The sequence below is a fragment of the Brucella grignonensis genome, assembly GCF_002252505.1.
Taxonomy (GTDB): domain Bacteria; phylum Pseudomonadota; class Alphaproteobacteria; order Rhizobiales; family Rhizobiaceae; genus Brucella; species Brucella grignonensis.
Window position 1 is genome coordinate 56674 of record NZ_NNRL01000161.1, and the last position, 56640, is coordinate 113313.

Below are 56640 nucleotides of genomic sequence, written 5' to 3' on the forward strand. Positions count from 1 at the left end.
GAACTGCTGGGTGCCGCGCATGCTGGCTGTTTCGCAATGCAGCTTTCAGCACTTCTGACCGAGCACGGCACACCAGCTGAGAAGCTGGAAGCCACTGCCACGGTAACGGTCGGCCCCGCATCAGGCGGCGGTTTCGCAATCTCACGCAGCGCGTTGACACTCAACGCCACCATACCCGGGATTTCCGCAGATGACTTTGCAAGTCTCGCCAGGAAAGCAAAGGAATCCTGTCCACTTTCGAAAGCACTTGGTGCAATCGAAGTAACACTGGATGCCAAGCTGGTCTGAGCGATCAATATGAAAAAAGCGGGCCGTGCCCGCTTTTTCTATTCCGGAAGGTGACAGACGGCCTCAATATTGTGCCCGTCAGGATCGGTTACAAAGGCCGCGTAATAATCCGGGTGATAATGCTCACGCAGACCGGGTTTGCCATTGTCGCGTCCGCCAGCAGCAAGTGCTGCCTCATAGAAGCGATTCACTTCGGAACGCGTTCCCGCCGAAAAGGCCACATGCAACACGCCTGCAAGCTTTGAGCCTTTTTGCTTACCGATCCAGAATTCCGGCTTGCCATTACGCCCGTAGCCGACCCAATCACCAAACTCCATCGCCCGCGTGATGCCCAACGGTGCCAAGGCCGCATCATAGAATGCGCGGGATTTTGGCATGCTTGAAATGTTGAAACCGATATGATCGAGCATAGTTCACTCCGAACAAGAAAGCCGTTACAGTTTCTGTACAGTATTTCTATCTCAATGCATTTCTATCGCAATACAATGCATTCAACCAGTGTCTCCAGAAAGCATCTGCTCGCTCTCTGTTTTCCATCACATCGTCATCGACTTTGGATTGCTGCGTAAGATTGTTTTCGGCACTAGACAGTTCCTTTTTCAGGAACGTCATGATCACATCCGAAACATTTCCCTGCCCCATCTCCCGGGTTTCCGCTTTGCGCTGCATTAAGCTTTCAAGCTCCACCGAAAGATCGTTGGAAAGATCCACTGCCCGGCATAGGGTTGGAAAATGCATTGGTGCAATTCTCTCACGCGGGTGCAAGCGTAGCCATTTCAGAGCCATGAGTGGACGCAGGGCGTAGAAAACCTTCTTGATCGCCACACCTTGGCCATCGCCGATTGACCTCTCGAACTGATTCCTAGCCAGATAAAAATAATGTCGAGCTATTCCATTTCGATCACAAACATCGTTGGCAAGAGACAGGAAGGCCGTCCTGAAATCTGGATTAACTTTATAGACAATGGGCGAAGTTAGCCATTCAACGATTACTGCGTTGCCCGCGAGCATCAATTTTAAGGCCTTCGATAATTCCCAACCATTTACATCAATAATCGGCGTCAATGGTGTTTCAATCACATCCCTACGCGGAAATAACGTTAAAGTTTCATCAAAAGAACGTACAAAAACAAAACGACAATCATAGTCACTATCAGGCGAAGGGAAACCCCAAGCGCGACTACCACTTTCAATCGCTAGTGCGACAACCGCTTTTTCATCGCTCTCTACAGCTGCGAGCCGCCTGTCAATTTCAATAACGGCCTCTGGATCAAAATTTTCAGGTAAACTACGCATGCCCCAATCCCAAAATTAAACCGGCTTCACTAAGTGAAGCCGGTTTAATAACAACATTTCGACCTGATAAGGCAATAACGATGATTACACGCGGCGTTCGACCATCATCTTCTTGATCTCTGCAATCGCCTTCGCTGGGTTGAGACCCTTCGGGCAAGTCTGCGCGCAGTTCATGATCGTGTGGCAACGATACAGACGGAACGGATCTTCGAGGTTATCGAGACGTTCGCCCTTGGCTTCATCGCGGCTGTCGATCAGCCAGCGATAGGCCTGAAGCAGCACAGCTGGTCCAAGATAACGATCGCCGTTCCACCAGTAGCTTGGGCACGAGGTCGAGCAGCAGGCGCAGAGAATGCACTCGTAAAGACCATCCAGCTTCTGACGATCTTCATGGCTCTGCAGCCATTCCTTCTGCGGCTCAGGCGAAACCGTCTTGAGCCAAGGCTCGATCGAACGGTGCTGGGCGTAGAAGTTGCTGAGATCCGGCACAAGGTCCTTGACCACCGGCATATGCGGCAGCGGATAAACCTTGATGGGACCCTTGATCTCGTCCATGCCCTTGGTGCAGGCAAGCGTGTTGGCGCCATCAATGTTCATTGCGCAGGAACCGCAAATACCTTCACGGCACGAACGGCGCAGAGTCAGCGTCGGATCGATCTTGTTCTTGATGTAAAGAAGACCGTCGAGCACCATCGGGCCGCAATCGTCGCGGTCGATATAATAGGTATCGATGCTTGGATTTGCATCGTCATCCGGCGACCAGCGATAGATGCGGTACTCCGTTACATTCTTGGCACCATCTGGACGCGGCCAGGTTTTGCCTTCCTGCATACGGGAGTTTTTGGGAAGTGCGAGTTCAACCATTGCTCATTCCCTCGATTAGTAAACGCGCTTTTTCGGCGCGATTTTGGCCAGGCTGATGCCACCTTCATCCTCGGTCGTCAGCGGATCGAGATGAACTGGGCGGTAATCAAGCTTCACTTCGCCATCTGGCGACAGCCATGAAAGGGTGTGTTTACGCCATTCGGCGTCATTACGGTCCGGGAAATCCTCATGTGCATGTGCACCACGGCTCTCGTGACGGGCTTCAGCCGAAACGACTGTCACCATCGCGTTTGCCATCAGGTTTTCCAGTTCCAGTGTCTCCACCAGATCGGAGTTCCAGATCATCGAGCGGTCACTGACCTTGATGTCCGGAAGTTCTTTCCAGATTGCCGACATGCGCTGAACGCCCTGCTTGAGCGATTCATCCGTACGGAACACGGCAGCGTCTTCCTGCATGGTGCGCTGCATCTTTTCGCGCAATTCTGCGGTCGGCGTCGAGCCGTTCGCATAACGAAGGCGATGGAAGCGATCCATGATCTTTTCAACGGCTTCTTCGTTGATGTCTGGGATTTTCGCGGCGCGGTCAATAACCTCGCCAGCGCGGATTGCAGCCGCACGGCCAAACACCACCAGATCGATCAGCGAGTTGGAGCCGAGACGGTTTGCACCATGCACGGAAGCACAACCTGCTTCACCCACAGCCATCAGTCCCGGCTGAACGCGATCCGGGTCTTCCTTGGTCGGGTTCAGCACTTCACCCCAGTAATTGGTTGGAATGCCGCCCATATTGTAGTGAACAGTTGGCAGAACCGGTATCGGTTCCTTGGTCACATCGACGCCTGCGAAAATCTTGGCCGACTCGGAAATACCCGGCAGACGTTCATGCAGAACAGCCGGATCGAGATGGTCGAGATGCAGATAGATATGGTCCTTATTCTTGCCAACGCCGCGACCAGCGCGGATTTCCATGGTCATGCAACGCGAAACCACGTCACGCGAAGCAAGGTCCTTGGCAGAAGGCGCATAACGCTCCATGAAGCGTTCGCCTTCGGAATTGACGAGATAACCGCCTTCACCGCGTGCGCCTTCGGTAATCAGACAGCCTGCGCCGTAAATGCCGGTTGGGTGGAACTGAACGAATTCCATGTCCTGAAGCGGTAACCCAGCGCGTGCAGCCATGCCGCCACCGTCACCAGTGCAGGTATGCGCGGAGGTTGCGGAGAAATACGAACGGCCATAGCCGCCCGTCGCCAGAACCACCATCTTGGCAGAAAAGCGATGGATCGTGCCGTCATCGAGGTTCCAGGCAACAACGCCCGTGCAGACGCCGTCAGTCATGATGAGATCAAGCGCGAAATATTCGATGAAGAACTGCGCGTTGTTCTTGAGCGACTGTCCGTAAAGCGTGTGCAGGATCGCGTGGCCGGTACGGTCCGCAGCAGCACAGGTGCGCTGAACCGGAGGGCCATCACCAAAGTTCTGCATATGGCCGCCGAATGGGCGCTGATAAATCTTGCCTTCTTCGGTACGCGAGAAAGGCACGCCGTAATGCTCCAGTTCGTAAACCGCAGCAGGTGCTTCACGCGCCAGATATTCCATGGCATCGGTGTCGCCGAGCCAGTCCGATCCCTTGACGGTATCGTACATATGCCACTGCCAGCTATCCGGACCCATATTCTTGAGCGACGCTGCGATACCGCCCTGCGCTGCAACCGTATGGGAGCGCGTTGGGAAAACCTTGGTGATGCAGGCTGTCTTCAGGCCCTGTTCGGCCATGCCGAGCGTTGCACGTAAGCCCGCACCACCGGCCCCGACCACGACAACATCAAACTTATGATCAACGAACTTGTAGTTCTTTTCGCCCGCAGCGCCGGCTGCATTGTTTTGTGCACTAGCCATCGGGCTATCAACCTCCGAAGCTCAGCTTGAGGATCGCGTAGACGCAAGCCACACCAACAAACACCGTGAAGAAGGTGTTGAGCATAACCAGCAGGACCTTCATGCCTTCACTGTGAATGTAATCTTCAATAATGACCTGCATGCCAAGACGCATGTGGTAGACGCCGGTCAGCACGAACAGCGCCATCACCAGAGCGGTGAACGGATGCGCCAGAACGGCTTTCACTTCCGCATAGCTTGCGCCATGAAGCGAAATGACCAGACCGATGAAAAACAGAACCAGCGGAACGAGTGCCACAGCACTCACACGCTGAAACCAGAAATGGCCGGTGCCTTCCTTGGCCGACCCCAGACCGCGAACCTTGCCGAGAGGTGTACGCATATCGTTCATGTCAGAACTCCTTTCAGCGCACTGCGAAAGCAACAACCCAGACAAGGATCGTTGCAGGCAGTGAGAAGGCCAGCGTCAGCCAGGCAATCTTGCTGGCCGTGTGCTTTTCAAGTCCGGCGCCCATATCCCAGATGAAATGGCGTATGCCGCCAGCCAGATGGTGCAGCAACGCCCATGTGTAGCCGAACAACACGATATAGCCGATCCACGAACTGTAGACCCAGCTCACGGTTTTGAAAGCATCTTCGCCGATTGCAGCAGCGATCAGCCATGCAGCAAGCAGAAGGGTTCCGAAATAAAGCGCGCCACCAGTGATACGATGGATGATGGACATCGTCATCGTGATCTTCGGTCGATAAATCGACAGATGCGGCGACAAAGGACGCTGACGCGTAACGGTCGGTTGTGTCATGGCTCTCGTGGGCTTCCCTGACGTTTCTACCCGCCTCACCATCAGCCAGTTTTCTTTGGCATAATGAAGCAGATGTGGGCTTGTAAAGAGCCCGGTTGGATGTCGCTCACAACGCAGGAAACAGAATTTTTCGATCCTGCGCCGGCACGACCCAGAAAATGTGGCTGGATCGTGTCGCACGACCCTATCTGGCGCTTTCTACTGCGCTTTTACCCTCTCGTCAAAGAAGCTTTTTCACGAAAAGACTAACAATTGGTCGCACCTTAGCGACACAATCGCGTGATTGCGGCATTCAAACGATTGAAGTCAGAGATTCCTAAAAACATGTGTAATTTCATCCACTTTTGCGGATGAAGCCTAGTTGCCGAAGCGAATCACATAGCTCGACCAGTCAGCGGCGGTCGCGATCTGCTCATAAAGCTTGCGGCCGTCTTCGGGTATGCGCGGCGCATTGAGCACCAGCTTCGACCAGCTGCGCTCCTCTGCCTTGTCGGCAAGCAAATCGATGAGCGCCTTGGCAATGCCTTTACCGCGATGATCGTGATGCACATAGATATGGTCCACCTGCCCTGCACGAAGACCGGATACCGGCTCCGGGAGGTCGTAGAAGATCACAAAGCCAACGAGGTCGCCGTCAACGCGAGCGCCCAGAATCTCGGTGGCACGGTCCTGCAGCAAATGCTCTGCATAAAACTCATCCGGACGACGCGGCGCACCGCGCTTCAATGCCTGCGCATAGCTTGCAAGCAGCGGCGCGAACTCATGGGCATCGCGCAAATGAAGAAGCGCAATATCGACGGCATGATCTACGGTCATGTGTAATCTTTCCCCAGAGCATATTACCGTCAGATGGGATCATCTGACGTCGTAAAAATGCGACCAAACAAACACACCAGAGCGACTGCCATGTCTTAAAGCGCATGCAGGCCGCCTTGGAAAACGGCTTCCCGAAATCGGGAATGTTTCAATTGTAGCCAGCACCGCCACCAAAGGTAAAGCTGTGTTGGAATAATTTCGTGGTTCTCGTGAAGACAACAGGTCGGCGCAGATCAGCTCAGCCTGCGGCCATTGTTTAAGCCTCGAAACTCGACCACATTGTCATCGAGCATCATCGGCAGCGCTGTACGGACACAGTTACGGCCATTCTTCTTGGCTTCGTAAAGCGCGCCGTCTGCACGTTTGTAAACATCGGAAAAGAAGTCATCAAACTCCATTTCTGTGACACCAAAACTCACCGTGAAGCTCACATCACCCGCAACGCCGGGAAGCGTGATATCGGCACAGGCCAACCGCGCCCTCTCTGCAAACCGCCATGCCGACTGGATCGTATGGCCAGGGAGCAGGACTGCAAATTCCTCGCCGCCCATGCGCGCGGCAATCCCCCCCTTGGAGGCCGCCGAACGGCGCAATTCATCGGCAAAAGCCGCAATTACCCGATCACCAAGAGCGTGCCCATGGGTGTCATTGATCGACTTGAAATAATCGATATCGCAGACAATGAGCGACAGCGCCTGTCGCATACGCTTTGATTTATCAATCAAAACTTCCGCCCTGAACTCAAACCCACGCCTATTGAGAAGACTTGAAAGCTGATCGGTTTCCGAGCGAAGCGTCACATCGGAAATCAATTCGCCCATGAGGCTCAGCAAAAGCAGCAAGCCCCCTGCAACCGAAAGCCCGGCACCGATCGATTGCACCAACAACGCATAGTCTGTTCGAACATAGTCGTCTGGATTAACACCAACCCCGCCCACCAACGAGGCCAGGATTGGCTTGAGCAGAAAATGAATGGCGCCGATCGTGAACAGCCCCGCCATCAGCCCATCAAGCACTCCCCAAGACCGCCCAAACGGACGGCTTTGGGCACGTGTGTTTGAACGCCCGCGCATCACAACCCAGACGGCAACCATCAATGTCAGGAAATAAGGCACCTGATACAGAATTTGGCCAATCATCTCACTGCGCGCAATGTCGTAAATGCCGTAGACCAGCGACAGTGATCCGATCAGAAGTCCCCCAAGCGGCCACCATGGAACAGGCGACGAATACATACGCGCAAGCCCGATTACCAGACAGGCCAGCGTCATGAAATAAGCGGCAAATGCCAGCATATAGCCAAGCTTTTGACTTGGGATCGATGGCATCAGCAGTTCTATGAGGAAGTAGAGCATCGCAAAAACGAAGCCCATGGCAAAAACCGGCGCAGCAGCATTGTCGCGTGCAAAGGCCGCAATGCCAAGAAAGGTGAAAACAAACAGACCTGAAACGGTCATGTTGATCAGGAGTATGAACTCTGCTCCGTCCATCCGCGCTTTCCGGCATATGCCTGCGAACCATTCTATAGGCCCGCATCCCCCAAAACCGACTAGAGCGCGTTTCGATCTGATTGGATCAGATCGGCGCTCTAAATATTTGATTTAAAGCGCATCTTTGTCCAAAAACCGTTTCACACTTTTCGGAATGCACTCTAACCGACAAGCCTCCTCGCTTCAGCCAAGCTGAAGAAACACTTGTCAACCCGAAAGCATTATACATTCAAAGCATAAAAATGCAGCTAATTTAGTAAGTAAAAGTCTCATTTCAGGCGCCGCTCCAAGCACGAAAAAGCCGCCGGATTACTCCGACGGCTTTTCCAAACTTGCTTAAACGCTCTCGAAAGAAAGATTAGTTCCAGTCGCGGATGTCCACGAAATGACCGGCGATAGCAGCGGCCGCGGCCATGGCAGGTGACACCAGATGCGTGCGGCCCTTGAAGCCCTGACGGCCTTCGAAGTTGCGGTTCGAGGTCGAAGCGCAACGTTCACCCGGCTTAAGCCGATCATCATTCATCGCGAGGCACATCGAGCAGCCCGGCTCACGCCAGTCGAAACCGGCCTCGATGAAGACCTTATCCAGACCTTCCGCTTCTGCCTGTTCTTTCACAAGACCCGAACCCGGAACGATCATGGCGCTCACGCCAGCGGCAACTTTCTTGCCTTTTGCCATGCGTGCAGCATCGCGCAAGTCTTCAATACGGCCATTGGTGCAGGAACCGATAAAGACGCGATCAATCGTGATGTCCGTCATCTTGGTGCCTGGCTTCAAGCCCATATAGTCGAGCGCACGCCACTTCGATGCCCGCTTGGTTTCGTCCTTGATCTCGTCAGGGTTCGGAACGATGTCGGTAACAAACACCACATCTTCCGGTGACGAACCCCAGGAAACGACCGGCGAAATCTTGGCGGCATCCAGCTCGACGATCTTGTCGAAATGTGCACCTTCATCCGAATGCAGTGTCTTCCAGTAGCCAATTGCCTGCTCGAGGGTTTCACCCTTTGGTGCACGTGGCTTGCCTGTGATGTAAGCGAAGGTCGTCTCATCAGGCGCGATCAGGCCAGCGCGCGCGCCGCCTTCAATCGACATGTTGCAGACCGTCATGCGGCCTTCCATCGACAGCGAGCGAATGGCGCTGCCCGCATATTCGATCACATAGCCTGTGCCGCCAGCCGTGCCGATCTCGCCAATGATTGCGAGCGTGATGTCCTTGGCGGTGACGCCCGGAGCCAGTTCGCCATCAACACGCACCAGCATGTTCTTGGCCTTCTTCTGGATCAGTGTCTGCGTTGCCAGAACGTGTTCGACTTCCGATGTGCCGATGCCATGCGCCAGGGAACCGAAGGCGCCGTGAGTCGAAGTATGACTGTCGCCACAGACAATCGTCATTCCCGGCAGCGTAAAGCCCTGCTCAGGGCCAACGATATGGACAACGCCCTGACGTCTGTCACGCTCGGAATAATATTCAACGCCGAAATCAGCAGCATTCTTGGCCAGAGCTTCGACCTGAATACGGCTTTCCTCGTTCTTGATGCCGTTGATACGGTCCGGCGAGGTCGGAACATTGTGATCCACAACAGCCAGCGTCTTTTCCGGATGACGCACTTTGCGGCCCGTCATGCGCAGACCTTCAAAAGCCTGCGGGCTTGTCACTTCGTGCACAAGATGGCGATCAATATAAAGGAGGCAGGTACCATCATCCTGCTGATCCACTACATGGTCGTCCCAGATCTTGTCATAAAGTGTACGCGGCGCGCTCATTGCGAGAGTTCCTTTGAATAGTTCTTAATTTGAGCTGTCATATGCACCTGCCTTGGCGTTTCGTCAAGAAACACAAACCGTAACAGGGTGTCGCAGTAACAATCTTGCGTAATTAAGGCAGATTTATGCAATATGTTACGCAGCCTTTTGGCTTTTGCAAATAAAAAAGGCGGCCCGAGGACCGCCTTTTTCAGATTCTTGCGAAAACTGGCTTATTCAGCAGCAGTCTTTGCAGCTTCTGCCTTAGCAGCAGCGGCCTTGTCGGCTTCGCGTTCTGCCTTGGTGCGGTTGTCTTTCTTCTCAGCAATACGTGCAGCCTTACCGGTAAGGCCACGAAGGTAGTAAAGCTTCGCGCGACGGACTTTACCGCTGCGAACGAGCTCAACGCCTTCTACGATTGGCGAATAAACAGGGAATACGCGCTCTACACCTTCGCCATAAGAAATCTTGCGAACGGTGAAGTTTTCGTTGATGCCAGCGCCCGAACGCGCAATGCAAACACCTTCATAGGCCTGCACGCGGGTACGTGTACCTTCGGTAACGCGAACCTGAACGCGAACCGTGTCACCTGGCTGGAAATCTGGAAGCTTGCGCTTTTCTTCAATCTTTGCTGCCTGTTCGGCTTCAAGCTGACGAATGATATCGGTCATCGTCTTATTCCTTCTGAATTCTTCTCAAACAGTCAGAGCGCTCTGCACTTGCCACCAAGCAACCTTGGCCTTGTGGCTATGCCCAAAGAATCAGGCAGGAGCGGTACACCATTTATTGGTTTACGGACGTCTCGGACTGTCCCCGAACCGGATATTACGATGTCGGGTTTCCTTGAACTGGCGCGGCAATACACCATTGCTGCAAATGAATCAATATCGGGGAGCGAAATAACGATCAGCTGCCAATGCGTCCCAGATGGGTATCATTAAAGCCGGTCCCGTATTTGAGGCCGAGGCCAAGCGCACGATCAACGCCGATATGCACCGCCCAGATTAGCGCAATCGCAAAGCAGAGCGGCCAGTTCATCGCCCAACCCAGCACAGACAGCAATACAACCCCGATCCAGCTATGCGCAATATTATAGACGACCGCACCTGTACGCGGTCCTTTCATATAAGCGAAGAAAGACAGATCGGGCACAAGAATGAGAACTGCAAAAAGCCACCAGCTCACGCCGCTTATCCAATATGCACCAAGCGCCAACAGCGCCAGGGAAAGACTTTCGAGCCGCTGGATCAGGTTCATTTGCGTTTAACCTCTCGATAGGCTTCCCAAAGATCAGGACGCCGTTCCTTTGTGATACGCTCTGCCTCTTTATGCCGCCATTTATCAATCGCGCCATGATTACCCGATGTCAGGATTTCAGGAATGGAACGCCCTTCCCAAACCTGCGGACGCGTGTAATGCGGATGTTCCAGAAGCCCGGTCTCGAAGCTTTCTGTTTCACCCGATTCCCGATTGCCCATGACCCCTGGAAGCAGCCTTACAATAGCATCGAGCAACACGATCGCCGCCGTCTCGCCACCCGACAGGATATAGTCACCAATCGAAATTTCTTCGAGCTCACGCCCCTCGATCACCCGTTCGTCGACGCCCTCGAAGCGACCGCAAAGAATGATGGCACCTGGACCTTCCGCCAGTTCGCGGACGCGTTTTTGCGTCAGCGGCGCACCACGCGGGCTCATCAGCAACATGGGACGGTCGTCGCCAACCGAATCGAGCGCCCGCGCCACCACATCCGGCTTCATCACCATGCCTGCGCCACCACCCGAAGGCGTGTCGTCAACCATGCGGTGCTTGCCTTCTGCAAAGTCACGGATCTGCACTGTATCAAGCGACCATGTGCCTTCGGCAAGCGCCTTGCCAGCCAGAGAAATACCCAAAGGTCCGGGAAACATTTCGGGATAAAGGGTCAGCACGGAAGCATGAAATGTCTGCTCGGCATTATCCGTATCAGGCAGGTCGATCATGACTTCTTCGGCCGCTTCTTTTCGTTTTGGGACTCTTCCTCGTCGCGAAGCGGATTATCGGTTTCGTCTGCGATCAATCCCGCCGCATACGGATCGACACGAATGATGCCTTGCTCAAAATCGATCTCCGGCACCGCTGCTTCGGTAAAGGGGATCAGCATCGGGCGCTTGCCCTTGAGGCTAAGTTCGATCAGATCGCCACCGCCAAAATCGAAAAGGGCGCTGATAACACCATAAGACTTACCGTCTGCATCCAGCGCTTCAAGGCCAATCAGATCGGTCTGAAAAAACTCGTCCTCGTCAAGCTCGTCATCCGGCAATTGCGAACGATCAATGAAAAGCTCCGTCCCGTTCAGCGCTTCGGCTGCGTTGCGGTCGTTGATGCCCTTGAAGCGCACCACAACTACAGTCTTCGCCGAACGCGCCTCAAGCACCTCATAGGCTTTGCCTTGTGCATCATAGAGCTGGCCATAATCAGCAATGGCCAGAGGATCGTCAGTATATGTCTTGACCCGGACTTCGCCGCGTATGCCATGGGCGGCTCCGATAACGGCAAGCTGGATCGGGTTCTCTGGGCGCGACATGAAAATTTCCATAATTTAAGGGCTGTTTTATACCGCTTACTCAATTTCCCGGAGAAACGCCAAGAAAAACGAAAAGTTGGGCATTTACTGCCCGGCAACCTATCGCTGGCAGACTATAATCAACGCAATGCGAGAGCGAATCCCGAAGATGACGACACAGAGCGAAATCCTGATCCCTGCCCGCGCCGATCTTGCGGCCGCGCGCGAGGAATGGCTGAAAACGCTTAAAGATATGCGTCGTCTTTCGGATAACACGCTCGAAGCCTATGAGCGCGACACGCGCCAGTTTCTGCATTTCCTCACCCATCATCTGGGTGAGCCACCCTCGATCAAGGATGTCGGCAATCTGCGTGTCGCTGATCTGCGTTCATTCCTTGCCAATCGGCGCAATGAGGGCGTTGGGGCTCGCACGCTGGGCCGTGGTCTTGCCGGTGTAAGATCGCTGCTGCGGCATCTGGAAAAGCGTGGTCTGGTCAATGCAGCCGGTGCAAGTGCCATACGCGCGCCCCGCCAACCAAAATCTCTGCCAAAACCACTAACCGCCGAAGACGCCAGGCGCGTGGTTGCAGCCGATGGGCAAATGGCGGAAGAACCATGGATTGCCGCGCGCAACGCAGCCGTCCTGACCTTGCTCTACGGTTGCGGCCTGCGCATTTCGGAAGCGCTTGGTCTTGCCGGTGATGCGCTCAATGACGCGTCCGCCCTCTCGATCTCGATCACCGGTAAGGGCGGCAAGGCGCGCATGGTGCCACTGCTTCCAGCAGTGCACCGTGCCGTTGCACAATATCGTTCGCTTTGTCCGTTTGACCTTTCTGCCGACAAACCGCTGTTCCGCGGTGCAAAAGGTGGCATTCTTCACCCAGCAATCATCCAGCGAGAAATGCAGAAGCTCCGCGCGGGTCTTGGTCTGCCCGATACCGCAACTCCACATGCGCTGCGCCACTCCTTTGCGACACATCTTTTGGGTCGCGGCGGCGATCTCAGGACCATTCAGGAATTGCTCGGTCATGCGAGCCTGTCGACAACGCAGGTCTATACCGGCGTCGATACGGCACGGCTTCTCGATGTTTATGACAAGGCGCATCCGCGCGCCTGAAAATTGCCATTCCATATCGCGCCCGACCACCTATATTCTCTTTATGAAAAAGCTGTTCCTGCTGTTTGCCTGTGCCCTCTTCGCAAGCTCGATCCATGTTCGTGCCGAGGAAACTTCCGCGACCTGCACCACACGCGGGGTCAATCTGCTTGACGGATTGGACAAGAAAGATCCCAAACTCTGGGAGAAGCTGCGGGAAGACACAGAGAATATTCCCAACCACAAAGGCATTATCTGGAAGATAGAGAAAGATGGACTGCCCCCCTCCTATCTCTTTGGCACCATTCATCTCAGCGACCCGCGTGTGATGACATTGCCAGACGCTGCCGCAAAGGCCTATGCGTCCGCTGAAACCATTGTGATTGAAGCCACCGACGTTCTTGACCAGAAAGCGCTTCTGCGGCTCAAGCTCGAACAGCCCGAGCTCATGCTTTTTACCGATGGCTCGACGTTGCAATCGCATATGCCACCCGACCGCGTGGTCGAAATCACCAGGAAGCTCGAGGCGCGCGGCATTGTTCTTGGCGCTGTCGCCAAAATGAAGCCCTGGATCGTCAGCAGCCTGCTGGCACTTCCCAAATGCGAACGGGAGCGAAAGCTGCGCGGCGAAGCTTTTCTCGATGGTCAGCTCGCGGGTGATGCCGAGGAAGAAGGACGCCCCGTTGAAGGGCTGGAGACAGCAGCCGAACAACTGGGTGCCATGAACAGACTTCCGCTTGATTTTCATATGCGCAATCTGATCGCGACTGCCGACTTTGGTGACGCAATCGAAGACACCACAGAGACAATGATCGCTCTTTATCTTCAGGGCGAAACCGGAATGATCATGCCGGCTCTGCGCAAAATCGCTCCCGGTGATCTGACCGATGAGGATTACGATCTTTTCCAGAAAGTCATGCTCACCGACCGCAACCACATCATGGCGGAACGCGCAGCCCCGCTGCTTGAGAAAGGCGGATTGTTCATTGCTGTTGGTGCGCTGCATCTGCCCGGCAAAGAAGGCCTGATCGAATTGTTGCGCGATAAGGGCTATCGCGTCACAGCGATGTAAACCGGAACAATCGCTGCTTGCTTGTGTTAAACTTTCCAGTGGTTACAACCAACGGGAGGAGAGCAAATGGTTGACCCACTCGATCCACGCAACAATCCGGCTCGCAGGCCGTCACAACCCAGAGGAAGTAGCGGCATTTTGCTCGCAGTTATCCTGATCGCTGCAATTCTGATCCTTGGTTATTTCTTTTATCTCAGCGGCAGTAGCACTGACACGACAGCACCGCCACCGCCCGCAGCACAGGGCGAAACAACAATACCACCCGTGACTCCGCCAGCACAGAACTGACAAAAAAGGCCCGCTTTCGCGGGCCTTTCTACTTGCCGAATTTAATCAGCAATTACATATGGATTGGCTTGGCGAAAGTTGCCAAAGCCGATTCACGCACGGCTTCCGACATGGTTGGATGCGCATGGCAGGTGCGTGCGAGATCTTCGGACGAACCACCGAACTCCATCAGAACAGCCAGTTCGTGGATCATTTCACCAGCATTGTAGCCGAGGATATGCGCGCCCAGAACACGATCCGTCGCTTTATCGGCAAGGATCTTCACAAAGCCGTCCGTGTGCTGCATGGCGCGCGCGCGGCCGTTTGCCGTGAACGGGAACTTGCCGATCTTGTATTCGATGCCAGCAGCTTTCAGCTCTTCTTCGGTCTTGCCAACGGAGGCTACTTCCGGCTGCGTGTAAACAACACTCGGAATGACGTCGAAGTTTACGTGTCCTGCCTGGCCCGCGATGATTTCGGCAACTGCGATACCTTCGTCTTCAGCCTTGTGTGCAAGCATAGGGCCCTGAACCACGTCGCCGATGGCATAGATGCCTTCGACATTGGTGCGCCAGTGACCATCGATTGCAACGCGACCGCGATCATCGACATTGACGCCAGCTTCCGCAAGACCCAGACCATCGGTGTAAGGACGACGGCCGGTGGAAATGAGAACCGCATCGGCCTCGATCGTTTCGGCATCGCCACCCTTGACTGGCTCAAAAGTCACTTTCGCGCCCTTACCAGTCTTTTCAACACCGGTCACTTTTGCGCCGAGCTTGAAGGCAATGCCCTGCTTTTCGAGAAGACGCTGGAACTGCTTGGAGACTTCGCCGTCCATCGCGCCAAGTACCTTGTCGAGATATTCGACAACGGTCACTTTCGCACCGAGACGTGCCCAGACAGAACCAAGTTCCAGACCGATCACACCACCGCCGACAACAACCAGATGACCCGGAACCTTGTCGAGTGCGATCGCACCGGTCGATGACAGGATGACCTTCTCGTCAATATCGACCTTGACGCCCGGAATGCCTGCAACGTCCGAACCGGTTGCAATGATGATGTTCTTGGCTTCGATTTCCTGAACACTGCCATCTTCAGCTGTTACAGAAACCTTGCCCTTCGCAACGATCTTGCCAGTGCCGATGTAAGGCGTGATCTTGTTCTTCTTGAACAGGAATTCGACGCCGGACGTATTCGACTTCACGGTCGCGTCCTTGTGGGCCATCATTTTTTCAAGATTAAGCTTCGGCTTGCTGATTTCGACGCCGAGCGTATCGAAAGAATGACCGGCTTCAGCAAATACTTCGGATGCGTGCAGCAGCGCCTTTGAAGGAATGCAGCCGACATTGAGACAAGTGCCGCCAAAGGTCTTGCGCTTTTCCACGACAGCCACAGAAAGGCCGAGCTGTGCAGCCTTGATTGCGGCAACATAGCCGCCAGGGCCGGTACCGATGACAACCACATCGTAAGACATTGAATTATCCTTCTTCAGTCTGATCTTGGACGGGTCGTTTCACGACCCTTAAACATTCATACGACCGGAAATCCGATCATTCTTCTTCAGGCGTGCACGACTTGAAACGGAAGGTCTCAAATTGAAGCGGTTTTTCAGGCTTCGCGACACCAAAATCATATCCGTCCAGCGCCGTTGCCAGATCGGGAAACAGGATTGCCTGCGCGGCCGGCTCATCAGCCTTTGGCAGCACATCCGCCTCGGCACCTTCCTTCAGCGCGTAGACAACACTCTGCCAGATGCTGCAATCATCGAGATCTTCCGGATCGGTGCCCCCGTTCTTGCAGTTATAGGTAATAAGCGCGTAGGGGCGCGCAACCCCCTCTTCAGGCCAAATGACGAGGCCGGAAAGTTTGAATTCCGGCTTATCATCGGCAGTGATGGTGAATTCGTTGGTCGGTGCCGGGTTCATCTTCAGCGCGTTGGATTGCGCGGCATGAAAGGTCAGTGTGTAGGCATCACCCTGATCGCGATAGACCGCGCGATTCTGCGTGCAAGCTGCCTGAACGGCGCTTGAGAAAACCGTCACGGCCAGTGCTGATGCAGCCACCACCTTGAAGAGCTTCTTCACGTCATGCATCTGTCGGTTCTCCTCGACTATCCGGCAGCTTTTCCGGCGGTTTTTCCGGCGGTTTTCAATGCGCCTTTTCAGCAGCAAGTTTCAGACCAAGCGCAATGAAAACCACACCACTTGTTCTGTCGATCCATTTTGAAGCACGCGAGAAAACTGCGCGCATCTTTGGCGTGGTCATGAAAAGGCTGACACCGATAAACCACGAAATCAATGCCGTGGCCATCACAACACCGTAGCCAAGCTTCACTTCGGTCGGTGTATGAAGGCTGATAACCGTCGAGAAGATCGACAGGAAGAAGAACACAGCCTTCGGATTAAGCGCATTTGCAGCAAAGCCCAGGCTAAAAGCCTTGAGTGCGCTTTGCCTGACGCGCGGCTCCTCCTCGCTCATATCGATGTCGATCTTGGTGGCCCCAGCACGCAAAGCCTTGATGCCGATATAGATCAGATAGGCTACGCCACACCATTTGACGATATTGAAGAGATAGATCGACTGGGAGATGATCAGTCCCAGACCAAGCACCGTATAGGTGACATGCATCATGAAGGCTGCACCAATGCCGAAGCTGGTGATGATCGCCTCGCGACGCCCCTGCATCAGCGACTGGCGGATCACCATGGCGAGATCAGCGCCCGGGGAGACCATGGCAAAGACGAAGATCGCCATCAGGGATGCAAGTTCAAACAGATAGGGATGCATCACTTATCCTTCGCCCCGCATCTACGCGATACAGGCAGCGTCAAAAAACCAGATTGAAAAACATCAGCGCCAACCCGGCCAGCGAACCGAGCCAGACCAGCGAACGGATATAAGGAATACCCGCGAGATAAAGCGGAATATAGAGGATGCGGCAGGCAAGCCAGATCCAGGCGCCGCAAAGCCCCCATCCTTGAGCATCGCCCTTGAACACAAGTGCCAAAGCGAGTGCAATGAAAGCAGGATAGGTTTCACGGAAATTGTTGGAGGCGCGTTCCGCGCGACCGGCAAGATGGCCGGTGGGTTTCAACCCTTGATCGCGCGGACCCGCATTCCATTTGGAGCCGAGTTCCTTCGTCGCCGTAAAACCCTGCAGGAGAATATGAACCACCAGCAGAACAACACTCCAGCCAATCAGCGGGAGAAAAGGCGACGCGGAAAACAAACCCGGCTCCATTATTTTTAATCCTTAGAGCATTTCCAGCAAAAGTGCGAAGCGGTTTTGCGTAGGATAATGCGTTGCGATTAAAGATCCAGAACGAGACGTTCTGGATCTTCCAGGCTTTCCTTGACGCGGACGAGGAAGGTTACGGCTTCCTTGCCGTCAACGATGCGGTGATCGTAGCTGAGAGCAAGATACATCATCGGGCGGATGACGATCTGACCGCCAACGACAACCGGACGATCCTGGATCTTGTGCATGCCGAGAATGCCCGACTGCGGCGCATTGAGGATCGGCGAGGACATCAGCGAGCCGTAAACACCACCATTGGTGATGGTGAAGGTGCCGCCCTGCATGTCTGCAACCGAAAGCGAACCGTCGCGCGCAGCTTTCGCAAGACGACCCAGTTCCTTTTCAACGCCAGCAATCGAAAGCTGATCAGCGTCACGGATGACAGGAACCACAAGACCCTTGTCGGTGCCGACAGCCATACCAACGTGAGCAAAGTTCTTGTAGATGATGTCGTTGCCGTCGATCTCGGCGTTAACAGCCGGGATTTCTTTGAGCGCATGGGTCACGGCCTTCGTGAAGAAGCCCATGAAGCCGAGCTTCACGCCATGCTTCTTTTCAAAGATGTCCTTGTACTTGGTGCGCAGTTCCATGACCGCAGACATGTCGACTTCGTTGTAAGTTGTAAGCATTGCAGCGGTGTTCTGTGCATCTTTCAGACGACGTGCAATCGTCTGACGCAGGCGGGTCATCTTCACGCGTTCTTCGCGCGATGCATCGTCAGCCGACGAAGCCGGACGTGCAGCAACAGGAGCAGCCGCCGCTGGAGCAGCCGAAACGCCCTTAGCGATTGCGTCGAGAACATCGCCCTTGAGGACCTGACCGCGCTTGCCCGAACCATCGACCTGATCAGCCGAAAGGCCTTTTTCAGCGAGAAGCTTGGAAGCAGCCGGTGCTGGCTGCATTGCCGGACCCGACGATGCTGAAGCAACCGGTGCCGATGCAGCAGGTGCTGCGACTGCGGCTGGCTTGGCTTCTTCCTTTTTCGGAGCAGGAGCGGAACCCGCGCCCGAAATCTGGCCGAGCAGAGCGTTTACTTCAACCGTGTCGCCTTCCTGCGCAACGATTTCAGCGAGAACGCCCGCAGCCGCAGCTGGAACTTCAATCGTCACCTTGTCGGTTTCCAGTTCCACCAGCGGTTCGTCAGCAGCGATGGCGTCGCCAACCTTCTTGAACCACTTTCCGATGGTTGCCTCAGTAACGGACTCCCCAAGCGTGGGAACGCGAATTTCGGTGGCCATGGTTTCTTCTTCCGTGATCTTCGATCTTTAGATTTATGTTCAATTCAGGACGAAGCGGCTTTTGCAAACCGCTTCCTACTGACAATTAAATTAGTTTCCGAGCGCATCCTCAAGGAAAGCCTCAAGCTGCGCAAGGTGCTTCGACATCAGACCTGTTGCAGGCGACGCCGCTGCCGGACGACCGGTGTAGCGAACGCGTTGATGCTTGGCGTCGATATGTGCAAGAACCCATTCGAGATACGGATCGATGAACGACCACGCACCCATGTTCTTCGGCTCTTCCTGACACCAGACGATTTCCGCCTGACGGAAGCGCGACAGCTCATTGATGAGCGCCTTGGCCGGGAACGGATAAAGCTGTTCGACACGCAGCAGATAAACATCGTCGATACCACGCTTTTCGCGCTCTTCGTAAAGATCATAATAGACCTTGCCCGAGCACAGAACGACGCGGCGGATCTTGCCATCCTTCTGAAGCTTGATGCCATCGCCCTTGTTGTACTGCGCATCATCCCAAAGCAAACGGTGGAACGACGAATCGCCCGACAGTTCGTTGAGGCTCGACACAGCACGCTTGTGGCGCAGCAATGACTTCGGCGTCATCATGATGAGCGGCTTGCGGAAGTCACGCTTCATCTGACGGCGCAGGATATGGAAGTAGTTAGCCGGCGTCGTAACATTGGCCACCTGCATGTTGTCTTCCGCACACATCTGCAACCAGCGTTCGAGACGGGCCGAGGAATGCTCAGGACCCTGACCTTCATAGCCATGCGGCAGAAGGCAGACGAGACCCGACATACGAAGCCACTTGCGTTCACCCGACGAGATGAACTGATCGAAGACGACCTGCGCACCGTTGGCGAAATCGCCGAACTGGGCTTCCCAGAGAACCAGCGCACGCGGATCGGACAGCGAATAACCGTATTCGTAGCCAAGCACCGCTTCTTCCGAAAGCATCGAATTGATGGCTTCGTAGATCGCCTGCCCCTTCTGAATATTGTTCAGCGGGATATAGCGGTTCTGGGTTTCCTGATCATAGAGAACCGTATGGCGCTGCGAGAAGGTGCCGCGTTCCACGTCCTGACCGGACAGGCGGATCGGGCTTCCTTCAGAAACCAGAGAACCGAATGCCAGCGATTCAGCGGTTGCCCAATCGAGACCTTCGCCGGTATCGATCATCTTGGCACGGTTATCGAGGAAGCGCTGGATCGTGCGATGGACGTTGAAACCCTTCGGCACTTCCACGAGCTTCTTGCCGATTTCCTTGAGCGTCTTGATCGGAACGCCGGTCTTGCCGCGGCGCTGTTCGTCGGCATTGTCTGCCGTGCGCAAGCCACTCCACGCACCGTCAAACCAGTCAGCCTTGTTCGGCTTGTAGCTCTGGCCTGCTTCGAATTCCTGCTCAAGCTTTTCGCGCCAGTCAGCCTTCATCTTATCGATGTCAGGCTGTGCAAGCAGACCTTCTGCAATCAGCTTGTCGCTGTAAAGCTGCACGGTGGTCTTGTGCGCGCGGATTTCCTTATACATCAACGGCTGGGTGAATGAAGGTTCGTCACCTTCATTATGGCCAAAGCGACGGTAGCAGAACATATCGATGACTACCGGCTTGTGGAAGATCATGCGGAATTCCATCGCAACCTTGGCTGCGAACACGACCGCCTCCGGATCATCACCATTGACGTGGAAAATCGGTGCTTCGATCATCTTCGCCACATCCGACGGATAAGGCGACGAACGCGAGAAGGCCGGATTGGTGGTGAAGCCGATCTGGTTGTTGATGATGAAGTGCAGCGTACCGCCAACGCGGTGGCCTTTCAGGCCCGAAAGGCCAAGACACTCGGCAACCACACCCTGACCTGCGAAAGCAGCATCGCCGTGCAACAGCAACGGCAGAACTTTTGCGCGTTCCGTCAGCGGCACCATGTCATCGCGGGTGCGGCCAACAAGCAGATCCTGCTTGGCGCGTGCCTTGCCCATAACGACCGGGTTGACGATTTCAAGATGCGACGGATTTGCAGTCAGCGAAAGGTGAACCTTGTTGCCATCGAACTCGCGGTCCGACGATGCACCAAGATGGTACTTCACGTCGCCCGAACCTTCCACATCGTCAGGCGCATAGGAGCCGCCCTTGAACTCGTGGAAGATTGCGCGGTGTGGCTTGCCCATAACCTGGGAAAGCACGTTCAGACGACCACGGTGCGCCATGCCGAGCACGACTTCCTTAAGGCCCATCTGACCGCCACGCTTGACGATCTGTTCCAGCGCCGGGATCAGCGATTCACCGCCATCAAGACCGAAACGCTTGGTGCCCTTGTACTTGACGTCGATGAACTGTTCGAAACCTTCGGCTTCGATCAGCTTCGACAGAATGGCCTTCTTGCCTTCAGCAGTGAAAGCATAGCCTTTGTCCGGACCTTCGATGCGTTCCTGAATCCAGGCCTTTTCGACCGGATCGGAAATGTGCATGAACTCGACGCCGATCGTGCCGCAATAAGTGCGCTTGAGGATCTCAAGCATCTGCGGAACAGTGGCGTATTCGAGACCGAGAACATTATCGATGAAGATCTTGCGATCGTAATCGGCAGGCGTGAAGCCATAGGTTGCCGGATCGAGTTCGCTAAAGTCATTTGGCTTTTCAGCAAGACCGAGCGGATCGAGATTGGCATGCAGGTGGCCACGCATACGATAGGCGCGGATCATCATGATGGCGCGAACGCTGTCGCGTGCTGCCTGTGCAATCTCTTCCGAAGTCAGTGCGGCAGCAGAAGCGGACTTGGCATCGCCTTTAGCGGCCTTGCCCTTCAGCTTGTCGGTCACATGCTTTTCAACATCGGCCCAGTTGCCATCGAGCGCGGATACCAGCTCGCCATTAGCCTGAATTGGCCAGTTCTTGCGGGTCCAGCTCGCGCCCTGTGCGTTCTTGCGCACATCGTCGGCGTCGTCTTTCAGCTGCGCGAAGAAATCGCGCCACTCTGCATCGACCGAGTTGGGATCATCCTCATACTTGGCGTAAAGTTCCTCGATATAATCGGCATTGCCGCCATAGAGGAACGAGGTAAGGGCGAAAACGTCGTTGGCTTGTTCTTGCCTTGCCATAACCTAATCCGGAGCCTCCGCTCCGTCTCCTTGTAGTGGCTCATCATGCGCGGGCCGGAAGCTTTCTCAACTTCATCCCTCACGCCGCCGGGGAGGAACCACAACAGACCCCGGCATAACTCGATCACAAACTCAATTCCTGCGGAAGAATGATGGCTAAAGCCTGACATTCTCTTAAACCGGCCGTCTCCGGTCTTCTTGCGCGCATCTTATCCGAAAACCGCTTCACACTTTTCGGGATGCGCATTTATCTGTCGCGCATCTTATCCGAAAACCGTTTCACACTTTCCGGGATGCGCTTTCCCCGGCAGCAGCTTTCGCCACTGCCGGGGCATTTCAATCAGCGATTGCGATCTCAGCCCTTGAGGACTTCAACCAGCGTCTTACCAAGCTGTGCTGGCGAAGGAGACACGCGAATGCCAGCCGATTCCATGGCTGCAATCTTGTCTTCCGCGCCGCCCTTGCCGCCCGAAATCACGGCGCCAGCATGGCCCATGGTGCGTCCGGCAGGAGCCGTACGGCCAGCGATGAAGCCAACCATTGGCTTCTTGCGACCGCGCTTTGCTTCGTCCTTCAGGAACTGCGCTGCTTCTTCTTCAGCGGAGCCACCGATTTCACCGATCATGACGATCGACTTGGTTTCGTCGTCGGCGAGGAACATTTCCAGCACGTCGATGAACTCGGTGCCCTTGACCGGATCGCCGCCGATACCGACAGCAGTGGTCTGGCCAAGACCTTCGTTCGAGGTTTGGAACACTGCCTCATAGGTAAGTGTGCCGGAGCGGGATACAACACCCACCGAACCCTTCTTGAAGATATTGCCCGGCATGATGCCGATCTTGCATTCTTCAGGGGTCAGGATGCCGGGGCAGTTTGGTCCGAGCAGGCGCGATTTTGAGCGTTCCAGACGCTCCTTGACGCGAACCATGTCCATGACCGGAATGCCTTCGGTGATGCAGACGATGAAGCCGACTTCAGCTTCAATCGCTTCGATGATTGCGTCCGCTGCACCTGCCGGCGGAACGTAGATCACCGATGCGTCTGCACCCGTGCGTTCCTTGGCTTCTGCAACAGTTGCGAAGATCGGAAGCTTTTCGCCCTTCTGGCCTTCCCAGGTTTCACCACCCTTTTTCGGATGAATACCGCCGACCATCTGCGTGCCGTAATAAGCAAGCGCCTGTTCGGTGTGGAAAGTACCGGTCTTGCCGGTCAGGCCCTGTACGAGAACCTTGGTGTCCTTGTTAACGAGAATGGACATGCCTTAATTCCCCTTCACTGCAGCGACGATTTTCTGCGCCGCATCGTCGAGATCGTCGGCCGAAATGACGTTGAGGCCGCTCTCGTTGATGATCTTCTTGCCAAGCTCGACATTGGTGCCTTCAAGACGGACAACCAGCGGAACCTTGAGGCCGACTTCCTTGACCGCAGCGATAACGCCTTCAGCGATCACGTCGCACTTCATGATACCACCGAAGATGTTGACCAGAATGCCCTGAACAGCCGGATCAGCGGTGATGATCTTGAACGCAGACGTTACCTTCTCCTTGGTAGCGCCGCCACCAACGTCGAGGAAGTTGGCAGGTTCTGCACCGTAGAGCTTGATGATGTCCATGGTTGCCATCGCAAGGCCTGCGCCGTTGACCATGCAGCCGATGTTGCCATCAAGAGCGACGTAAGCGAGATCGTGCTTGGAAGCTTCGATTTCCTTTTCGTCTTCTTCCGACAGATCGCGCAGCTCCTGAATGTCAGGATGACGGAACAGCGCATTGCCGTCGAACGATACCTTGGCATCGAGAACACGCACGCGACCATTGGTCATGACGATCAGCGGATTGATTTCCAGAAGGCTCATGTCCTTCTCGGTGAAGGCCTTGTAGAGGATCGGGAACAGCTTGAGGCCGTCTTCACGGGCTTCACCTTCAAGCTTCAACGCATCGGCGAGCTTGTTGGCATCTGCATCGGTCACGCCCTTGGCAGGATCGATTGCGACCGTGATGATCTTCTCAGGGGTTTCTTCGGCAACAGCTTCGATGTCCATGCCGCCTTCGGTGGAAACGACGAAAGCAGGACGGCCAACGGTGCGGTCGATCAGGATCGAGAGATAAAGCTCGCGCTCAATGTCTGCACCATCTTCGATGTAAAGACGGTTGACCTGCTTACCAGCTTCGCCAGTCTGCTTGGTAACAAGCGTGTTACCGAGCATTTCCTTCGCATGAGCAACCACTTCTTCGATCGACTTTGCAAGGCGCACACCGCCCTTGGCATCAGGACCGAGTTCCTTGAACTTGCCCTTGCCGCGTCCACCAGCATGGATCTGGCTCTTGACGACGTAAAGCGGGCCTGGAAGCGTCTTTGCCCATTCTTCCGCCTGTTCGACGGAATAGACAGCCACACCATTGGCGATCGGTGCGCCGAAAGTGTGGAGCAGGCGCTTGGCCTGGTATTCGTGAATATTCATCTGGTTGTCCTCTACGGATTTCCGGCTCGATCAGAGAGCCGGTACGGATTGACAGCCGGAAAAGGCCGGAACTGCGTATCTCGCAGCGATCCGGCCTTGTCTGGGACTTATTTCAGTGACGGAGCAATGCCGATGCAGGCTTCACAAAGACCGGCAACAGATGCGACCGACTTTTCAAACTCGGCCTTTTCGTCCTTATCGAGATCGATCTCGATAATACGTTCAACGCCATTGGCACCGATCACGGTTGGAACGCCGACATACATGTCCTTGACGCCATACTGACCGGAAAGCTGTGCTGCGACAGGCAGAACGCGCTTCTTGTTCTTGAGATAGGATTCAGCCATCTGAATGGCGGAAGCAGCTGGTGCGTAGAAAGCAGAACCGGTCTTGAGCAGGCCGACGATTTCTGCGCCGCCATCACGGGTGCGCTGAATGATCTTGTCGAGCTTTTCCTGTGAGGTCCAGCCCATCTTGACGAGGTCTGGCAGCGGGATACCGGCAACGGTCGAGTAACGAGCCAGCGGAACCATGCTGTCGCCGTGGCCGCCAAGCACGAATGCGGTGACGTCTTCGACCGACACGTTGAATTCTTCCGACAGGAAGTAGCGGAAACGGGCGCTGTCCAAAACGCCAGCCATGCCGACAACCTTGTGTGCTGGCAGACCGGAGAACTTCTGCAGAGCCCAGACCATCGCATCAAGCGGGTTGGTGATGCAGATGACGAAAGCTTCAGGAGCGTATTTCTTGATGCCTGCGCCGACCTGTTCCATGACCTTCAGGTTGATGCCCAGAAGATCGTCACGGCTCATGCCCGGCTTACGCGGCACACCAGCGGTTACGATGACAACGTCTGCGCCTTCGATTGCGGCATAGTCGTTTGCACCGGTGAACTTCGCATCAAAACCGTCAACCGGTGAAGATTCTGCAATATCCAGTCCCTTACCCTGCGGAGTGCCTTCCGCAATGTCGAAAAGGACGACGTCGCCGAGTTCCTTCAGACCAGCAAGATGAGCGAGCGTGCCGCCGATCATGCCGGAGCCGATGAGGGCAATCTTGTTGCGTGCCATGATTGTTTCTTTCCTCAAGTTTGATCCAGAAACGCATGAAGCTATCCGGTTTCCTCCCGGAAAACGCGTCTGCGCTGCGAGGGTTCGATAGGACTCTTTGCAAAAAAACTCAACTCATTATTTTGCGACCAATGTTTTCAATCGTTTAGATTTATATGTTCTTACGTAAACGTAAGATATTTTGGCAAAACTGAGGCAATTGAGTCTCACCGTCCGGCTGTTTCGCATTGCTCACAATGCGCCAGCCGGGCCGCAGATGACTTCATAACGCGTATCTTGTCCGAAAACCGCTTCGCACTTTTCGGGATGCGCTCTAAAGGCAAGGACATGCGATCGGCAATCAACCGCATTCAACCCAAGCTCTTGTCAGAGCAACATAGCTCGCGAATGCTATAAGTCGAGTCTATGGCAGTTAGATGATGGCAAAGGGGACGATGCGCCCCCCTCGCCTCACTGTGCAGCTTTTTCAGAAAATGCGTCCAGATATTCCGCGCTCTGCATTTCAAACAGGCGCGACGCTGTGCGGTCAAACTCGAAGGCTTCCACACCCTGCTTTGCTTCATAGAGCTTTTCAGGTTGCGCTTCGGCGGAGATGAACAACCGCGCATGATGATCATAAAGCACGTCGATCAGCAGAATGAAGCGCTTGGCCTCATTGCGGCGTGAATGGTCGAGTACCGGCACATTATCAATGAACAGTGTCTGATAGCGTGTGACGATGGCGATATAATCATTGGCTGCGAGCGGCTGCGCGCAAAGTTCATCGAAGGTGAAACGGGCTGCTCCCGGCACAGCCCTGCGCACAGGAATATCACGTCCCTTGATATGGATCGCAGCTGACTTTTCTTCCGATCCATTTTTATGGGCGGCCCATGCCGCATCCATGCGCTTGGTCGTTTCAGAACCAAGTGGCGTCAGATAAACCGGCTGACGGTCGAGTTTTTCCAGACGGTAATCGGTACGCGAGTCGAGATTGATCACATCGACATGCTGCTTGAGAATATTGACAAACGGCAGGAAAAGCTGGCGGTTCAGCCCGTCACGATAGAGATTATCGGGTGCAACATTGGATGTTGCGATCAACACCACGCCGCGTGCGAACAAGGCGCTGAACAGACGCGACAGGATCATCGCATCGGCAATATCGGTCACGGTGAACTCGTCAAAGCAAAGCACCCAAGCCTGTTCGGCCAGCGCTTCTGCGACTGGCGGGATCGGGTCTTCCTGCTTGGTTTCACCCCGCTTTAAAGCCTGACGATGCGCGTTGATACGCTCATGGGCATCGGCCATGAAATCATTGAAATGCGCGCGTCGTTTGCGTTCGACCGGCAAAAGCTGAAAGAACATGTCCATCAGCATGGTCTTCCCGCGCCCGACTTCGCCGTGCACATAGAGCCCCTTGACGATTGCGACTTCCTTGCGCTTGCCGAACAGCCAGCCAAGCGCACTCGATTTGCGCGACAAACGCTTGGTGCAAATTTCTTCGATCAGGCGATCATAGCGTTTGGTAAGCTCAAGCTGCGCTGGATCGACTTCAACTTCGCCTGCAGCCACCAGCGCATCATAATGCTCGCTGACTGAAGGAAACGCTTTCAGATTACCGTCGAAAGACATGATTGCTTCCGTTCAACCTTTCAATTGCAAAAACGGCGGACCACCTCGCGATGATCCGCCTGTCTTTTAAGCGAAAGAACGTCTTAGCGCGACAGCGAAACTGCCTGACCGCCCTTGGTCTGACCATCGAAGCGGCCCTGACCGGAAGAATAGAGCGTCGCAACGGTTCCGCCATTCGCATCATAGAGCGAAAGCTGCTTGCCGCTGACGGACCAGGAAGCAAGGCTTCCAAGTTCGCCCGGGCAGCGCAGCGGACCGGCGCGGTAGCCCTGACCATACTTGGTCTGCGGCGTTGCGATCTTGCAGTTCTGACCGCCAAGCGATGCATTCCACACACCGGCTACCGTACCCGGTGTCAGATCAGGTGCCGATTCGGGCGGCAGGCTTGCGACCTGCGTGCCAGCGGCTGGCTGCGACATGTCGGTAGTCGGCGCGGTTGGAAACGAATTTGGAGCGTTGAGATTACCAGACTGTACGGAACTGACGGGAGCAGATCTCAGCGGTGCTGGCGGCGGCGGCGATGCATTGTTGTCAAAGCCTCCAACCCGGGAGCTCTGGCAACCGGCCAAAATGACGCCTGCTGCAGCAATGCTGAGCAAACTTGCTTTTGAAATTCCCATCTGGTTCTCCAATTTCATCATGTTCGTGGGGCCAATTATTCGGGGGATGCCCCTCGCACCGTCGAGTTTGGTGACTCGACCTAAAACAATATTGCACCGATAAAATGGCGATATGGTTAAAAAATCAACTGTGCAATGAGGCAAATATGGATGAGATGGCATCAAGATCGCTTGAAATAATTTAGAAATTTTTAGAATGGCGCAGGAAGGACACAGTTTTTGAGCAATCTGCTATCCCTGAAGGGGATGAGCCAACACTGGTTCGTTCAATAGTGCGCCGGTACTGGCAATTTGTGGGCTTTTCCGCCATATAGAGCGCATCCCGAAAAGTGTGAAACGGTTTTCGGACTAAGATGCGCCTTAAAACAAATAAGTCGGAGCGCAGATCTGATCAAATCAGATCGAAACGCGCTCCAGAGCCTTTCCAACATAACGGGACCCCGAACCAGCAATGAGCAAGGCTATCTTCGCCAAGATGAACGGACTGGGCAACAAGATCATTGTTGCCGATATGCGCGGACGCAGCGATCGTATCGCACCGGCCGCTGCAATCCGTTTGGCTGGAGATGAGCCAACCTCGTTTGACCAGATCATGGCCATTCATGATCCCCAAATCCCCGGTACCGATCATTATATCGAGATCATCAATTGCGATGGCACGCAGGCGCAGGCTTGCGGCAACGGTACACGCTGCGTGGTGCAATGGCTTTCGAATGAAAGCGGCAAGCAGAACTATATCTTCCAGACACTGGCGGGTATCCTGACTGCCAATGAGCATGAAGACGGGCTGATCACGGTCGATATGGGTACGCCGCATTTCGGCTGGCAGGAAATCCCCCTCGCCCATGAAGTTGCCGATACACGCGCCATTGATCTGTCTGCTGGTCCTGCCGATGCGCCTGTTCTGCAAGCGCCGTCGATTGCATCCATGGGCAATCCGCATGCGATCTTCTGGGTCGAAAACGATGTCTGGTCCTATGCGCTCGATCAGTATGGGCCAGGACTGGAACATGATCCGATCTTCCCCGAACGCGCCAATATTTCCATCGCTCAGGTCACGTCGCGCGACAGCATCAATCTGCGCACATGGGAACGTGGTGCGGGCCTGACGCTTGCATGTGGTTCTGCCGCCTGCGCCGCGGCTGTTTCCGCCAGCAGAACCGGACGCACTGAGCGCAACGTCACCGTTAATGTCCCTGGCGGCCCGCTCAAGATTGAATGGCGCGACGACGATCACGTCATGATGACTGGTCCCGCTGAATGGGAATTTGATGGCACGTTCGATCCTGCAACCGGCGCATGGGAGTATGCCCCAAATACAAAGCTTGATCAGAATCAGGGAGCTGCCTGATGGCTGTGGAAGTCGTAACCTTCGGATGCCGTCTCAACACCTATGAATCCGAGGTGATGAAGCGCGAAGCAGATAGCGCCGGGCTCGGCGAGCTAAAAGACGGTGCGATCATCTTCAACACCTGTGCGGTAACATCGGAAGCCGTGCGTCAGGCGCGTCAAGCTATCCGCAAAGCCCGTCGCGACAATCCGGAAGCACGCATCATCGTCACCGGCTGTGCCGCACAGACGGAATCGGCCAAATTCGAAGCCATGGATGAAGTCGACCTCATTCTGGGTAATGAGGAAAAGCTCAAGGCCAACTCCTACCGCATGCTGCCCGATTTCGGCGTGAACCAGTTCGAAAAGGTCCGCGTCAACGACATTATGGAAGTACGCGAAACCGCGAGCCATATGGTCGATGCGATTGAAGGCCGCGCACGCGCATTCGTGCAGGTACAGAATGGCTGCGATCATCGCTGCACCTTCTGCATCATTCCTTATGGTCGCGGCAATTCGCGCTCGGTGCCAATGGGCGGCGTCATCGATCAGGTCAAACGCCTTGTCGATAATGGCTACGCGGAAGTGGTTCTGACCGGCGTGGACATGACCTCCTATGGTCCTGATCTGCCAGGAAGCCTGCGTCTCGGCAAGCTGGTGAAGACTGTTCTCAGTCAGGTGCCGGATTTGCAGCGCCTGCGCCTGTCATCCATTGATTCCATCGAGGCCGACGAAGACCTGATGGAAGCAATCGCCAACGAAAAGCGCCTGATGCCACATCTGCATCTGTCGCTTCAGGCAGGCGACGACATGATCTTGAAGCGCATGAAGCGCCGCCATTTGCGTGATGATTCCATCCGCTTCTGCGAAGATGTGCGCGCACTCCGCCCTGACATCGTGTTCGGTGCCGACATCATTGCCGGTTTCCCGACCGAGACCGAAGAGATGTTCGCAAACTCGATGAAGATCGTTGAGGAATGTGGGCTGACACATCTGCACGTCTTCCCTTACAGCGCACGCGAAGGCACACCGGCTGCACGTATGCCGCAGGTCAGGCGCGAAATCGTGAAAGATCGCGCCAAAAGGCTGCGCGCTGTGGGCGACCGGGCTTATGAAAAACACCTCGCTTCTCTCAATGGCACTGTGCAACGCCTGTTGATCGAGAAGGAAGGCATTGCCCGCACGGAAGGTTTTACGTTGGCCGCTGTGGATCAGGGCAATGCTGGCGAAATTATCGAACGAATTGTGACGGGGCATGACGGTGAAAAACTCCTCACCCGTCAGACAGAGCCGCAAGCGGCTTAAAGCTTAAGGGCATCAGATTTCATGGCAATGGGTTTCATCAAGAAAATGTTCTCCTTCGGCAAGAAGGAGGTCGAAGAAAAGCCGGTCGAACAACCGGCTCCCGATGCTGTGGAAGCACAGCTTCCTGAAACCGTCAAAGCGCCTGAAGCAACTGAAAACACAGTCGTTGAAGTGGTCATTTCCGAACCGGAAGCACTTGCGGTCGTTGCTGAGCCTGCGCCGGTTGAAGAACCCGTCGCTGAGGCTGAGCATCCGGTAGCCGAGATCGAAATCCCGATTGAACAGCCTCCGGTGATGGAACCAATTGTGGTTGAAGCACCTGCGCCAGAGTCTGTTGTTGAGCCTGTCATCGAGCCAGAGCCGGAACCTGTTGCTGAACTTGAACAGGTTGAAGTCGCGAAAGCTCCTGAGGCTCCAGTTGAGGAAGCAGTCGAGCCCGCACCTCAGCCAGAGCCGGTGAAACCCAAAAAGGTCAAGGTCGCAAAGGCCGTTGAAGAACATCAGGAAGAAGCGCCGGTCGAGGCAGCGCCTGAGCCAAAGCTGTCATGGTTCGAGCGCCTGCGTCGCGGCCTGCTGCGCTCATCGAATTCATTGAGCGATTCCATCAGCGGTATCTTCACCAAGCGCAAGCTCGATGAAGACACGTTGCAGGATCTTGAAGACGTGCTCATTCAGGCCGATCTCGGCCTTGAAACCGCCATGCGTGTAACCGATGCGCTGTCGTCCGGTCGTTATGGCAAGGATGTAACCGGCGAAGAAGTCCGTAACATCATGGGTGCTGAAATCGAAAAGGTGCTTGGGCCCGTCGCAAAGCCGCTGGAACTTGATCTCTCGCATAAGCCGCATGTCATTCTGGTTGTCGGCGTCAATGGCACCGGCAAGACCACAACCATTGGCAAGCTTGCCGCAAAGCTGACCGCTGGCGGCCTCAAGGTGATGCTTGCGGCAGGCGATACTTTCCGCGCCGCAGCTATCGAACAGCTTCATATCTGGGGCGAGCGCACCGGTTCGCCTGTTGTTTCGAGCAAGCTCGGAGCAGACGCGGCAGGCCTTGCCTATGACGCATGGAAACAGGCGAAAGATGCAGGCAGCGATGTGCTCATCATCGATACGGCAGGCCGTTTGCAGAACAAGGCCGAACTGATGGACGAGCTCGCCAAGATCGTTCGCGTTCTTGGCAAACACGATCCGGAAGCACCGCACACGGTTCTCCAGACGCTGGATGCCACAACCGGGCAGAATGCGCTCAATCAGGTCGAGATCTTCAAGAACATCGCTGGCGTCAACGGTCTCGTGATGACCAAGCTTGACGGCACGGCACGCGGCGGCATTCTGGTGGCAATCTCCGCCAAGCATAAGCTTCCGATCTATTTCATCGGCGTCGGCGAAGGCGTCGACGATCTTGAACCATTTGCGGCCAAGGATTTTGCCCGCGCCATCGCAGGAGTTGCCTGATGCAGCATCCCGTTTTCGAACGCGACCCGTCGCAGAAGACAGAAGCCGAACGCAAAGAAGTTCCGCCGCTGCTCAAGCTTGCATTGGAACTCGGACCGCTTCTGGTGTTCTTTTTCGCCAATGCGCGCGGAGAAAGCCTGATCGAGCGTTTTCCCGTGCTCGGCCAGATCGGCGAACCGATCTTTCTGGCAACTGCACTCTTCATGGTCGCAACCGTTATTGCACTTGCCGTTTCATGGTCGCTGACACGCACATTACCGATGATGCCGCTCATTTCCGGCATCGTGGTTCTGGTCTTTGGCGCGCTGACACTCTGGCTGCACAACGACACCTTCATCAAGATGAAGCCGACCATCGTGAACACGCTGTTTGGCGCGATCCTTTTGGGTGGCCTTTTGTTTGGCAAATCTCTGCTCGGCTATGTGTTCGATTCAGCTTTCAAACTGGATGCCGAGGGCTGGCGCAAGCTGACCTTCCGCTGGGGCCTGTTCTTTGTTTTCCTCGCGATTGTGAACGAACTTGTCTGGCGGAATTTTTCGACCGATGCCTGGGTTTCCTTCAAGGTCTGGGGCATCATGCCGATCACGATTGTCTTCACGCTTTCACAAATGCCACTTATCCAGAAGCACACTTTGCCTGAAACCAAGGCAGAATAGAATTCGATAAGGAGAACGCCATGTCCCAAATCGACAAAAGGCTGGACATTGAACAATTCATCTGCCGCAGCGATAATTATGGCGTTCTCATCCATGATCCTGAAAGCGCGCTGACGGCTGCAATCGATGCACCTGATGCAAATGCCATCGAAGCGGCGTTAAAGCGTCGTGGCTGGACGCTGGACTTCATCTTCACAACCCACCACCATCTCGACCATGTTGAAGGCAATGAGCAGCTGAAAGCCAGATTCGGCGTCAGCATCATTGGCCCGAAGGCCGAGGAAAGCAAAATCCCCGGCATTGATCGCACCGTTCAGGATGGCGATGAATTCACCTTCGGGCTTTTCAAGGTCAAAGTGATTTCCACGCCCGGTCACACCGCTGGCGAGATTTCTTTCTACCTGCCGGAAGCGAAAGTGGTGTTTACAGGCGACACGCTTTTCGCGCTGGGCTGCGGACGCTTGTTCGAAGGAACACCTGCAACCATGTTCCAGTCGTTGCAAAAGCTCGTGGCTCTGCCCGGTGACACGGCGGTTTATTGCGGTCATGAATATACCGAAAGCAATGCCCGTTTTGCATTGACCATCGACCCCGACAATTCAGCCCTTAAAGAGCGGGCGCAGGAGATTGCGCGGTTGCGTGCAGCAGATAAGATGACCCTGCCCTCCAGCATCGCGCTTGAAATGGCAACCAATCCGTTCCTGCGCTGGCACGATGGCCGCATTCGCACGCGGCTTGGGATGCAGAGCGCCGCTGATGAAGCGGTTTTCGCAGAGATCCGCAAGCGCAAAGACTTATTCTAGGACACGACCATGACGACAATTTCTCGCTTCAGACAGTTTCATACAGCTGCCCTGCTCGGTCTAACGCTCGCGATCCTGCCGCAGTCAGCGAATATGGCCTTTGCCGAAGACATTCTGGCCATCGCAACGCCACCGCAGACGCCTGCTGACATCAATAATTTCAAGCTGACCGAAGACCTTCTCGCGCGCATGGAAAAAATCCATAACAAGCTCGAGGACATGCAGCTTTCACCGACTGCTGAAGAAGGTCAGGATGCGCAGCCTTCCATGGATTCCATGGTGAAGAGCATTGAATCGCGCCCTCAGGTGGTGGACGTGATGAAGGCCGAGAATATTACGCCACGCGATTATCTTCTTGCCTATTTTGCCATGATGAGCGCGCTTGCAGCCGCTGATGCGGAAGAAGAAGATCAGCTTGTCGATGAAGTGAAGCAGATCAATCCCGAACACGTGGCCTTTGGCAAGCAATATGGCGAACGCATTCGCGAATTGATCGGGGAATAATTCATCAAGAAAAACCGGCGAAGTTTCCTTCGCCGGTTTTTTTATCAGCCTGGCTGCCTTAGCAATCGCAGCGCATTGATCGTCACCAGAACAGTCGCGCCTGTGTCGGCCAGAATGGCGGGCCAGAGGCCGGTAATTCCCAGCACAGTGGTCACAAGAAACACAGCCTTCAGCCCAAGCGCGATTGTGATGTTCTGATGGATATTACGCATGGTCCGCTGGGAAAGATCGACCATTGCAGCCACATCCCCCACACGACCATGAAGCACTGCCGCATCTGCCGTTTCCAGAGCCACGTCGGTGCCGCCGCCCATGGCAATGCCAACATCAGCCGCAGCCAGCGCTGGCGCATCGTTGATGCCATCACCAACCTTGGCAACAACCTGACCCGCATTGCGAAACTCGCCAACGATGCGCTGCTTGTCTTCCGGCAGAAGTTCCGCACGCACCTCAATGCCGAGATCCTTGCCGATAGCTTCTGCCGTGCGGCGATTATCGCCGGTCAGCATCACAGTGCGAATGCCTGCATCTTTCAGCGTCTTAAGCCCGGCAATCGCGTCGGCACGCGGTTCGTCACGCATGGCGATGGCACCTGCAATTTTACCGTCTGCAACCAGCACCGAAACCGTCTTGCCTTCGTCGTTACAAGCGGTAATTCGGGCCGCCAGCTCTTCTGAAATGGTCGAGATTTCATTGGCAGCCTTGCGTGAACCAAGGAACAGTTCAATGCCATTGGCAGTGCCTGACACACCCTTACCGCCATGGGCTTTACCGGTCGAAACCTCAGATAGCTTCAGACCACGCGCTTCTGCTGCACCAACAATTGCCAGTGCAAGCGGATGACTGGAGCCTGCATCAAGCGATGCGGCAAGGCGCAGAACGTCTTCTTCCGAAAGTGCTGCGGGCAGAACATCCGTCACCTGTGGCTTGCCCTCAGTCAGCGTGCCGGTTTTATCGAAGCAAGCGGTTGTGATCTTACCGATTGTTTCAAGAACCGCGCCGCCCTTCAACAGAAGTCCGCGTCGTGCGCCAGCAGAAAGCGAAGCCGCAATAGCCGCAGGCGTCGAAATAACCAGCGCGCAAGGGCAACCGATCAGCAGAATGGCGAGGCCTTTGTAGATCCATTCATCCCATGCAGCACCCGCCACCAGTGGCGGCAGGATCGCAACCAAAGCCGCAACCACAACAACACCCGGCGTGTAATAGGTCGAGAAGCGATTGATGAAACGTTCAGTCGGTGCTTTGGCTTCCTGCGCTTCCTCAACCAGCCGCACAACGCGTGCGATGGTGTTATCCTGCGCTGCAGCCGTCACCTTCACGCGCAGCAGCCCGTCGCCATTGATGGTGCCTGCAAATACACTATCGCCCACGTCCTTGCCAACCGGCGTGCTTTCGCCCGTAACCGGCGCTTCATCGACAGCACTCTCGCCGGAAATAATTTCGCCATCAGCAGGCATACGGTCCCCCGGGCGCACAGAGATTACATCGCCGACGTTGAGGTCCTCCGCTTGCACTTCCCTTGTTGAACCGTTGTCCTCGAGAAACGCGGTCTTGGGCACCAGCGCCGTCAGCGACTGGATGCTGTCACGCGCCTTGCCAGCGGCAACACCTTCCAGCAATTCGCCAACCAGAAACAGGAAGACGACGGCTGCCGCTTCTTCAGTGGCACCGATGATAACCGCGCCGATCGCGGCGATCGTCATCAGCATTTCAATAGAGAAAGGCGTGCCGTTGATAGCTGCCGAATAAGCGCGTTTTGCAATCGGTATAAGACCAATCAACATCGCAGCCGTGAAAGCCCACAAAGCAATCGGCGGATAAAGATGGCCGACAATATAAGCAACGACCAGACCGCCGCCACAGGCGAGCATCATCTGGCCTTTGCCGCTCTGCCACCAGCGTCTGGGTTTTGCAGGCGTTGAAGGTGATGCCTTCCTGCCAATTGCTGACTGTATACTGGTCTTGTAGCCAAGCCCTGTCACTTTTGCAGCAATCTCGTCAGGGTTTGCCAAGCCGTCATGACTGACGGTCATGGTGCCATTGGTCACAGAGACCGAAACATCCTGCACACCACCAACGCGACGCACAGCCGTATCAATCTTGGCCGCGCAGGAGGCGCAATCCATGCCATCGACCTGAAAGCGGAAACTGGCAGCAGTTACCGTTATCTGCTTTGCTTCGATTTCTTCGTGGCTGTGACCATGGTGGTCATGCTTGTGGTCGTGATCATGATCGTGTCCGCTGCAATCGGCATGATCGTGATCATGATGCTCATGCCTGGCCGGAGCTTTTTCGTCAGCCACCGGCTCAACACTATAACCAAGGCTGCGCACTTTTTTGGCAACCCTTTCCAGATCGCTACTGCCATCATGGCGCACAGTCATCATGCCCGTCGTCACCGACACGGACACATCTTCCACACCTGCAACCCGACGCACAGCCGTATCGATTTTCGTCGCACAGGAGGCGCAATCCATGCCTTCCACACGAAACCGGTTTTGTTTCAGAACCTCGTTCATGACTTGCCCTTTTCAGAACGCTCTTGAATTATCTGAAATAAGGCCTACATCCTCTAGTGACTAGAGGAGCAAGAGAAAAAATGATCACCAATGTTCCGATTGGCGAGGCATCAAAAGCCAGCGGCGTAAAAGTGCCAACGATCCGTTATTATGAGCAAATCGGACTTCTTCCGGTTCCGCCCCGCACCGAAGGCAATCGTCGCCTTTACGATAACAGCGATGTCCAGCGGCTTTTGTTTATCCGTCATGCCCGCGATCTGGGCTTTGAAGTGGATGCGATCCGCACGCTTCTCGACCTTCAGGACAACCCTGACCAGTCCTGCGCTGCCGCTGATTCTATCGCGCGTGCGCGGCTGATCGATGTCGAGCACCGTATTGCAAAACTGATGTCCCTGAAGACGGAGTTGTTGCGCATGCTCGATTGCACGGCTCATGGCCGCATCGATCAGTGCCGGGTGATCGAAATTCTCGGCAATCATGAGGAATGCCTGCATCCCAGTCACTAGAGCATTTCAGTATTAAGTTGAATCATTAGAAATGCTCTATCTCTTTGTTTTAGTTTTACGCGCATCTTGTTCCGAAAGCCGCTTCACACTTTTCGGAATGTGCTTTAACTTTACTCGGCCGATACTGCTTCTTTGCGCCGCGAAAAAATCATGTCTTTTGCGGCCAGCGCCGCACCTGCCGTGATCAGCAGGCAGGCGGCGAGAATACGCATGGATGGCTGCGCCGTACCGGCTAAGATCAGCACGAGCGTGGATAGAAGCGGTGCGGCATAACTCGCAGCACCCAGCACCTGAATATTGCCGCGCTTCACCCCAAAATCCCAAGCATAGAAGGCCGCTCCCACAGGCAACAAGCCAAGCGCCAGAACACAGAGCCACTGCGTTGCCGTTTCCGGCCAGACTGTCTGCTCAAGCATTAGATGGCAGATCAGCGAAAGAATAGCGGTCGCCACGCAGAAGCCGGTTACAGCATCAGTCGGAACGCTCGAAAAGCGGCGTGAGAGCAGCGAATAGCTAGACCACGTCAGAGCGCAAAGCGCTGCCATCGCATAACCAAAGCTGTAGCGGGCCTCAAAACCGAAACCGTTGCCTTTGCTCACGATAAGTACTGTTCCGCCAAGCCCAAGCAGTGCGCCAGCGATATGATACCAGTGCAGTCGTTCGCCCGGCATCAGGGCAGATCCGACCACAATCAGCAGCGGCCAGAGATAGGCAATCAGGCTGGCATCGACTGCAGGCGCATTTCGGAGCGCTGTAAAATAAAGAAAATGATAGCCGAACAGACCAACCACACCCACAAGCCAGACGATGGGCGGCTGACGCAGATTTTTCACGGCATCCGGGCGCCACAGCCAGGAAATGAAGCCGATGGATGCGCCGACTGAAAACGTCATGGCGGACAGCTGGAATGGCGGAACCTGACCGGAACCGGCAGTAAAAAGCGCCAGAAGCGCCCACATCGCTATGGCCGAAAAGCCGATCAGCGTTGCCAGCTTCATGATTGATCCCCCATTTGCGGGATCGCTCGCGCGGCTCAAACCGTCTTTTGCGTCCCGTTATCTTATCTTTTCAAATCGCGTCGCCTCGATCTTCAGCGTCCCCAGCTGTGTGCCGATGCGTGCCACGACGGGCGCATAGATACCGGAATCGCCCAAGGATGCAAAGGAGATCGTGATCCTGCTGCGGTTGCTCAGATAGTCGATGGCTTTCTTGCCCTTCTGATAACCCGAGATCGGCATGAACTTCGCCGAACAGATCACCGATTCGCCGGTGAAGCCTTCAGTGGTGAAAGATTCAGTACCATTAAAAGCCAGTCGAATATCGGCGCGGGTCTGACCATCAAAGACACTCAATGTGCGATTGCAAACAGCTTTGGGGTCTTTGGTCGGAATCATCAGCGCACTCAACGGGTCGCTCACATTGACCAGATCGTTTGGTGCGGTCTCCACCCACGGATCGCGCTTTTTCACCGGCGGCACATTTTCGGATGCGGTCACTTTGCCGCCTGCAAAACGTATCTTGGTGCTCTTGTTCTTGCGTCCATGCTTATAGGCAAGATCGAAAGCCGAAGGGGTCACCTTGCCCTGAGAAGAATTGCCGCCCACATAGACAGTTCCGTCCGTATCATCGAAAACACGGGCCAGGCCGGACGTCTTGAAGCGGCCATTGACGCCGTAATTGGCCCCTTTGACGATGGTCTCGATCGCTGAACGTGCGATGGAAAGACCGAACATCGAGATTTCATATTCGGTTCGGTAGAGAGCGTCTGCTTTCGCGGTATCCACCGCAGCTACACTCGCAATCGTCAATCCGGTTAGAAATGCAAGTGCCCGCCGCTTTGTCCCGTACCTGATCATCTTGCTCTCAACCGGCTTGAAGAAATGCGATTGTTCGACCATGCCAGATTTTCCTTTCGCGATATCTACTTCGAGAGCACCGTACACCCGCACGAACAGCGCTTCAGCAAACCAAATCCACGCCAAAATCGATGAATTGCACCTGCAAACCGATTCTGTTTATCTAACCCATGCTCTAGTTTGTCTTTAAGCTTTTGACTATAAACGGCTCCAGATTCCCGTTTTACATTCTCTGTCGAACAGGAAAAACCGGCGAAGTTATGATCGGGCAGACCACCAGACACTGCAAAACGCTGTAAATGCGCGCCTTTGGACCTTCACAGCGGAATCTGTCTTGACTGTTTTCGCTACTGTCACTATAGAAACGCGACTTTCCCAATAGGCCGCCTGTCCGAGATCGCGCGCCAGCAGCAGCAAACTGCTATGATTGCTTTGAATTCGGACATTCGGGTCGGGGCCTGAGAAACAAAAAATTTGAAGGTGAGACCAAAATGTCCCGCGCTTGTGAATTGACCGGCACCTCGGTCCAGTACGGCAACAATGTGAGCCACGCAAACAACCGTACGCGTCGCCGCTTCCTGCCAAACCTCTGCAACGTTACGCTGATGTCCGAAGTTCTCGGCCAGAGCTATCGTCTTCGCGTTTCCGCTTCTGCTCTGCGTTCGGTTGAGCATCGCGGTGGCCTCGACGCTTTCCTCGTCAAGTCTGACGACAAGGAACTCTCGCAGCGCGCTCGCCTGCTGAAGCGTCAGATCGCCAAGAAGCAGGCTGAAGTTGCTGCATAAGCAATCAGCTTTTTAAAGTTTGACAAAAAAGGCTGACTCTCGTCAGCCTTTTTTGCTGGTTCCATCACCCAGGATAAAAAAATGCCTATGACAGGTCTTTCTTTTGCCCGGCTCTGGCCGGCCGTGATAGCGATGTGTGCGGCAGTTGCTGCCTCGAACATCCTTGTCCAATATCCTTTTCAGCATTTTGGCCTTGGTGAACTGCTCACCTATGGTGCCTTCACCTATCCGGTGGCATTTCTCGTCAACGATCTGACGAATCGCCGCTTTGGCCCTGCGGCTGCGCGCAAAGTTGTCTATGCCGGTTTTGTGCTCGGTGTGCTCATGTCGATCTGGCTCGCCACGCCACGTATCGCCATTGCCTCCGGTTCGGCATTTCTGATCGCACAATTGATGGACATCACGGTCTTCAACCGCCTCCGTCGCAAGACATGGTGGAAGGCGCCATTTGCGGCCGCCATGTTCGGCTCCGTCGTTGATACGATCCTGTTCTTCTCCATCGCTTTTGCCGCAAGCTTCGCGTGGATCGATGCGATCACCGGGTTGCCGGATTCGTCTCTCGCCGAACCTGCCGCCTTCCTTGGCCTTGGAATGCCGCTCTGGGCGTCGCTTGCAACGGGTGACTTCTTTGTGAAGGTTGTCATGGGAACGCTGATGCTGGTGCCCTATGGTGCCATTCTGGCCATTTTCGCACCAGCCCTCTACGCGCCCGACCGCGCGGCATCAAAGCAGCACTAGAGCATTTCCTGTTTTTCTTGAATCATTGGAAATACTCTATCTCTTTGTTTTTTCGCATTATCCGACGCAAAACCGCTTCGCACTTTTGCTGGAAATGCTCAAAAAAAAGGGACACAACGGCCCCTTTTTTCTTCTTCGCATCACAAAGTGATCCAGAGTAATTATCGCCTGGCCGCGCGGCGGCGTCCTCTGCCAGATGCTTCTGCGCCCTGTTCTTCAAACAGTGATGCAAGCTGCTCCGTCATCGCGCCTGCCAGCTCTTCCGCATCCACAATGGTGACAGCACGCTGATAATAGCGTGTGACGTCATGGCCGATACCAATAGCGATCAGCTCCACCGGCGAGCGATTTTCGATCTCTTCGATCACCGCGCGCAGGTGACGCTCCAGATAATTGCCCGGATTGACCGACAGCGTGGAATCATCCACCGGCGCACCATCTGAAATCATCATCAGAATCTTGCGCTGCTCAGGACGTGCCAGCAGGCGCTGATGCGCCCAGATCAGTGCTTCACCGTCGATGTTTTCCTTAAGCAGCCCTTCGCGCATCATCAGGCCAAGATTGCGCCGTGCACGCCGCCATGGCGCGTCAGCACTCTTGTAGATGATGTGACGCAGATCATTGAGACGACCCGGATTGGAAGGCTTGCCGCGACCGAGCCATGCCTCACGCGATTGACCGCCCTTCCACGCCTTGGTGGTGAAGCCGAGAATCTCGACCTTCACACCGCAACGCTCCAGCGTACGGGCCAGAATATCGGCGCAGGTTGCTGCAACCGTGATCGGGCGCCCGCGCATCGAACCGGAATTATCAAGAACCAGCGTCACAACCGTATCGCGGAAATCCGTATCGCGCTCCTGCTTATAGGAAAGCGGCTGTGTCGGATCGATCACGATACGCACCAGACGTGCACTGTCGAGATAACCTTCTTCCAGATCGAAATCCCACGAACGGTTTTGCTGCGCCATCAAGCGGCGCTGCAAACGGTTGGCAAGTCTTCCGACCACGCCCTGCAGATTGGCAAGCTGCTTGTCGAGGAACCCGCGCAGACGATCAAGCTCCGCCTCATCGCAAAGATCGGTCGCCTCGACCTCTTCATCGAATTCGCGCGTGAAGACATTGTAATCGACATGTTCGGAAAAATTGGCGAAAGGCTGGTTCTGACGGCGCGTATCGCCCGGCGTTTCCGCGTCGACATCTTCGCTGTCATCCATATCGTCGGAGGCCGCATCGGCAGCGTCCATTTCGCCCTGCTCGCCCTCTTCACTCGAACTGTCCGATTCATCGCTTTCAGCTGAATCAGAACCTTCCTGGCTTTCCTCGCCGCCATCCTCGTTTTCATCCGAATCCGGCGTCTGTTCGTCGTCCTGATCCTGTTCGTCGCTTTGCTCTTCCTGCGAAAGCTCCTCAGCCATATCCATGGAGGCCAGCATATCGCGCACCGTGCGCGCAAAAGCCTGCTGATCTTCCAGATTTTCACCAAGGCGAGCCAGTTCCGGACCGGCCTTCTGCTCAATCCATTCACGCCAGAGATCGAGCACAGGCCCCGCTTCAGCAGGTGCAGTCCGTCCGGTCAGCTTTTCACGCAGCAGAAGCGATACGGCTTCTTCAAGCGGCGCATCTTCCTTGTCGGTAACGGAAGCAAAATTGGCGCGGGTATATTTATCCGCAAGCATGGTCGCAAGATTGTCTGCAACACCGGCCATAGCACGCGCACCAATGGCTTCCACACGCGCCTGCTCAACCGCGTCATAGATTGCACGCGCCTGTTTGCCTTCCGGAGCGAGGCTTGCATGAATACGGGCATTATGGCGCGCCTGACGCAGCGCCATGGAATCGCCAAGGCCACGTGTAACCGCAATATCATGGGCAGTCGGGCGCTTTGGCAGATCAGGCAGGCGGGCACGATTGGCGGTCAGCGCCGGACGATCATTGCTGAAAGCGACTTCCAGTTCATTCTCACCGGAAATGGCACGCATTGTGGCCGTCATCGCCCGCTTGAACGGCTCGGAATCCACCGGTCCGTTTTTACGCTCGCGCGAATTATCGCCCATTCCTGACATTTGGCCCGACATCTGCCTATCCTGACTTCATATAAAGTGCTGCCGCCCATTAGAGTGCCGTGCGCCTCATTAGGCGCACAAAGGACGCTCTAACAAATATATCTGCTGCATAATTTTACCTTAAATTATCTCAAGTTTAAGGAATTATGCAGCAGGGCGGCAGGCATCATCCAGTCTTATGCCAAAACGATATTGGCAGCCGATTCTGGAAGTTCCTCGCCAAAAGCACGCTGGTAGAACTCGGCCACAGTCTGGCGTTCCAGCTCATCGCACTTGTTGAGGAAGGTCAGGCGGAATGCAAAGCCGACATCGTTGAAGATCGCAGCATTTTCAGACCAGGTAATGACGGTACGTGGGCTCATCACGGTCGACAGATCGCCATTGATGAAAGCCTGACGGGTCATATCGGCAACGCGGACCATCTTGTTCACGATTTCGCGGCCTTCTGCATTCTGGTAATGCTTGGACTTTGCGAGAATGATGTTCACTTCATTGTCGTGCGGCAGATAATTGAGCGTGGTCACGATCGACCAGCGGTCCATCTGTGCCTGATTGATCTGCTGCGTGCCGTGATAAAGGCCGGTCGTATCGCCAAGACCAACCGTGTTGGCGGTTGCAAACAGGCGGAACGCCGGATGCGGACGGATCACGCGGCTCTGATCGAGCAGCGTCAGACGGCCCGACGTTTCCAGAACACGCTGGATCACGAACATGACGTCCGGGCGACCCGCATCATATTCGTCGAAAACCAGCGCAACATTGTGCTGATAAGCCCACGGCAGAATGCCGTCCTTGAATTCGGTAACCTGCATGCCGTCCTTGACGACGATTGCATCCTTACCGACGAGATCGATACGGCTGACATGACTGTCGAGATTGATACGGACACAAGGCCAGTTGAGACGGGCTGCAACCTGTTCGATATGGGTCGATTTACCCGTTCCGTGATAACCGGAAACCATCACGCGGCGATTATAGGCAAAACCTGCGAGAATGGCCAACGTCGTCTGACGGTCGAAAATATAATCCGGATCCGTTTCCGGCACATAGGAATCGCCCGCCGCATAGGCTGGAACGCGCATGTCGGAATCAATTCCAAACACTTCGCGTACCGAAACCGTCGTATCCGGCAAATTGGCTATATCCCGCTCAACCTTGTTCATCATGCCTCCAGAGCGGCAGGACTGTCCCGCCGCGACATTCAAATTTGATCAGGGAGCCAGTTTCCGGCGAGCCAGATGACGCCCCTTCTGTTCAGTTGCGGGCATCCGTACTTGCGTCCGCGCAAATGCGCGGCAGATGAATGTCCGTTAGAGCATTAAAACATGACGCCATGGGGAAAACAGTTCCCGGCTTTTCGCGACATGCTTCAACCACTCCGATACCCGGCTCATAAAGCCCAAACAGGCTTTAGCAAAAACCTGCCTGCTTGAGCAATTGATAAGCCTGAATGACGTCGCGAAATCTTTCTTCGGACCCGCGGTCGCCACCATTCGCATCGGGATGATGTTGCTTCACGAGTTCTTTATAGCGCGCCTTGATCTTATCGCTAGTCGAATTTGGTTCAAGACCAAGCGTAGCGAGCGCTTTTACTTCCAGTGTCCGCGGCTTGCGCAGCGCGGTTTTGCCCGCAGGTGCCGCTTTCGCGTCCTTTACGAAGCCGAAAGGATCGCGCATCCGGTTCTGGTAGGCGGCAGAACCCGAACGTCGTGTCGCCATATCGGGCGAGGTGTGTTTTGTGGCTGTGGAATTGGATGCGGTCGACCAGGTCGGACGGTTTCCAGTGATGGCGTCCTTCTGGAACTTGGAGATATCCTTGTCCGACAAACCCGAGAAATAATTGAAAGTCTTATTATATTCCCGGACGTGGTCGATACAGAAATGAAGATATTCGCCCTCGCGCATGCGCCCGACCGGCGCACGATGTGTGCCCGGTTTATCGCAACCATCCCACTGGCAGCAGGGACCGCTGGACTTCTTTTCCGCTTCCTTCTTGGGACGGATGCGGATGCTGTCGAAAAATTTTGAGTTCGTTGTCATCGAATCGGATTATGCGAATTAAGAGGAACTAAACAAGAATTGACATTTCGTCCTGACTGGGTTTTGGCCATTCTTCAGGGCGAAATTTTGATGCAGACTGCATTTCCTGTGCGGATTTGCCCCACCAATTGCCGCCGAGGCGACGTCTATATGAAGCACAGCACCTATATGGGGAGAACTGGCTCGAATGTCCATTCACAATAGCAAACAATCTTCAATGGAAGCAAAGCTTACGGCTGCTTTCGCGCCGGAACGGCTTGAAATCATAAATGAAAGCCATCTTCATGCAGGTCATCACCACGAAGAGAGCGGCCATCATGACGTTTACGACGGCACCGGCGAGACACATTTTCGTGTGCGGATTGTATCGGGCAAGTTCGAGGGACTGAGTCGCATTGCCCGTCATCGCGCCATCAACGAGCTTCTGAAGGAAGAGCTTAACAGCGGCGTTCATGCACTGGCACTCGAGCCTTCCGCCCCCGGCGAGCCAACCCGGCGCTGATCTTTTTACGCCTGAGCTTTCAGCCATTTGCGCAGACGCCCCCGCGCATTGGCGTAAGGCGACGACGTGTTGAACTGGATCATGCGCCCAAGCGTATATTTCTCATACCATGCAACGCCATAAAGCTCTGCATCGCTGCGCGCCTCGATCAAAGCGACCAGCGCATTTTTTGCAGCCTCAAAGCGCAACAGAAGTTCTGCGAACGGCAAACCCTGGTAATCGCGGTAGAACTTGGATGCCAGCTTGCCGAGTTCGCTCCATTTGAATCCTGTTTCCGGAAAATCGACCGGCTGCCCCTTATCGCTGAGCTCGCACCATTTCAAAACCAGTTCGTTCCATCCGACGAGATAAGCAACGAGATTATGCACGCTCATCATCGTGCCTTTCGCATGGCCTTCCATGGTGTTTTCCATGGCCTGCTCAGGCGTCACACGTGCAAGATCCAATACCAGTCGGGTATAGTTCGTTTCAATCGCTGCAAGGAGTTCCTGCTTGGTTGCCGGAACCCCCATCAGTTTGAGGCCTTTGCGGCGATAACACCTGAAATGGGCTTGCCGTCAGCATCGAGCGGCACAATGCGCAGACGGGTCAGGCGGTTCTTTTCCTTCTTCAGCACGGAAAAGCGCTTTCCATGGAAAGTAAAAGCCTGCTTCACTTCCGGTATCGTCTGGGTTTCATGAATGACAAGACCGGCAATCGTCGTTGCTTCCTCGTCGGGAAGGTTCCAGCCCAGCGCACGATTGAGATCACGGATCGGCAGCGAACCGTCGACAAGAACCGAGCCATCCGGTTGCAGTCTCACGCCCTGCATATCGAGATCGTGTTCATCGGAAATATCACCGACAATCTCCTCGAGAATGTCCTCGAGCGTCACCAGCCCCTGCACATCGCCATATTCATCAACGACGATGGCAATATGCGCCTTGCGGCGGAGGAAGGCGTCAAGCTGATCCTGAAGTGTCGTGGTATCGGGCACAAACCAGGGCTTGCGTGCCACTTTCATGATGTCGATGCGCTTAAAATCATTATCGACGTCATAAAGCGTGCGCAGCAGATCCTTGGTGTGGATGATGCCGATAATATTATCGATCTCATCGCGCCAGACCGGCATTCGCGTGTGCGGGCTTGCCAGAATTTCGCGCACCACCTGCTCGGCGGGTGCATCGGCATTGATGGTCCCCATGGAGGTGCGATGCACCATGACATCGCTGACTTCCAGCTCTTTGAGATCAAGCAAACCACCCAGCTGGTCACGGTCTTCCTTGATCAGCGATTTGTCACGATGCAGCACCTCAACCGCACCGCGCAATTCTTCCTGCGCCGAGAGCATCGAGCGGCCGGCGGCCAGATTGACGCCGAAAAGCCGCAAGATCACCCGCACAATCCAGTTTACAACGCCTGAGATGAACCCCAGCAGAGCCACAACAATTGAAACTGGACGCGCGACATACAACGCAAAGCGGTCGGGGTTTGAGATCGCCCAGGACTTTGGCAGAACCTCTGCAAAAATGACCAGCAGAATGGTCATCGCCAAAGTCGAATAGGCAACACCCGCATCACCAAACAGCGTCAAAAAAATACTGGTGGCGATTGATGAAGCAAGAATATTGGCCAGGTTATTGCCAATAAGCAGCGCACCGATCAGACGGTCACGCTTTTTGATCAGGTGCTGAACAACCGTCGCGCGTTCATCGCCATTATATTCATAGCCCAACATTCGGGCACGAGAGGCGGCAGTCAGCGCCGTCTCCGATCCGGAAAAAAAGGCAGACAGAATGATGCAGAGCAGGATGATGCCGCACATTACCCATAGCTCGAAACTCATTCTCGTAATCCTTTCAGATTCAGGCGGAGAGGCGTTCCTTCAGGAACTCCAATACTGCCGCAGGCGGCACATCCTTGGCAATGAAGGACTGACCAAGCCCGCGCGTCAGAATGAAAGTGAGAGCGCCGCGCGTCACTTTCTTGTCCTGCGCAATATAGTCCATCAGCTTTTCAGCATCCGGAAGACCACCCGGCACATCTTTGAGCGAGATCGGCAGACCGACGGTCTTCAGATGAGCCTCAACGCGTTCAGCATCCTCTACACCGCACAGGTTCATCTTGACCGAAAAACGATGCGCCAGCGCCATGCCGATGGCAACGCCCTCGCCATGTACCAGACGGCTTGAATCATAGCCTGTGGCAGTTTCAAGCGCATGACCGAATGTATGGCCGAGATTGAGCAGAGCACGATCACCATTTTCATGCTCATCGCGTGCAACAACTGCCGCCTTCGAGCGGCATGATTCAGCAATCGCCTCGGTGCGAGCAGCGCCTCCCGCAAAAACCTCTTGCCAATTTTTTTCGAGCCAGGCGAAGAAATCCGGACGGTCGATCAGGCCATACTTGGCGACTTCCGCATAGCCTGCACGGAATTCGCGCGCGCTTAACGTATCGAGCACATCCGTATCTGCCAGCACCAGCTGCGGCTGATAGAAAACACCGACAAGATTCTTGCCATATTGGGTGTTGATACCGGTCTTGCCGCCAACGGACGAATCCACCTGCGCGAGCAACGAGGTCGGCATCTGCACGAAATTCATGCCGCGACGCACAATGCCGGCGACAAAGCCGGAGAGATCGCCCACGACCCCTCCCCCGAAAGCAATCAGCGCATCGCCGCGCTCCAGTCGGGCTTCCAGCACTGCATTTGTGACAGTCTCCAGCACCGAAAAGGATTTGGATTTTTCGCCAGGTTTGACGACGATGCTCGTCGCATCAAAACCTTGCAGGAAAAGCGCCGTTTCCAGATTCTTGAGATGTGCATCCGCCACATTCTCGTCGGTAACGACAGCAACGCGCCTGCCCTTGAGGCGCTTGCCAATCTCTTCGCCTGCACGGGCAACAAGCCCTTTGCCGATCAGGATCTCATAGGATCGGTCGCCCAGCGAGACGGGAACCGTAACAGTATCGGCAGCGGTCATAATGCACTCCAAAGCAGTCTAAACTCAGGCTGAGGGCCTATTTCTTATCCAGATGCTCGGTCAGAACGTCGATCAGTTCTCCGGCGATCACTTCTTTCTTGTCGTCACGTGTCATCACATGCAGATCAGCGAGCGCATAAACCGGATAGCGCTCATTCATCAGCCGCTGCATCACACCGCGCGGATCATCATTCCTGAGAAGCGGACGGTTCTGACGGCGAGACACACGCTCCATCAGCACATCCAGTTCTGCATTGAGCCAAACTGAAACACCGTTTGCGGCAATTGCCTCACGGGTTTCGGCGTTCATATAAGCGCCGCCACCAGTAGCCAGCACCATGGGGCCATCTTCAAGAAGCCGCAGGATAACCCGGCGCTCCAGATCACGAAACTCGGCTTCGCCATAGGCTTCAAACAGTTCAGGAACCGTCATGCGGGCGGCGGACTCGATCTCGTTATCGGCATCGCGAAAAGGCAGGCCAAGCATTGTTGCGACCTTGCGACCCACGGTCGACTTGCCTGCGCCCATCAGCCCAACAAGAACGACCACTTTCGCACCAAGAAGCTGACGGACAGCATCCGCCTTCTCGTTAAGATTTGTCTGTTTTGTTGTACTGCTCATAAACCTCATCCATTTCTTCCGGTTCCACATGAAAAACCGCGCGGCGTCAATCGCTTTCATCCGCTTTCATCGCCTGAACTGCACCAAATGGGGCTTTTTATGCGTGTGCTTTGGCTGTCCTTGCTTTCGTCTCAATAGCACAGCATAAACACACCATGCCCACGCTGACGCGCATTCTTGTCCTGCTTGCTGTGATCGCTGCCATTGTCTACGGCGCAATGTTCTCGCTCGCCAATTTCGTGAAGCCGGTTACCCATGAGATCACCGTCGAAATCCCCGCATCAAAACTGAAACAGACAGTCGTGGCCCCACCGCCGGTACCGGCACCAGCATCGGCACCTTCAGAAACCGTCACAGACGGCCAGACAGATGGGTCCGATACGGCGGATAAGCAGGAGTAGGCATGCGCGCATCTTTGGCGATTGAGAATTTTCTCGAAATGATGAGCGCCGAACGCGGGGCCGCACATAACACGCTTGAATCCTATCGACGCGATCTGGAAGCCTGCGCCGAAGTGATGACCGCACGCGGCATCAATCTCGCTGAAGCAAAAACCGACGATATACGCCATGTAATCGATGGTATGGCCAATGAAGGCTTTGCCGCGACATCACAGGCACGCCGTCTCTCCGCAATCAGACAGTTTTTTCGCTTTCTCTATTCGGAAGGTTTCAGGCAGGATGACCCCACCGGTGTCATCGATGCCCCCAAAAAGCAGAAGCCTCTGCCGAAAATCATGAGCGTCGAAAATGTCGGACGCCTTCTTGATCGTACCGATCTTGAGGCGAAAGAAGCACTTGAGCCTGCAGACCTTATCAAAGCACTTCGCCTTCACGCGCTGCTTGAAACGCTTTACGCGACGGGATTGCGTGTTTCGGAGCTTGTGGGGCTTCCCGCAAGTGTCGCCCGCACCGACCATCGCTTTCTGATCGTGCGCGGCAAAGGCTCCAAGGATCGCATGGTGCCCCTGTCACAAAAGGCGCGCGAGGCTTTGCAGCGCTTTCTGTCGTTGCGCGATTCCCTGCCGGGCTACGACGATAATCCCTGGCTCTTTCCGGCTTTTTCTGAAAGCGGCCATCTGGCGCGCCAGGTTTTCGCCCGTGAACTTAAAAGTCTTGCTGCCCGCGCCGGGCTTTCAAGCGCCTCGATCTCCCCGCATGTGCTGCGCCATGCCTTTGCCAGCCACCTTTTACAAAACGGTGCTGACCTGAGAACAGTGCAGCAATTGCTTGGACATGCGGATATTTCAACGACACAAATCTACACACATGTACTGGAAGAAAGACTGCATAAGCTGGTAAGTGAACATCATCCGCTTGCCGATTAAGCGCGCGGCGGGTAAGAGAATTTCAGAAAAATTTGCAAGATGCGCGCGAAGTAAATATGTAAGGCGTCGTAAAACAGCCTCTATTGGGCTTGTTCTATGGCCAACATCTCTGGAAACGCACAATAGTCAGGCCCGATGTACAACTATCTCGATTTTGAAAAACCCGTCGCAGACCTCGAAGGCCAGATCCTTGAGCTGAAAAAGCTCGCACAGGAACAGGGCAGCGTCGAGATGAGCGACGAGATCAGCCGTCTCGAGAAACGATCGGCCGATGCGCTCAAAGATATCTATCGCAAGCTGACCCCATGGCAGAAGGCACAGATCGCCCGCCATCCGGATCGTCCGCATTGCCTTGAATATATCAACCAGCTTTTCACCGAGTTCACGCCGCTTGCAGGCGACCGCCAGTTTGCCAATGACGAAGCCATTCAGGGCGGCTTTGCCCGCTTCAATGGCCAGCCTGTTGCCATTCTCGGTCAGGAAAAAGGCTCGGACACCAAGACGCGTCTCAAGCACAATTTCGGCTCGGCCCGTCCTGAAGGCTACCGCAAGGCTGTCCGCATCATGGAAATGGCCGACCGTTTCCAGCTGCCGCTGATTACCTTCGTCGATACAGCAGGCGCCTATCCGGGCGTCAGTGCCGAAGAACGCGGTCAGGCAGAAGCCATTGCGCGCTCCACCGCTGAATGCCTCAAGCTGCGCGTTCCTGTCATCTCGATCATCATCGGTGAAGGCGGTTCAGGCGGAGCGATTGCGATTGCCGTCGCAAACCGCGTCTATATGCTCGAACATTCGATCTATTCGGTCATCTCGCCGGAAGGTGCGGCTTCGATCCTCTGGCACGATTCGACGCGTGCAAAGGATGCTGCCTCCAACATGCGCATCACCGCACAGGATCTGTTCGATCTCAAGATCATCGACGGTATCATTCCGGAGCCGCTTGGTGGCGCACATCGCGGCAAGGATGCCGTTATTGCAGCTGCAGGCGATATCATTACCGCCTCGCTGCGCTCGATGAAGGATGTCGATGGCGAGACGCTCAAGCAGGAACGTCGCCAGAAATTCCTCGAAATCGGCCGTAACCTTTAATTTACCATAAAATTCAAAAATCTATGCCGGCGCAGCTCAAACTGCGCCGGATTTGCATCATGCCATTATTTCCGCCATATTGCGGTCACTGTGTTTTTTAGGTAATTGAGCAACGGTTTATCAACGATACCGAAAGGTTTAGTTGTTAATATCCAGGCACCGAAAAGTCGGGTTTGCTTAAATGCGTCAGGTGATGCGGCTTCGAGCAGACTCTGATGAAGTTGAGTACCCGTTGCTCTACCTATTTGTTTTTATGCATTATCCGACGCAAAAGGCTCACACATTTTTGCTGGAAATGCTCTGACAGGCTCGATGCGATATGAAGATCAGAACCGCACTTCTTGGAACACTCATGGCATCCGCTCTGCTTGCGGGTTGTCAGGGTTCATCCGTTTCAGATCTCGGTTTGAGGGCTGAAAAGCCGCTTCCTGAAAAAGTCGTCGCCAAGATGAAATCGAAGGGCATGACCCGCACTTCGCCGATCATGGTTCGCATTTTCAAGGAAGAAGGCGTCCTCGAAGTCTGGAAGCAGAAGAATAACGGCAAGTACGACCAGATCGCATCTTACGAAATCTGCAAATGGTCGGGCAAGCTCGGACCGAAGTTCATCGAAGGCGATCGTCAGGCGCCAGAGGGCTTCTATAATGTCCGCCCGGCCCAGATGAACCCCAATTCGCAGTACTATCTGGCCTTCAATATCGGCTTCCCGAATGCCTATGACCGCGCGAACAACCGTACCGGTCAGCATTTGATGGTTCATGGTGCCTGCTCATCCTCGGGCTGCTATTCGATGACCGATGAAAGCGTCAGCGAAATTTATGCATTTGGCCGCGATGCCTTCAAGGGCGGTCAGCGCGACTTCCAGATCCAGGCTTTCCCGTTCCGCATGACCGCAGCCAATATGGCACGCTATAAGAGCGATCCGAACTACTCGTTCTGGAAGATGCTCAAGCAGGGCTACGATTCCTTTGAGGTGAACAAGGTTCCGCCAAAGGTTGATGTCTGCGAAAAGCGTTATGTCTTCAACGTACCAACGCCAGACGGTCAGCCACTTTCGGCCACGGATGCCTGCCCACCTTCGGTCGGCTCAGAATCCATGGCCTACACGTCTTCTTATGAAAAGACGTTCCAGTCCGCATTCAGCGCAGCACAGAAGAAGCCTGCACCGTCCATTCAGGGCATCGCAGAAGCCAAGCTCGTTTCCGCCTGGAGTGCCGCTCGTGCACGCGGCGAAAAGGTAACGCGCGAACCGCCGTCGCTTTCGCCTGCATCGGCTGAAACACCGAATGCACCGGATATCAAGCCTGCAGCGACGCCAATCTCGGTGCAGCCAGCAACGGCTATTGCTGCAACGCCAGCGGTCGCGGCGCCTGCTGCAGCGCCCCAAGCTCAGGCCGCAACCACGCCTGTTCCGCAGGAAAACCCGGCAGCTGTTTCGCCAATGACCACTGCAAGCACTGTTGCAGATAATGTCGCGGCACCCGCTCCTGAAAAGAAAAAGCCGTGGTGGAAACTGGGCGGTAATTGATAGCAGATGGACAAAGACGTACCCGTCTATGATCTGAGAGGGCTTAAATGCCCTCTTCCTGTTTTAAAGACGCGCAATCGCCTTCAAAACATGCCGAGCGGCGCGCGTCTCTGGGTGGAGGCGACTGACCCGCTATCCGGTATCGATCTTCCGCATTTCTGCACGCAGGAAGGCCACGCTCTGCTCGCGCAGGAACGTGACGAAAACCTGCATCGTTTTCTTATTCAGAAAAAATAATTATCAGCGCACTATTTATCGGGTGGAAAATCCGGGAATAGCCAGCGGGTTATCCATCATGGCCGCGCGATCGGGACGATCAATCCCTGCCTTGCCCAGAAATGCATCGAAAAGCTCGCGCACATAGGTTTCCGGCAAATCCTTCACGATCATCACCAGAAGCGTCTCGTGCTCATCCTTGGGCCATTTCGGCAGGCGTGCCGGTGGATGGAAGATTTTCTGCACACCATGGATGACCAGCGGACGATCAGGATCTTCGGCAATCTGCACAATTCCCTTCACGCGCAACAACTTTTCACCATGGGTCGAACGCAGCAGATCGAGAAACATCTCGAAGGTCGAAAACGGGATCGGTTCCTTGTGCCGCAGCGAGAAGGAACGAATAGCGTCGTCATGATGATGGTGATGCCCATGATGGTGGTCATGATCGTGCCCGTGATCATGATTGCAATCCGGCCCGCATACATGATCATGGTCGTGATGATGAGCATGATCGTGGTGATGATCATCCTCATAAGCTTCTGCCTTCAACCAGCGTTGCACATCAGCCGTCTTGGTTTCGGGATTATACAACCCGCATTCAAAAAGAGCCGCATAGCCCGTGCGCGTATCGGAAGCTTCCAGTATATCCGCACCCGGATTGAGCAGTTGCAGCCTTGCTTTCAGGGCTGCCAGACCCACCTGCGCTTCTGGCATATCTGCTTTTGTGATGATGATGCGGTCGGCCATCGCAGCCTGTTTGACCGCTTCCTCATGATTGTCGAGCGTTGCCATGCCATTGACGGCATCAACGGTCGCAAGCACGCCATCAAGGCGTAAAGCCTGCATCAGCACCGGATGTCCCATGATCGAATGCAGCACCGGAGCCGGATCGGCAAGACCGGTCGTCTCGATGATGATCCGCTTCAATGCCTTGATACGCCCGGTCTGCAGACGATCGATCAGATCGGCCAGTGTATCCACCAATTCACCACGCACCGTGCAGCACAGGCAGCCATCGGCGAGCTCTATCACGCCTTCGCTTGCTTCTTCGACCAGCAAATGATCAATGCTCACTTCACCAAACTCATTGATGATGACAGCAGTATCCGTGAGTGCCGGATCTTTCAGCAGACGATTGAGCAGTGTTGTCTTGCCCGAGCCAAGAAAGCCGGTCAGCACGGAAACAGGAATTGGGTGCGGCATGGTTCTATCTTAGTTGATTGAGGCGGCAGCGCGCTGCGGGCGTGGCATCGGCACAGGGATCTGCGAAATATCGAGCTGCCCGACCTTTGTCACCTTTGCAGGCGGCGCTGAAACAAGCCCGACCTGCACCGGCACCGGCTCACGGGTCATCGCATGAATATAAGGCGAATTGAGCTGCAAACGCCCTTCGACATCGCGACCGTCCCAGCGATCAGCCATGGCCTGCTGGTTGCAAATGGTCTTGCGCATATCCACGGCCTGATAGACGGCACTGCTTGCCGGCGGCACCATGCTCCCAAGCGTCGGCACACCCGCACCATTGCTGCGGAATGCATCGGTCATCAGCTGTGCTGCCTGCACAGCGCGGGTTTCCTGACGATCAGCACCCAGCACAACTGCGAGAATTGTCCGGCCCTGACGGGTTGCTGAGCTGGCCAGATTGAAGCCTGATGCACAGACAAAACCGGTCTTCATGCCATCGGCACCATCGAACCGGCCAAGCAGAATATTGTAATTGGCCTGTGGCTTCTTGCCGTCGCCTGCATCAATAGCTTCTGTATTGAAATAATGCGCATATTGCGGAAACTCGCGACGCAGCTGCACGCCAAGAACAGCCAGATCGTGCGCGGTCGAATAATTGTTCGGGTCATGCAAACCATTTGGATTGGCAAAATGCGATCCGCTCATGCCGATGCGCTGCGCTTCCGCATTCATACGCTGTACGAAAGCCGATTCCGTGCCGCCAACAGCTTCCGCAACGGCAACCGAAACGTCATTGGCCGATTTCACAAGCATGATCTTGAGTGCATTGTCGAGCGTCAACACGGAGCCAGGACGATAGCCCATCTTGCTCGGCGGTTCTTTCGAGGCGTTAACCGTCATTTTGACAGGGGATTCAAGCGTCAGCTGTCCTGCCTGAAGAGCACGGAAAGTGACATAGGCCGTCATCATCTTGGTGAGCGAAGCCGGGTACCAGCGCTGGAAAGGATCCTGCGCAGAATAAACCTTGCCACTTGCCACATCCACCGCAATCGATGGGTTAGCCGTAGCAGCGGACAAAGCACCAGCCAGGGCAAGGCCAGAAATTGCCGCGGTTGCAAACCAGATTTTCAACGGTTTCGAAATCATTTCGTAGTTCCAATCAACGAGAGCCGCAATGCCTGCGGGTTATCGGTTCCGCTTCCTGTTGCATCGACCTCCAAAAGCCGCAACGGCTTGCGAATACACCAGTCAAAAAGGAGAATTTGCACTGCTCTTATCTATGCCATGTGGCAAGGAAAAGGCAAATAGGGATTGCCCGCTTTCACCGAAACGTCATATTCTCGCAACTTCTGCATCATAAGAATCTCAGGATATTTCCGAAATGCCAGTGCTCAATCGTGCCGTCGAGACTCAAGCGGAGATCGCCGCATGGCGTCGTCATCTGCACCAGAATCCCGAACTTCTTTATGACGTTCACCAGACGGCGCGCTTTGTCGAAGAAAAGCTGAAATCCTTCGGCTGTGACCTTGTTGAAACCGGTGTCGGCCGTAGTGGCGTTGTCGCGGTCATCAAAGGACGGCATGGCGATGGTCCGGCTATCGGTCTTCGTGCCGATATGGATGCGCTGCCGATCACCGAGACAAGCGGTGTCGAATGGGCATCGAAAAACCCGGGAAAAGCGCACTCCTGCGGTCATGATGGCCACACATCCATGCTACTGGGTGCCGCACAATATCTGACAGAAACCCGTAACTTCCGCGGCTCTGCCGTATTGCTTTTCCAACCAGCTGAAGAAGGTGGCGCAGGCGCGCTTGCCATGGTTCAGGACGGCGTGATGGATCGTTTCGGCATTGCGGAAGTCTATGGCGTGCACAATCTGCCAAGCCTTGCGGTGGGCCAGTTCGCCATGTGCAAAGGCCCGATCATGGCGGCAACCGACGAGTTCGATCTTTCCATCAAGGGACGCGGCGGTCATGCAGCACAACCGCACCGCACGATTGATCCAATCCTTGCCGGTTCACAGCTGCATCTTGCCATTCAGGGCATTGTCGCACGCAATATCGATCCACTGGATTCACTCGTCATTTCCATCACGAAGTTCCATGCGGGCGAAGCCTATAATGTCATTCCGGAAACGGCGAAATTATCCGGCACCGTACGCACACTGAGCAAAGAAACCCGTGCCTATGCTGAACGTCGCATTCGCGAAGCAGCGGCAGGTATCGCCATGCTTACAGGCGCTGAAATCACCGTGCGCTACAAGAACAACTATCCTGTCACCTATAATCATGACGACCAGACCGACTTTGCGGCTCGTGTCGCAAAGAATGTGGCGGGCGAAGGCAAGGTGAAGACCGATGTGGCCCCGATGATGGCCGCCGAAGACTTCTCTTATATGCTGGAAGCACGTCCGGGCGCTTACATCTTCCTTGGTAATGGTGACACGCCGGGCCTGCATCATCCCGCCTATGACTTCAACGACGAAGCCATTCCCTATGGCGTGAGCTATTTTGTGTCGGTGGTTGAAACCGCCCTGGCCGCTTAAATTCGTTTCAGAAGAAGAAATGCGCCTGCCCCGCTTTTTGCGGGGTTGGCGAAAGCCATGAAAAACAGTATGTGTCGGAAAATGCTCTGGCCCATCAGAGCGCCGAGCGTCCTTTCGGACGCATAAAGGTCGCTCTAAGCCATTAAATCCGGGCGTTTTTGATGACTGGTCCCGTAGCTCAGTAGGATAGAGCGCAAGATTCCTAATCTTGAGGCCACTGGTTCGAATCCAGTCGGGATCACCATTTCCTTATTTATTGAACTTTATAAATAGAAAGTATAACAATTTTGTTTTCGGTTTATAATATCATTTAACTCTATTATACCCCTTTTGTTAACGATCAGGCCATTTACATCGCACTATGGGGGCATAGCTATGACATCCTATGATAAGGATAAGATAAAGAACTTTGATGAAAACGCTTTCAGAGAAGAATTAATCGGAAGATCTATAAATGATTATGAAGCATGGAAGGATGTCTATAAGCTGAGTATAGAATTAAGAAATTTTGAGATTAACCAGCTGGTACAAAGAAATAATTTTTTTATGATTTT

At 54.7% G+C, this 56640-nt stretch carries 57 protein-coding genes and 1 tRNA gene (2 of these 58 cut by a window edge); 22 read left to right on the top strand and 36 right to left on the bottom strand.

Annotation, left to right across the window (positions count from 1 at the left end; genetic code table 11):
• Positions 1-288 carry the 3' portion of an OsmC family protein gene (locus CEV33_RS12635; protein ID WP_024898542.1) on the top strand. The gene continues 150 nt to the left of window position 1, outside the view, so 288 of the gene's 438 nt are visible here — the last part of the coding sequence; its start codon lies off the left edge, out of view; its stop codon occupies positions 286-288.
• A 38-nt stretch (positions 289-326) separates the two neighbouring features.
• Here the strand turns inward: CEV33_RS12635 and CEV33_RS12640 are convergent, their stop codons facing one another.
• The 13 genes from CEV33_RS12640 to rimM form a co-directional block, all read right to left on the bottom strand.
• On the bottom strand, positions 327-698 hold the full coding sequence (locus CEV33_RS12640) for a VOC family protein (RefSeq protein WP_094540808.1): 372 nt from the start codon (positions 696-698) through the stop codon (positions 327-329).
• Positions 699-744: 46 nt separating this feature from the next.
• A complete protein-coding gene (locus CEV33_RS12645; RefSeq protein ID WP_094540809.1) occupies positions 745-1584 on the bottom strand; it encodes a nucleotidyltransferase domain-containing protein in 840 nt (279 codons plus the stop codon).
• Positions 1585-1668: 84 nt separating this feature from the next.
• The gene (locus CEV33_RS12650; RefSeq protein WP_024898540.1) at positions 1669-2448 is read right to left on the bottom strand and encodes a succinate dehydrogenase iron-sulfur subunit; all 780 of its coding nucleotides are present in this window, start codon (positions 2446-2448) and stop codon (positions 1669-1671) included.
• Between the two features lie 15 nt (positions 2449-2463).
• Positions 2464-4308: a succinate dehydrogenase flavoprotein subunit gene (gene sdhA, locus CEV33_RS12655; RefSeq protein ID WP_094540810.1), complete on the bottom strand. Its 1845-nt coding sequence runs from the start codon at positions 4306-4308 to the stop codon at positions 2464-2466.
• A 7-nt stretch (positions 4309-4315) separates the two neighbouring features.
• Positions 4316-4699 (bottom strand): succinate dehydrogenase, hydrophobic membrane anchor protein, encoded by a 384-nt coding sequence (gene sdhD / locus CEV33_RS12660; protein WP_094540811.1) that lies wholly within the window; start codon positions 4697-4699, stop codon positions 4316-4318.
• A gap of 13 nt (positions 4700-4712) precedes the next feature.
• Entirely contained in the window at positions 4713-5111 is a 399-nt protein-coding gene (gene sdhC / locus CEV33_RS12665) for a succinate dehydrogenase, cytochrome b556 subunit (RefSeq protein WP_024898537.1), read from the bottom strand.
• Between the two features lie 357 nt (positions 5112-5468).
• Positions 5469-5927 (bottom strand): GNAT family N-acetyltransferase, encoded by a 459-nt coding sequence (locus CEV33_RS12670; protein ID WP_094540812.1) that lies wholly within the window; start codon positions 5925-5927, stop codon positions 5469-5471.
• Positions 5928-6160: 233 nt separating this feature from the next.
• Complete coding sequence (locus CEV33_RS12675) at positions 6161-7417, bottom strand: GGDEF domain-containing protein (protein ID WP_094540813.1); 1257 nt, start codon at positions 7415-7417, stop codon at positions 6161-6163.
• Positions 7418-7775: 358 nt separating this feature from the next.
• Positions 7776-9185, bottom strand: a complete 1410-nt coding sequence (leuC, locus tag CEV33_RS12680; RefSeq protein ID WP_094540814.1) for a 3-isopropylmalate dehydratase large subunit — start codon at positions 9183-9185, stop codon at positions 7776-7778.
• 212 nt (positions 9186-9397) lie between these two features.
• Positions 9398-9835: a 50S ribosomal protein L19 gene (rplS, locus tag CEV33_RS12685; RefSeq protein ID WP_094540815.1), complete on the bottom strand. Its 438-nt coding sequence runs from the start codon at positions 9833-9835 to the stop codon at positions 9398-9400.
• A gap of 235 nt (positions 9836-10070) precedes the next feature.
• The gene (locus CEV33_RS12690) at positions 10071-10421 is read right to left on the bottom strand and encodes a DUF4260 domain-containing protein (protein ID WP_094540816.1); all 351 of its coding nucleotides are present in this window, start codon (positions 10419-10421) and stop codon (positions 10071-10073) included.
• The gene (gene trmD, locus CEV33_RS12695; RefSeq protein WP_094540817.1) at positions 10418-11146 is read right to left on the bottom strand and encodes a tRNA (guanosine(37)-N1)-methyltransferase TrmD; all 729 of its coding nucleotides are present in this window, start codon (positions 11144-11146) and stop codon (positions 10418-10420) included. Before trmD ends, CEV33_RS12690 begins: the two co-directional genes overlap by 4 nt.
• A complete protein-coding gene (gene rimM, locus CEV33_RS12700) occupies positions 11143-11730 on the bottom strand; it encodes a ribosome maturation factor RimM (protein ID WP_094540951.1) in 588 nt (195 codons plus the stop codon). The genes trmD and rimM overlap by 4 nt, the downstream gene beginning before the upstream one ends.
• Positions 11731-11878: 148 nt before the next feature.
• Here rimM and CEV33_RS12705 point away from each other — a divergent pair, with 148 nt between their 5' ends.
• The 3 genes from CEV33_RS12705 (at position 11879) to CEV33_RS12715 (ending at position 14165) form a co-directional block, all read left to right on the top strand.
• Positions 11879-12826 carry a tyrosine recombinase XerC gene (locus tag CEV33_RS12705; RefSeq protein WP_094540952.1) on the top strand — a complete coding sequence of 316 codons (948 nt, stop codon included), beginning with the start codon at positions 11879-11881 and terminating at the stop codon, positions 12824-12826.
• 43 nt (positions 12827-12869) lie between these two features.
• Positions 12870-13877 (top strand): TraB/GumN family protein, encoded by a 1008-nt coding sequence (locus tag CEV33_RS12710; protein ID WP_094540953.1) that lies wholly within the window; start codon positions 12870-12872, stop codon positions 13875-13877.
• Between the two features lie 66 nt (positions 13878-13943).
• Positions 13944-14165 (top strand): hypothetical protein, encoded by a 222-nt coding sequence (locus CEV33_RS12715; RefSeq protein ID WP_094540818.1) that lies wholly within the window; start codon positions 13944-13946, stop codon positions 14163-14165.
• Positions 14166-14217: 52 nt separating this feature from the next.
• On the opposite strand, the gene lpdA is transcribed toward CEV33_RS12715, so the two are convergent.
• The 11 genes from lpdA to CEV33_RS12770 all read right to left on the bottom strand — a co-directional run bounded on the left by lpdA (position 14218) and on the right by CEV33_RS12770 (position 27544).
• Positions 14218-15624 carry a dihydrolipoyl dehydrogenase gene (lpdA, locus tag CEV33_RS12720; RefSeq protein WP_094540819.1) on the bottom strand — a complete coding sequence of 469 codons (1407 nt, stop codon included), beginning with the start codon at positions 15622-15624 and terminating at the stop codon, positions 14218-14220.
• A 76-nt stretch (positions 15625-15700) separates the two neighbouring features.
• Positions 15701-16243 carry a hypothetical protein gene (locus CEV33_RS12725; protein ID WP_094540820.1) on the bottom strand — a complete coding sequence of 181 codons (543 nt, stop codon included), beginning with the start codon at positions 16241-16243 and terminating at the stop codon, positions 15701-15703.
• A gap of 55 nt (positions 16244-16298) precedes the next feature.
• Positions 16299-16937, bottom strand: a complete 639-nt coding sequence (locus CEV33_RS12730; RefSeq protein ID WP_094540821.1) for a LysE family translocator — start codon at positions 16935-16937, stop codon at positions 16299-16301.
• Positions 16938-16977: 40 nt separating this feature from the next.
• Positions 16978-17391, bottom strand: a complete 414-nt coding sequence (locus tag CEV33_RS12735) for an MAPEG family protein (protein WP_094540822.1) — start codon at positions 17389-17391, stop codon at positions 16978-16980.
• Positions 17392-17459: 68 nt separating this feature from the next.
• Positions 17460-18686 carry a 2-oxoglutarate dehydrogenase complex dihydrolipoyllysine-residue succinyltransferase gene (gene odhB, locus CEV33_RS12740; protein WP_094540823.1) on the bottom strand — a complete coding sequence of 409 codons (1227 nt, stop codon included), beginning with the start codon at positions 18684-18686 and terminating at the stop codon, positions 17460-17462.
• A 90-nt stretch (positions 18687-18776) separates the two neighbouring features.
• Positions 18777-21782 carry a 2-oxoglutarate dehydrogenase E1 component gene (locus CEV33_RS12745; RefSeq protein ID WP_094540824.1) on the bottom strand — a complete coding sequence of 1002 codons (3006 nt, stop codon included), beginning with the start codon at positions 21780-21782 and terminating at the stop codon, positions 18777-18779.
• Between the two features lie 355 nt (positions 21783-22137).
• Positions 22138-23040, bottom strand: a complete 903-nt coding sequence (sucD, locus tag CEV33_RS12750; RefSeq protein ID WP_094540825.1) for a succinate--CoA ligase subunit alpha — start codon at positions 23038-23040, stop codon at positions 22138-22140.
• A gap of 3 nt (positions 23041-23043) precedes the next feature.
• Positions 23044-24240: an ADP-forming succinate--CoA ligase subunit beta gene (gene sucC, locus CEV33_RS12755; RefSeq protein WP_024898519.1), complete on the bottom strand. Its 1197-nt coding sequence runs from the start codon at positions 24238-24240 to the stop codon at positions 23044-23046.
• 107 nt (positions 24241-24347) lie between these two features.
• Positions 24348-25310 carry a malate dehydrogenase gene (gene mdh / locus CEV33_RS12760; protein WP_094540826.1) on the bottom strand — a complete coding sequence of 321 codons (963 nt, stop codon included), beginning with the start codon at positions 25308-25310 and terminating at the stop codon, positions 24348-24350.
• Positions 25311-25760: 450 nt separating this feature from the next.
• Positions 25761-26924 (bottom strand): cell division protein ZapE, encoded by a 1164-nt coding sequence (zapE, locus tag CEV33_RS12765; protein ID WP_094540827.1) that lies wholly within the window; start codon positions 26922-26924, stop codon positions 25761-25763.
• Between the two features lie 83 nt (positions 26925-27007).
• Positions 27008-27544 carry a protease inhibitor Inh/omp19 family protein gene (locus CEV33_RS12770; protein ID WP_094540828.1) on the bottom strand — a complete coding sequence of 179 codons (537 nt, stop codon included), beginning with the start codon at positions 27542-27544 and terminating at the stop codon, positions 27008-27010.
• A 451-nt stretch (positions 27545-27995) separates the two neighbouring features.
• Here CEV33_RS12770 and dapF point away from each other — a divergent pair, with 451 nt between their 5' ends.
• The 6 genes from dapF to CEV33_RS12800 are packed head-to-tail and all read left to right on the top strand — an operon-like array spanning position 27996 to position 33596.
• A complete protein-coding gene (gene dapF / locus CEV33_RS12775; protein WP_094540829.1) occupies positions 27996-28895 on the top strand; it encodes a diaminopimelate epimerase in 900 nt (299 codons plus the stop codon).
• Complete coding sequence (gene mtaB, locus CEV33_RS12780; protein WP_094540830.1) at positions 28895-30178, top strand: tRNA (N(6)-L-threonylcarbamoyladenosine(37)-C(2))-methylthiotransferase MtaB; 1284 nt, start codon at positions 28895-28897, stop codon at positions 30176-30178. The genes dapF and mtaB overlap by 1 nt, the downstream gene beginning before the upstream one ends.
• 21 nt (positions 30179-30199) lie before the next feature.
• Positions 30200-31633 carry a signal recognition particle-docking protein FtsY gene (gene ftsY, locus CEV33_RS12785; RefSeq protein WP_094540831.1) on the top strand — a complete coding sequence of 478 codons (1434 nt, stop codon included), beginning with the start codon at positions 30200-30202 and terminating at the stop codon, positions 31631-31633.
• Positions 31633-32289 (top strand): septation protein A, encoded by a 657-nt coding sequence (locus tag CEV33_RS12790; protein ID WP_024898511.1) that lies wholly within the window; start codon positions 31633-31635, stop codon positions 32287-32289. Before ftsY ends, CEV33_RS12790 begins: the two co-directional genes overlap by 1 nt.
• Before the next feature lie 20 nt (positions 32290-32309).
• The gene (gloB, locus tag CEV33_RS12795; RefSeq protein WP_094540832.1) at positions 32310-33092 is read left to right on the top strand and encodes a hydroxyacylglutathione hydrolase; all 783 of its coding nucleotides are present in this window, start codon (positions 32310-32312) and stop codon (positions 33090-33092) included.
• A 9-nt stretch (positions 33093-33101) separates the two neighbouring features.
• Positions 33102-33596, top strand: coding sequence for a hypothetical protein (locus CEV33_RS12800; protein WP_094540833.1), 495 nt, complete (start codon positions 33102-33104; stop codon positions 33594-33596).
• 44 nt (positions 33597-33640) lie between these two features.
• On the opposite strand, the gene CEV33_RS12805 is transcribed toward CEV33_RS12800, so the two are convergent.
• Positions 33641-36115, bottom strand: coding sequence for a heavy metal translocating P-type ATPase (locus tag CEV33_RS12805; protein ID WP_094540834.1), 2475 nt, complete (start codon positions 36113-36115; stop codon positions 33641-33643).
• Between the two features lie 83 nt (positions 36116-36198).
• Here CEV33_RS12805 and CEV33_RS12810 point away from each other — a divergent pair, with 83 nt between their 5' ends.
• Positions 36199-36621, top strand: coding sequence for a MerR family transcriptional regulator (locus tag CEV33_RS12810; protein WP_191793337.1), 423 nt, complete (start codon positions 36199-36201; stop codon positions 36619-36621).
• Between the two features lie 110 nt (positions 36622-36731).
• On the opposite strand, the gene yddG is transcribed toward CEV33_RS12810, so the two are convergent.
• Together yddG and CEV33_RS12820 are read right to left on the bottom strand one after the other, a co-directional pair.
• Entirely contained in the window at positions 36732-37619 is an 888-nt protein-coding gene (gene yddG, locus CEV33_RS12815) for an aromatic amino acid exporter YddG (protein WP_094540836.1), read from the bottom strand.
• 57 nt (positions 37620-37676) lie between these two features.
• Positions 37677-38519, bottom strand: a complete 843-nt coding sequence (locus tag CEV33_RS12820; protein ID WP_094540837.1) for a DUF3108 domain-containing protein — start codon at positions 38517-38519, stop codon at positions 37677-37679.
• A 449-nt stretch (positions 38520-38968) separates the two neighbouring features.
• On the opposite strand from CEV33_RS12820, the gene rpmB reads away from it, so the two are divergent.
• Together rpmB and CEV33_RS12830 are read left to right on the top strand one after the other, a co-directional pair.
• Positions 38969-39262: a 50S ribosomal protein L28 gene (gene rpmB, locus CEV33_RS12825; RefSeq protein WP_024898504.1), complete on the top strand. Its 294-nt coding sequence runs from the start codon at positions 38969-38971 to the stop codon at positions 39260-39262.
• Positions 39263-39343: 81 nt separating this feature from the next.
• On the top strand, positions 39344-40000 hold the full coding sequence (locus CEV33_RS12830) for a queuosine precursor transporter (RefSeq protein ID WP_094540838.1): 657 nt from the start codon (positions 39344-39346) through the stop codon (positions 39998-40000).
• Positions 40001-40161: 161 nt separating this feature from the next.
• On the opposite strand, the gene cobT is transcribed toward CEV33_RS12830, so the two are convergent.
• From cobT to CEV33_RS12845, 3 genes are all read right to left on the bottom strand, one after another.
• Entirely contained in the window at positions 40162-42075 is a 1914-nt protein-coding gene (gene cobT / locus CEV33_RS12835; protein WP_094540839.1) for a cobaltochelatase subunit CobT, read from the bottom strand.
• A 164-nt stretch (positions 42076-42239) separates the two neighbouring features.
• Positions 42240-43226, bottom strand: a complete 987-nt coding sequence (cobS, locus tag CEV33_RS12840; RefSeq protein WP_094540840.1) for a cobaltochelatase subunit CobS — start codon at positions 43224-43226, stop codon at positions 42240-42242.
• Positions 43227-43473: 247 nt separating this feature from the next.
• A complete protein-coding gene (locus tag CEV33_RS12845; RefSeq protein WP_094540841.1) occupies positions 43474-44103 on the bottom strand; it encodes a J domain-containing protein in 630 nt (209 codons plus the stop codon).
• Between the two features lie 187 nt (positions 44104-44290).
• Between CEV33_RS12845 and CEV33_RS12855 the strand changes: the two genes are divergently transcribed.
• A complete protein-coding gene (locus CEV33_RS12855) occupies positions 44291-44605 on the top strand; it encodes a BolA family protein (protein ID WP_094540842.1) in 315 nt (104 codons plus the stop codon).
• Between the two features lie 5 nt (positions 44606-44610).
• On the opposite strand, the gene CEV33_RS12860 is transcribed toward CEV33_RS12855, so the two are convergent.
• The 4 genes from CEV33_RS12860 to CEV33_RS12875 are packed head-to-tail and all read right to left on the bottom strand — an operon-like array spanning position 44611 to position 48193.
• Positions 44611-45117: a ClbS/DfsB family four-helix bundle protein gene (locus CEV33_RS12860; RefSeq protein ID WP_094540843.1), complete on the bottom strand. Its 507-nt coding sequence runs from the start codon at positions 45115-45117 to the stop codon at positions 44611-44613.
• Positions 45117-46430, bottom strand: coding sequence for an HlyC/CorC family transporter (locus CEV33_RS12865; RefSeq protein WP_094540844.1), 1314 nt, complete (start codon positions 46428-46430; stop codon positions 45117-45119). Before CEV33_RS12865 ends, CEV33_RS12860 begins: the two co-directional genes overlap by 1 nt.
• A gap of 19 nt (positions 46431-46449) precedes the next feature.
• The gene (aroB, locus tag CEV33_RS12870; RefSeq protein ID WP_094540845.1) at positions 46450-47571 is read right to left on the bottom strand and encodes a 3-dehydroquinate synthase; all 1122 of its coding nucleotides are present in this window, start codon (positions 47569-47571) and stop codon (positions 46450-46452) included.
• 37 nt (positions 47572-47608) lie between these two features.
• Positions 47609-48193 (bottom strand): shikimate kinase, encoded by a 585-nt coding sequence (locus tag CEV33_RS12875; RefSeq protein WP_094540954.1) that lies wholly within the window; start codon positions 48191-48193, stop codon positions 47609-47611.
• A 155-nt stretch (positions 48194-48348) separates the two neighbouring features.
• Between CEV33_RS12875 and CEV33_RS12880 the strand changes: the two genes are divergently transcribed.
• The 5 genes from CEV33_RS12880 to CEV33_RS12900 all read left to right on the top strand — a co-directional run bounded on the left by CEV33_RS12880 (position 48349) and on the right by CEV33_RS12900 (position 52374).
• A complete protein-coding gene (locus CEV33_RS12880; protein ID WP_094540846.1) occupies positions 48349-48594 on the top strand; it encodes a hypothetical protein in 246 nt (81 codons plus the stop codon).
• 2 nt (positions 48595-48596) lie between these two features.
• Entirely contained in the window at positions 48597-49520 is a 924-nt protein-coding gene (gene xerD / locus CEV33_RS12885) for a site-specific tyrosine recombinase XerD (protein WP_094540847.1), read from the top strand.
• Positions 49521-49655: 135 nt separating this feature from the next.
• Positions 49656-50609: an acetyl-CoA carboxylase carboxyltransferase subunit alpha gene (locus tag CEV33_RS12890; RefSeq protein ID WP_094540848.1), complete on the top strand. Its 954-nt coding sequence runs from the start codon at positions 49656-49658 to the stop codon at positions 50607-50609.
• Positions 50610-50928: 319 nt separating this feature from the next.
• On the top strand, positions 50929-52137 hold the full coding sequence (locus CEV33_RS12895; protein WP_094540849.1) for a L,D-transpeptidase family protein: 1209 nt from the start codon (positions 50929-50931) through the stop codon (positions 52135-52137).
• Between the two features lie 6 nt (positions 52138-52143).
• Positions 52144-52374, top strand: coding sequence for a sulfurtransferase TusA family protein (locus CEV33_RS12900; protein WP_024898489.1), 231 nt, complete (start codon positions 52144-52146; stop codon positions 52372-52374).
• A 15-nt stretch (positions 52375-52389) separates the two neighbouring features.
• Here the strand turns inward: CEV33_RS12900 and CEV33_RS12905 are convergent, their stop codons facing one another.
• Positions 52390-53559, bottom strand: a complete 1170-nt coding sequence (locus tag CEV33_RS12905) for a CobW family GTP-binding protein (RefSeq protein WP_094540850.1) — start codon at positions 53557-53559, stop codon at positions 52390-52392.
• A gap of 9 nt (positions 53560-53568) precedes the next feature.
• The gene (locus CEV33_RS12910) at positions 53569-54687 is read right to left on the bottom strand and encodes a D-alanyl-D-alanine carboxypeptidase family protein (RefSeq protein WP_094540851.1); all 1119 of its coding nucleotides are present in this window, start codon (positions 54685-54687) and stop codon (positions 53569-53571) included.
• A 235-nt stretch (positions 54688-54922) separates the two neighbouring features.
• Here CEV33_RS12910 and CEV33_RS12915 point away from each other — a divergent pair, with 235 nt between their 5' ends.
• The 3 genes from CEV33_RS12915 to CEV33_RS12925 form a co-directional block, all read left to right on the top strand.
• On the top strand, positions 54923-56086 hold the full coding sequence (locus CEV33_RS12915) for a M20 aminoacylase family protein (RefSeq protein WP_094540852.1): 1164 nt from the start codon (positions 54923-54925) through the stop codon (positions 56084-56086).
• 167 nt (positions 56087-56253) lie between these two features.
• Positions 56254-56330, top strand: a tRNA-Arg gene (locus tag CEV33_RS12920).
• 131 nt (positions 56331-56461) lie between these two features.
• A protein-coding gene (locus CEV33_RS12925; RefSeq protein WP_094540853.1) for a RipA family octameric membrane protein crosses the window boundary here: on the top strand, positions 56462-56640 show its 5' end (the start). The gene runs 514 nt beyond the window's last position; 179 of the gene's 693 nt are visible here — the first part of the coding sequence; the start codon lies at positions 56462-56464; its stop codon lies beyond the right edge, outside the window.

Coding starts and splice junctions, on each gene's coding strand:
- CEV33_RS12640 (WP_094540808.1), bottom strand. CDS start 698: ATGCTCGATCATATCGGTTTCAACATTTCAAGCATGCCAAAATCCCGC.
- CEV33_RS12645 (WP_094540809.1), bottom strand. CDS start 1,584: ATGCGTAGTTTACCTGAAAATTTTGATCCAGAGGCCGTTATTGAAATT.
- CEV33_RS12650 (WP_024898540.1), bottom strand. CDS start 2,448: ATGGTTGAACTCGCACTTCCCAAAAACTCCCGTATGCAGGAAGGCAAA.
- sdhA (WP_094540810.1), bottom strand. CDS start 4,308: ATGGCTAGTGCACAAAACAATGCAGCCGGCGCTGCGGGCGAAAAGAAC.
- sdhD (WP_094540811.1), bottom strand. CDS start 4,699: ATGAACGATATGCGTACACCTCTCGGCAAGGTTCGCGGTCTGGGGTCG.
- sdhC (WP_024898537.1), bottom strand. CDS start 5,111: ATGACACAACCGACCGTTACGCGTCAGCGTCCTTTGTCGCCGCATCTG.
- CEV33_RS12670 (WP_094540812.1), bottom strand. CDS start 5,927: ATGACCGTAGATCATGCCGTCGATATTGCGCTTCTTCATTTGCGCGAT.
- CEV33_RS12675 (WP_094540813.1), bottom strand. CDS start 7,417: ATGGACGGAGCAGAGTTCATACTCCTGATCAACATGACCGTTTCAGGT.
- leuC (WP_094540814.1), bottom strand. CDS start 9,185: ATGAGCGCGCCGCGTACACTTTATGACAAGATCTGGGACGACCATGTA.
- rplS (WP_094540815.1), bottom strand. CDS start 9,835: ATGACCGATATCATTCGTCAGCTTGAAGCCGAACAGGCAGCAAAGATT.
- CEV33_RS12690 (WP_094540816.1), bottom strand. CDS start 10,421: ATGAACCTGATCCAGCGGCTCGAAAGTCTTTCCCTGGCGCTGTTGGCG.
- trmD (WP_094540817.1), bottom strand. CDS start 11,146: ATGATCGACCTGCCTGATACGGATAATGCCGAGCAGACATTTCATGCT.
- rimM (WP_094540951.1), bottom strand. CDS start 11,730: ATGTCGCGCCCAGAGAACCCGATCCAGCTTGCCGTTATCGGAGCCGCC.
- CEV33_RS12705 (WP_094540952.1), top strand. CDS start 11,879: ATGACGACACAGAGCGAAATCCTGATCCCTGCCCGCGCCGATCTTGCG.
- CEV33_RS12710 (WP_094540953.1), top strand. CDS start 12,870: ATGAAAAAGCTGTTCCTGCTGTTTGCCTGTGCCCTCTTCGCAAGCTCG.
- CEV33_RS12715 (WP_094540818.1), top strand. CDS start 13,944: ATGGTTGACCCACTCGATCCACGCAACAATCCGGCTCGCAGGCCGTCA.
- lpdA (WP_094540819.1), bottom strand. CDS start 15,624: ATGTCTTACGATGTGGTTGTCATCGGTACCGGCCCTGGCGGCTATGTT.
- CEV33_RS12725 (WP_094540820.1), bottom strand. CDS start 16,243: ATGCATGACGTGAAGAAGCTCTTCAAGGTGGTGGCTGCATCAGCACTG.
- CEV33_RS12730 (WP_094540821.1), bottom strand. CDS start 16,937: ATGCATCCCTATCTGTTTGAACTTGCATCCCTGATGGCGATCTTCGTC.
- CEV33_RS12735 (WP_094540822.1), bottom strand. CDS start 17,391: ATGGAGCCGGGTTTGTTTTCCGCGTCGCCTTTTCTCCCGCTGATTGGC.
- odhB (WP_094540823.1), bottom strand. CDS start 18,686: ATGGCCACCGAAATTCGCGTTCCCACGCTTGGGGAGTCCGTTACTGAG.
- CEV33_RS12745 (WP_094540824.1), bottom strand. CDS start 21,782: ATGGCAAGGCAAGAACAAGCCAACGACGTTTTCGCCCTTACCTCGTTC.
- sucD (WP_094540825.1), bottom strand. CDS start 23,040: ATGTCCATTCTCGTTAACAAGGACACCAAGGTTCTCGTACAGGGCCTG.
- sucC (WP_024898519.1), bottom strand. CDS start 24,240: ATGAATATTCACGAATACCAGGCCAAGCGCCTGCTCCACACTTTCGGC.
- mdh (WP_094540826.1), bottom strand. CDS start 25,310: ATGGCACGCAACAAGATTGCCCTCATCGGCTCCGGCATGATCGGCGGC.
- zapE (WP_094540827.1), bottom strand. CDS start 26,924: ATGTCTTTCGACGGTAATCTGAAAGCGTTTCCTTCAGTCAGCGAGCAT.
- CEV33_RS12770 (WP_094540828.1), bottom strand. CDS start 27,544: ATGGGAATTTCAAAAGCAAGTTTGCTCAGCATTGCTGCAGCAGGCGTC.
- dapF (WP_094540829.1), top strand. CDS start 27,996: ATGAGCAAGGCTATCTTCGCCAAGATGAACGGACTGGGCAACAAGATC.
- mtaB (WP_094540830.1), top strand. CDS start 28,895: ATGGCTGTGGAAGTCGTAACCTTCGGATGCCGTCTCAACACCTATGAA.
- ftsY (WP_094540831.1), top strand. CDS start 30,200: ATGGCAATGGGTTTCATCAAGAAAATGTTCTCCTTCGGCAAGAAGGAG.
- CEV33_RS12790 (WP_024898511.1), top strand. CDS start 31,633: ATGCAGCATCCCGTTTTCGAACGCGACCCGTCGCAGAAGACAGAAGCC.
- gloB (WP_094540832.1), top strand. CDS start 32,310: ATGTCCCAAATCGACAAAAGGCTGGACATTGAACAATTCATCTGCCGC.
- CEV33_RS12800 (WP_094540833.1), top strand. CDS start 33,102: ATGACGACAATTTCTCGCTTCAGACAGTTTCATACAGCTGCCCTGCTC.
- CEV33_RS12805 (WP_094540834.1), bottom strand. CDS start 36,115: ATGAACGAGGTTCTGAAACAAAACCGGTTTCGTGTGGAAGGCATGGAT.
- yddG (WP_094540836.1), bottom strand. CDS start 37,619: ATGAAGCTGGCAACGCTGATCGGCTTTTCGGCCATAGCGATGTGGGCG.
- CEV33_RS12820 (WP_094540837.1), bottom strand. CDS start 38,519: ATGGTCGAACAATCGCATTTCTTCAAGCCGGTTGAGAGCAAGATGATC.
- rpmB (WP_024898504.1), top strand. CDS start 38,969: ATGTCCCGCGCTTGTGAATTGACCGGCACCTCGGTCCAGTACGGCAAC.
- CEV33_RS12830 (WP_094540838.1), top strand. CDS start 39,344: ATGCCTATGACAGGTCTTTCTTTTGCCCGGCTCTGGCCGGCCGTGATA.
- cobT (WP_094540839.1), bottom strand. CDS start 42,075: ATGTCGGGCCAAATGTCAGGAATGGGCGATAATTCGCGCGAGCGTAAA.
- cobS (WP_094540840.1), bottom strand. CDS start 43,226: ATGAACAAGGTTGAGCGGGATATAGCCAATTTGCCGGATACGACGGTT.
- CEV33_RS12845 (WP_094540841.1), bottom strand. CDS start 44,103: ATGACAACGAACTCAAAATTTTTCGACAGCATCCGCATCCGTCCCAAG.
- CEV33_RS12855 (WP_094540842.1), top strand. CDS start 44,291: ATGTCCATTCACAATAGCAAACAATCTTCAATGGAAGCAAAGCTTACG.
- CEV33_RS12860 (WP_094540843.1), bottom strand. CDS start 45,117: ATGGGGGTTCCGGCAACCAAGCAGGAACTCCTTGCAGCGATTGAAACG.
- CEV33_RS12865 (WP_094540844.1), bottom strand. CDS start 46,430: ATGAGTTTCGAGCTATGGGTAATGTGCGGCATCATCCTGCTCTGCATC.
- aroB (WP_094540845.1), bottom strand. CDS start 47,571: ATGACCGCTGCCGATACTGTTACGGTTCCCGTCTCGCTGGGCGACCGA.
- CEV33_RS12875 (WP_094540954.1), bottom strand. CDS start 48,193: ATGAGCAGTACAACAAAACAGACAAATCTTAACGAGAAGGCGGATGCT.
- CEV33_RS12880 (WP_094540846.1), top strand. CDS start 48,349: ATGCCCACGCTGACGCGCATTCTTGTCCTGCTTGCTGTGATCGCTGCC.
- xerD (WP_094540847.1), top strand. CDS start 48,597: ATGCGCGCATCTTTGGCGATTGAGAATTTTCTCGAAATGATGAGCGCC.
- CEV33_RS12890 (WP_094540848.1), top strand. CDS start 49,656: ATGTACAACTATCTCGATTTTGAAAAACCCGTCGCAGACCTCGAAGGC.
- CEV33_RS12895 (WP_094540849.1), top strand. CDS start 50,929: ATGAAGATCAGAACCGCACTTCTTGGAACACTCATGGCATCCGCTCTG.
- CEV33_RS12900 (WP_024898489.1), top strand. CDS start 52,144: ATGGACAAAGACGTACCCGTCTATGATCTGAGAGGGCTTAAATGCCCT.
- CEV33_RS12905 (WP_094540850.1), bottom strand. CDS start 53,559: ATGCCGCACCCAATTCCTGTTTCCGTGCTGACCGGCTTTCTTGGCTCG.
- CEV33_RS12910 (WP_094540851.1), bottom strand. CDS start 54,687: ATGATTTCGAAACCGTTGAAAATCTGGTTTGCAACCGCGGCAATTTCT.
- CEV33_RS12915 (WP_094540852.1), top strand. CDS start 54,923: ATGCCAGTGCTCAATCGTGCCGTCGAGACTCAAGCGGAGATCGCCGCA.